The following is a 57,202-nucleotide window of genomic DNA, read 5'->3' as shown; positions in this document are numbered from 1 at the left end:
GGTTCTTGAAGATCGTGCCGATCCGGGAAAGGAAGATCGCCGCCATCAGGACGATGTACGGCGCCCACGCGTACAGCGCGCCGCGTCCGGCTTTCGCCGCGCCGAGACTCGCGCCGGTCTTCACCGGTTCTTCGCCGTCGAAACGCCAAACCGCCGACGGCTGCCAGAACCGCGTCAGTATCCACAGTGAGGCCATCGCGGCGACGACGTCGACGAGGCTCGGGCTGATGAAGTTCGAGGTGACGAACTGCATGACCGCGAACGACAGCCCGGCCGTCAGCACGGCGGGCCAGACCTCGATCATCCGCTTCCAGCCCGCGAGGACCACGATCAGGAAACCGGGGACGATCAGCGCCAGCAACGGAAGCTGGCGCCCGACCATCGACGAGAACAGTTCCGTCGCCTGTTCGGAGTTCATGCCGAGGATCGGCGCGGTCAGCCTGCCCAGCACGATCAACGGATTGCCGAGACCGCCGAACGCGACCGGTGCGGTGTTCGCCAGCAACGCGAGCACGACCGCCTTCACCGGCGGGAAACCGAGCGCGGCCATCATCGCCGCGGTGATCGCGATCGGCGAGCCGCCACCCGCGATCCCTTCCAGCAGCGCGCCGAAGCCGAACGCGATCAGCAGCGCCTGGAGACGGCGGTCCTCACTGAACCCGGCGAGGACGGCCTTGATGTCGTCGAACCGTCCGGTCGCGACGGTGACGTTGTGGAAGTACACGGCGTGGAACGCGATCCAGGCCACCGACCACACCCCGAACACCAGCCCCATGGCGGCGGAATCGAGGGCGAGCCCGGCGGGCATGCGGTACAGCAGCACCGCCACCAGCAGCGCGGTGATCAGCGCCAGCGCCGCCGAGAGTTGCGCCGAGCGGCGCAGGACTCCCAGCGTCACCAGCAGCACGATGATCGGCAGTGCCGCCAGCGCGGCCGACAGCCACAGCCCACCCGCCGGCTGGTAGTCCTGGAGCCAGCCCACCTCAGCCCCTTTGCGCGCGCACGTAACCCAGGCGGAGCGACAATGCGGCGGCGGTCCCGGCCACCGTCGCGCCGAGTTCGTCGGTGCGGCGGAGCACACGGCCGGCGGGGCCCGCGACGCTGATCGCGGCGATCGGCCGTCCGGTGTGGTCGCGGACGGCGGCGGCCACACAGCCCACGTCCGGTTCGTTTTCGACGTCGTCCACGGCCCAGCCGCGACGGCTCGTCCTGGCGAGATCGTCGAGCAGCCGGACGGGATCGTTGATCGTCTTGAGCGTGAGACTGTCGAGTTTCATCCGGCGGATGCGTTCGACACGGTCCTGTTCGGGCAATGCCGCCAGCCACGCCTTGCCCAGCGACGTCGCGTGCTGTGGACGGCGGGTGCCGAGGCGGCAGGCCAGGGTGACGGCGTTGGCGCTGCGTTCGGTGGCGACGTAGACCATCGTGTCGTTGTCCGGGACGGCGAGATACGTCGTCTCGCCGCTCCGCTCGGCGAGCGAGGCGAGGTAACGCGGCGCGCAGCGGTGGAGGTCGGTCGCCGCCATCGCGCGGGCGCCGAGTTCGACCAGCCGGGTACCGAGCCGCACACGGCCGGTGGCGCGATCGGCTTCGAGGTATTCGAGATTCTTGAGGGTGCCGACGATGCGGTAGGCGGCGCTCCGGGAGAGACCCAGTTGCCTGGCGATCGCGTTGGTGGAAATCTCCTGGTTCTGGCCGACGTGCTCGAGAACCGCGAGACCGCGCTCGAGTGTGCCACTGGAATCCAGCCCGCGTGGTGTGCCCACTTCGCCCTCCGTAGGACCGGGGTGCCGATCATCGGCACCTGTTTCCGCTAAGCGGATTCGGACGTTAACAGTTCACCGGACCCTTGGGAAGGTTTCTTAACAAACTGACGACCGGACAAGTTTTCCCAGCTCGCGGGCTTCCCGTCAAGATCACCGGTTTGGACCAATCCCTTCGGCGGGTCCGATTCGGCGTATGACTTCAGAGGTCATTTTTCTGTTCACGGACATGAAAGAACCCTCGCCGGAAAATCGCGGCGAGGGTTCGGCCCGGGTCCGTTTCTAACGCACCGAGAGATTCGCGACCGCTCGGACGACGGCGGTGCAGCGATCCTCGACGTAGTCCAAGCCACCTTCTTCGGCGATCCGGCGGGACTCGGCGGAGACGATGCCTTGCTGAAGCCAAAGCGCCTTCGCGCCGATCGCGACGGCCTGTTCGGCGATCGGCGGAGTGTCTTCGGACGGGCGGAAGACGTCGACCAGGTCGACGGGTTCCGGGATGTCGGTGAGCGAGCGATAGACCTTCTCGCCCAGCAATTCGTCGGCCGACGGGTGGACGGGGATGATCCGGAACCCGTGTGCCTGCAGTACGGCGGCGACCCCGTGCGAGGCCTTGGCCGGATCGCGGCTCAGGCCCACGACGGCGATCGTCTTCGATCCGGCGAGGATCTCGGTGGCGCGATCGGTCATACCCCGTACAACCGCCACCGGCCCCGGGGAATTCCTAAAGCTTCCAGAGCCGCAGCCCGCGCACCCGGTACACCGGCCAGACCACGTGCCAGAAGCGGCGCCGCAGGAAGACCGCGGAACAGGTGAGGACACTGCGCGCGGACGTCGTCGCGACGTCGTGGCGGTCCGGCCAGATCTCGCCGTGCCGCCCGGCGGCGATGCGGAAGACGTTGACCAGGCCGCGGCCCTGCAGGTCGAACTTCGCGCCGGTGTCGCCGGAATCCGGCGTCAGGGAAGCGATCTCCGGCCCGAACGCGGCCGAGGGCGCGGGCCCCGCGTCGGCGGGGAGATCACCGACGGTCGCCGACACGGCCTTGCCGTAGAGACGCCGGGTGTAGCGCTGGAGCAGCAGCCGCTCCCACAGCGGCAGGACCCGGCGGTGCTTGAGCAGCGCCGAACACTCCGCGTGTCCGATGGCGAAGATGTCGGTCAGCTCGTCGTAGGCGTTGTGCGCGGTGGGCTCGTTGAGGTGCACCCGCACCTCGTAACGGATGCGCGCGGTGAGCTCGTCGAGCTCCTCGCGGCGGTCGATCCTGGTCTTCGCCCGGGAGAGCGTCCAATCGGACATGGGAGCAGGCTAGGTGATGATCGGGGCCGTGCGAGACCCTTTCGGCCTAATCTGTGGCGTACCGGCCAGTGGAACGGCCGTCTTGTGCGGGCCCGGGTGACGGGGCAGAGTCCGACTGGTCGGAAGGAGCCCATGGACGCCAGCACGCTGCAGGAGGCCGCGGCCGCGCTGCTCAGCGCGTACGAGACCGGTAAGCCGATCGCGCCCCTCATCGAGACCTATCCCGCCGCGACGCTGGAGGACGCGTACCGCGTCCAGCAGCGGCTCGTCCGGCACTGGGCCGAGCACGGCGACGGCGTGCGCGGGCACAAGGTCGGCCTCGCCTCCGCCGCCATGCAGCGGCAGATGGGGGTCGACCAGCCCGACTACGGTCATCTGACCGCTTCGATGTTCCATCTCGAACACCAGCCGATCCCGATCGGCGGATTCCTGCAGCCGAAGATCGAACCGGAGATCGCGTTCGTGCTCGGCTCGCGGCTGCGCGGCCCAGGCGTCACGGTGGCGGACGCGCTGCGGGCGGTGGACTTCGTCGTCCCGGCGCTGGAGATCGTCGATTCCCGGATCCGGGACTGGAAGATCAGCATCGTCGACACCATCGCGGACAACGCGTCTTCGGGCGGTGTCGTCCTCGGCAGCAGGCCGACCGCGATCGGCGACATCGACCTGCGGCTGGCAGGCTGTGTCCTGCACCAGAACGGCGAGATCGCGGCGACCGGCGCCGGTGGCGCGGTGCTCGGTTCGCCGGTGAACGCGCTGGTATGGCTCGCGAACACGGTCGGCCCGCTCGGTGTCGCGCTCGAACCGGGGCATGTCGTGCTGCCGGGTTCGATGACGCGGGCGATCCCGGTGAATCCGGGCGACACCGTGGTCGCGACGATGGCGGGGCTCGGCAGTGTGACCGCGAAGTTCTCCGGGGAGGAACGGCCGTGAGCCTTGACGTGCGGGAGACGGCGGAAGCCCTGCTGTCCGGGGAAGAACGCGAACCGCTGACCGACGCGTGGCCGGAGCTGGACGTCGACACCGCATACGCGATCCAGGATGAGGCGCTCCGGCTCAGGCTGGAGCGCGGCGAGACGCTGATCGGCGTCAAGCTCGGCCTGACCTCGCGGGCGAAGCAGCAGCGCATGGGCATCGACTCGCCGTTGCTCGCGTGGCTGACCGACGCGATGGTGCTCCCCGCCGGGGTGCCCGTGCCGTCCCTGCTCCATCCGCGTGCCGAGCCGGAGCTGGTTTTCGTTCTGGGGCAACGTCTTTCGGGCCCCGGCGTGACCGCGGCGACCGCGATGGCGGCGGTGGACCGGGTCTACGGCGGCGTCGAGATCATCGACAGCCGCTACCGCGACTATCGCTTCGAACTGCCGGACGTCGTGGCGGACAACGGTTCTTCCGCGTACGTCACGCTCGGGCCGGTGGGTGCACAGCCGTCTTCGCTGGATCTCTCGCTGGAGGCGGCCCTGCTGGAGGTCGACGGCGCGATCGTCGACACCGCCACCGGGGCGGCGGTGCTGGGGCATCCGGCGGAAGCGCTGGCGCTGGCGGCCAACGCCCTCGGCGCGCGCGGGCGCGCGCTGGAGCCGGGCTGGCTCGTGTTCACCGGCGGGATGACCGACGCGGTCGACGTGCGCCCGGGTTCACGGGTGGCGGCGCACTTCTCGAACCTGGGCTCGATCACGCTCGCCGGGCCTTGACGCGCGAGGCGCCCCCGACACGGCGCCACCAGCAAACGCGAAGGGGCCCATCACCGCATCAGACGCAGCGAAAGCCCCCTTCGGGCCACGCTTGCCTCACTTCTCGATGACGTCGGCGCGGTCGGCCGTCCGGACCAGACCGCGCGTCAGCCGGGGCCAGATCGCGCGCGGCAGGTCGTGCCCCATGCCGGGGACGATGTCCACTTCGGACTCCCGCAGCGCGCGGGCCGTCGCCCGGCCGCCGGAAACGTGCACGAGCGGATCCTTCGAACCGTGCACGACGAGCGCGGGTACGTCGAGTTTCCGCAGCGCGCGGAAGCGGTCCCGGCTCGAAACGATCGCCGCCAGTTGCCGCGCCGTGCCGCCGGGGTTGACGCCGCGATCGAACGACCGCTCCGCGCGCTCGCGCATCCGGGCCTCGTCGAAGGGGTAACCGGGCGAGCCGATCACGCGGAACGTGCGCACCAGTTGCTCGACGTACTCCTCGCGGCCGCGCGGGGGCGCCGAAAGCAGCATCGCCATCGCCTTGGCGCTCGGCCGCCCGACGAACCGGTTGCCGGTGGTCGACATGATCGACGTCAGCGACCGCACCCGCGACGGATACTCGATGGCCAGCGTCTGCGCGACCATCCCGCCCATCGACGCGCCCACGACGTGCGCGCTCGCGACACCGAGCTCGGTCAGCAGCCCGGCGGCGTCGCCCGCCATGTCCGCCAAGGAGTACGGCGCCGTGCGCAAGGCGTACGCGAGCGGCAGGTTCACCCGGCCGGTCATCCGGCTGGACCGGCCGGCGTCGCGGTTGTCGTAGCGGATGACGAAGAACCCCTCGGCCGCGAGGTTCTCGCAGAGTTCGTCGTCCCACCAGATCATCTGGGAGGCCAGGCCCATGATCATCAGCAGCGGCCTGCCGTCCGGCGAGCCGAACGTCTCGTGGCACAGCTGGACGCCGTTCACCTCGGCGATCTTCTCCGGCATCACGCCAGTGTGCCTACTCGCCGCGATACGCGCGAGCCTGGATTTCGTAAAGTTCGTGGTAGAGCCCTCCTTCCTCGATGAGTTCGGCGTGCGTGCCCTGCTCGATCAGGCGCCCCTTCTCCAGCACCAGGATCCGGTCCGCGGAGCGGATGTTGGCCAGCCGGTGGGTCACCAGGATCGTCGTGCGCCTGCTCGCGTGCCGCAGACCGGCGAAGACCCGGGCTTCGGCCTTCGCGTCGAGCGCGGCCGTCGGCTCGTCGGCGACCAGGACGGCCGCGTCACGATAGATCCCGCGGGCGATCCCCATCCGCTGCCATTGCCCGCCCGAAAGGTCCTGCCCGTCGTCGAACTTCTTCGACAGCACCGTCTTCTCCTTGGCGGGCAAGGATTCGATCACCTCGTCGGCACCGGAGGAGGTGATCGCGTCCTGCCAGGCGACGCGCTCCGGGTCTTCCCGGCCGAGCCTGCCGACGGTCACGTTGTGCTCCGCGGTCATCGGCCATTCGGCCGGATCCTGGGCGATCACCGCGATGTTCGCGTGCACGGACTCGTGATCCGCGCCCGCGAGATCGACGTCGTCCCAGTACACCTTTCCTTCCGAGGGCGGATAGAGCCCGGTGAGCAGCTTGCCGAGCGTGGTCTTGCCCGAACCGTTCTCGCCGACGAGGGCGATCACCTCGCCGCGCCGGATGGTCAGCGAAACCTCGCGCAGCGCCGGGGTTTCCTGGCCGGGATAGGTGAACCCGACGTTCTCCAGCCGGATCTCCGCGGGGTCTTCAGGAGCGGCGACCCCGTCCTTCACCGGGCCGCGTTTCCCGGATTCCACGAGCAGGCGCTGGAAGAAGGCGATGTAGAAGGACTCCTCGTACAGCGAGTTCACCGCGTGCATCGTGATGGACAGCGAATTCGACGCCGTCCGCATGGCGAGCGCGGCCGTCCCGGCGAGGGCGAGCTCCATCTGCCCGCCGTAGAGCAGGAGACCGAGCACCAGATACGCGATCGCGGTGCCCACCCCGGCCGCCGCGCGCCCGGCCAGGCGGACCATGTTGCTGCGATGCGCGAGCCGGACCTCTTCGCGCATCAGGCTTTCGGTGATCCGCCGGTACTCCCGGAGCAAGGGCTCCTGGAGGGTGAGGGCATGCCGTTCGAGGGCGAACTGGCGCCAGGTGGCGACCTCTTCGACGATCCCTTTCCGGATGTTGCGGCCGACGGTGTCGAGATAATGCCGGTAGTTCAGGCGCGCGACCTTCGCCGCCGCCCAGCCGTCGGCCACCGCGGCGAGCAGCAGCACCGGCGCGAGCCACGGGTTGAGCAGGCCCGCCGCCACCAGCGCGGCGACCAGCGAGATCAGCGCCGACGTCAGATCCGCGAGCCAGCGCAGGCTCATCTCGATCGACCGGACCCCGTACCGCGCGCCCTGCCTGGCCAGCTCCCGGAAGTCGGCGTCCTCGAAGGCCAGCAGCCGCACCCGGACCATCGCGGCGGTGACCTCGTCTCCCGCCGAAGTCACGACCCGCGGCCGGAGCGCGCCCTCGACCGCGGCCACCGCCGTGTCGAGCAGCGCGCGCAAGGCATACGTGCCGACGACGACCACCAGCGCGGGCAGCGATTGCAGCACCCTTTCCGGCGTCGGCCCGCTCTCCAGCAGCGCGATGAACACGTTCGCCGTGGCCAGCAGGCCGAACGCCGTGACACAACCGGAAAGCAGGTGGACGACGCCGGCGAGCAGGGTCAGCCGCGGCGATGTCCGCCACGCCAGCCGCAGCACGATGGCCACGGCGGATGGGAGCGTGCGGATGGCCTTGACCATCCCCGCTTCGGCCACGGTCTCGTCGACCGCGGCCCACTCGGGCATCTTGAGGTTCTCGACCCCGATCAGGGGCACGGTCGGTTCGGGCACTCCTCCTTCTCTACGCGCACCCACCGACATTTCCGAGAGCCGAAGCGGTGCGGTGTGGCATGGGCCGGGTGGGTCGTGAGTGGCGTTTCGGGTTCTAACCCGAAACGCCACTCACGACCACGGTGGCCCACTCGATGCCGGCGCCCTTCACCTCCCACCCCACCTTCGGCTACGCTCTCGCTAGAGCGATCTATCAAATCGCAAGGGGGCGAACATGGAAGCTCTGCAAGCCCGCGGCCTCACCGCGCTACGCCTGATCCTGGCCTTCACGCTGCTGACCACCACGCTGCACTACGCGCACAACGTGCTCAGGGCGGCCGACTATCCGCAGGTCGAGGGGATTTCGGTGGGGGCCGCCGCCACCTTGGTCGTCGTCGCTTATGTCCTCTTCACCGCGTTCGGCGCCGCCGGCTACCGCGACTACCTGCGCGGACGTTACTGGCGGGCGCTCGCGTTCCTGATGGTCTACTCGTTGTCCGGCCTCGCGAGCCTCGGCCATTTCCTGATCGCCGTGCCGCGGATCCCGGCCTTCTGGTTCGCCACGATCTACACCGACCTGGCCGCGGCGTTGCTGCTGTGGGCCTTCGTGACCTGGGCGGCGACGAAGCTCAACCGTGTTCCCGCGGCGGTCGGTTCCCCTATGTGACGCGAGGGCACGGTCACGTTTCCTCGACCTGCTCCGTGACCAACTTTCTACATAACATTGACGCTGATCAGTGCAATGTAGACAATCGGAAGGGTGACGCGGACCACATCGGTGACGTTCGAACGTCATCCCAGCGGCTACCGGCACTGGAAACTGACCACCGACGGCGACGTCGCGTGGCTCGAACTCGATGTCGATCCCGACGGCGGCCTCGTACCGGGTTACGAGCTCAAGCTCAACTCGTACGACCTCGGCGTGGACATCGAGTTGTACGACGCCACGCAGCGCCTGCGGTTCGAGCACCCCGAGGTCCGCGTGGTCATCGTGACCAGCGCGAAGGACAACGTCTTCTGCGCCGGCGCGAACATCCGCATGCTGGCGTCGTCGTCGCACGAGTGGAAGGTGAACTTCTGCAAATTCACCAATGAGACGCGCAACGCCATGGAGGACGCCGCCGCGCATTCGGGCCAGGTCTACGTCGCGGCGGTCAACGGCACCTGCGCCGGCGGCGGCTACGAGATCGCGCTCGCCTGCGAAAAGATCCTGCTGGTCGACGACAACTCCTCGACCGTCGCGCTGCCGGAGGTGCCGCTCCTCGGCGTCCTCCCCGGCACCGGCGGGCTCACCCGGGTGGTCGACAAACGCGGTGTCCGGCGCGACCTCGCCGACGTCTTCGCCACGCGCCCCGACGGAGTGAAAGGGCGGACCGCCGTCGACTGGCGGCTCGTCGACGAACTCGTGCCGCGGCAGGGGTTCCGCGAAGCCGTGCTGGCCAGGGCGAAGGAGTTCGCGCGGACGAGCGAGCGGCTCGACGGCGAAGGTGTCGAACTGAAGCCGCTCAAGCAGCGTTATGTCGACATCGTCCGCGGTGACACCGAAGCGACGATCACCGTCAAGGGGCCCGAAGACGACGACGGCTGGCTGCTCGACGTCACGCGCGAATTGGACGACGCGATCCTCCGGCTCCGCACCAACGAATCCGAACTCGGCACATGGGTGCTCCGCACGGAAGGCGATCCGGCGAAGGTCCTCGAACACGAACGCGCCGTGTTCGACGCGAAAGACTGTCTGAGCAACGAAATCGTCCACTACTTCAAACGGACGCTGAAGCGGCTGGACGTCACCAGCCGCAGCCTGATCGCCCTCATCGAGCCGGGCAGCTGCTACGCCGGGCTGCTGCTGGAACTCGCGCTCGCCGCCGACCGCCAGTACATCTTGGACGGTCCGCCGATCGATGACGAGGACAGTGAAGAACGTGCGGCGATCACGTTGTCCGAAGCCAACTTCGGCCGCTTCCCGATGGGCAACGGCTTGACCCGCCTCGAATCCCGCTTCTTCGGAGATCCGGACCACGTCACCAGGCTCGCGGAGGTGCGCGGCAAAGCGCTGACCCCGGCGGAGGTGAACGAGCTCGGCCTGGTCACCGACGCCCCGGACGACCTCGACTGGGAGGACGAGATCCGGATCGCGCTGGAAGGACGGGCCTCGCTCAGCCCCGACGCGTTGACCGGGATGGAGGCCAATCACCGGTTCGTGGGTCCCGAGACACTGGAAAGCAAGATCTTCGGCAGGCTCGCCGCCTGGCAGAACTGGATCTTCACTCGTCCGAACGCATCCGGTCCCGAGGGGGCGTTGCGTCGCTACGGTACTGGTCAGAAGGCCGTCTTCGACAGGAAGCGGGTTTGAACAGCGTATGCCCACCAAGATCGATTACGACGCCAAGATTCCCAACAACGTCGGCCTCTCCGATGATCGCCGCCTTCAGCGGGCGCTGGAGGGCTGGCAGCCGAAGTTCCTGGACTGGTGGGGCGAAATGGGCCCCGCCCTGCGGACGCAGGGCGTCTACCTGCGCACCGCGGTGAGTGTCGGACGGGACGGCTGGGCGCATTTCGGCCACGTCAACGTGCCCGACTACCGGTGGGGGATCTTCCTCGCGGAGCCCGACCCCGGCCGCGTCATCGGTTTCGGCGAGCATAAGGGCGAGCCCGCCTGGCAGCAGGTTCCCGGCGAGTACCGCGCCGACCTGCAGCGGCTCATCGTCATCCAGGGCGACACCGAGCCCGCGTCGGTCGAGCAGCAGAAATTGCTGGGCCTCACCGCGCCGAGCCTCTACGACCTACGGAACCTCTTCCAGGTCAATGTCGAAGAAGGCCGTCATCTGTGGGCGATGGTGTATCTGCTGCACGCCTACTTCGGTCGTGAGGGTCGCGACGAGGCGGAAGGATTGCTGCTCCGGAATTCCGGAAGTCCGGACGCCCCGCGGATCCTCGGCGCCTTCAATGAGGAGACCGCGGATTGGCTCGCGTTCTACATGTTCACCTATTTCACCGATCGCGATGGCAAATATCAGCTCGGCACCCTCAAGGAAAGCGGCTTCGACCCGCTTTCCCGCACTTGTGAATTCATGCTCAAGGAAGAGGCGCACCACATGTTCGTCGGCACCACGGGGGTCGACCGGGTGGTCACCCGCAGCGCCGAGCTGATCCGCGAGCACGACACCTTCGACATCGGCGGGCACGGCGGCATCCCGCTGGACGTGATCCAGCGTTACCTCAACTTCCACTACACCGTCTCGCTCGACCTGTTCGGCGGGGAGACGTCGACCAACGCGGCGAACTACTACACCGCCGGGCTGAAAGGCCGCTGGCAGGAGCCTCGCCGCAAGGACGACCACAAGCTCACCGACGCCGCCGGATCGCTGTCCCGGCCGAAAGCCGACGGCACCTGGGAGACCGAGGAACACGCGGCCATCCTGCTGCTGAACCTCGACCTGCGGGAGGAGTACCGCGCCGACTGCCAGACCGGGGTCAACCGCTGGAACAAGATCCTGGACGAGGCGGGCGTCGATTTCCGATTCGTCCTCCCGCACCCTGGATTCAATCGCGAAGTCGGCATAAACTCCGGCCACCATGTGACGCCCGACGGCACCGTTGTCGACGAGCGGACCTGGCTGGCCGGCAAACGCAAGTGGCTGCCCACTCCCGAAGACCTGACCTTCGTCCGATCGCTGATGCACCCGGTGTACGAGCGAGGAAAGATCGCGAGCTGGGTGGCGCCGCCACGCCAGGGCATCAATGGGAAACCGTTCGACTACGAATACGTTTACCTGAGCTGAGCGATTGAGGTGCGCCCGTGACCGCTGCTGCTACCGGGTTCAACGCGGCGAGCTACCTGCTCGACCGGCATCTGGCGGAAGGGCGGGGCGCGAAGGACGCGGTCGTTTCCCCGCGGCGAAGGCTCACGTACGCGGGGCTGGCGGCCGAAACCCGCCGGGTCGCGGCGGGGCTGAAAGCGATCGGCGTCCGCCCGGAGGAGCGGGTCCTGTTCTGCATGGCCGACGACGTCGAACTGCTCACCGGGATCCTCGGCGCGATGCTGGCCGGAGCGGTCGCGGTGCCGGTGTCCACCATGGTCACGGGGCTGGACCTGGGCAAGATGCTGGCCGATTCGCGGGCCAGGGTCCTGTGCGTCTCCGGCGAGTTCGCGTCGCAGGCGACGGTCGCGCTCGGGCTGGCGCCGGAGGTCACCGACGTCGTGCTGGACAGGGCGAAGGTGGCCGATCTGCCGTCCGGGATCCGCACGCACCAGTGGGGTGATCTGTCCACAATGGACGACGTCGGCTTCGAACCGGCGCCGACCTGGGAGGACTCGCCCGCGCTGTGGCTGTACACCTCGGGGACGACGGGCAAGCCGAAGGGTGCGATGCACCGGCACGCGGGCATCCGCGCGGTCTGTGAGACGTACGCGCGCGGCGTGCTGGACATCGGGCCGAACGATCGGTTCCTCTCCGTCCCGAAGCTGTTCTTCGCCTACGGCCTGGGGAATTCGGCGTTCTTCCCGCTCGCGGCGGGCGGGACGACGCTGCTCGAACCGGCGAGGCCGACCCCGGGGCTGATCGCCGCCAGGGCCCGCGCGGAGCGGCCGACGCTGTTCTTCGCCGTCCCGACGTTCTACGCCGCGCTGCTCGCCAGCGACATCCCCGACGACACGTTCGCCTCGGTGCGCCAAGCAGTTTCGGCGGGCGAACCGCTGCCGGCCGTGCTGTACGAACGGTTTCGCGACCGGTTCGGTGTCGAGATCCTCGACGGGATCGGCTCGACCGAGGCGTTGCACATCTTCCTGTCCAACCGGCCGCGTCAGGTCCGCCCGGGCAGTACCGGGACGCCCGTGCCGGGTTACGAGATCGCGCTGCGCGACGAGCACGGCGATCCGGTGCCGGACGGGCAACCCGGTGAGCTGTTCGTCGCCGGGCCGTCGATCGCGACCGGGTACTGGGCTCGGTACGAGACGACGAAGCAGGTCTTCCAGGGTGAATGGCTGCGGACGGGCGACAGTTTCGTACGCAACGCCGATGGCAGCTACACCTGTCTGGGGCGCTTCAACGACATGCTGAAACCGGGCGGGATCTGGGTTTCGCCCACCGAGGTCGAGGACAGGCTGCGGCAACATCCGGCGGTCGCCGAGGTCGCGGTGGTCGCCACCTTCGACGCCGACGGCATCGAGAAACCGGTCGCGTGCGTGGTCGGCGTGCCGGGGCACCGGCTCGACCCGGACGAGCTGATCGAGTTCTGCCGGGCGGGCCTGGCGTCGTTCAAACGGCCGCGGGGCGTCGTCGAGCTGGGCGAACTGCCGAAGACGGCGACCGGGAAGATCCGGCGCAACGTCATCCGGGAACTGGTGCGGGACATGTACGAGGTCCGGGCCTACCAGCCCGATCCCGCTTCACCCCTCCCCGGCTGACGTCCGTCTGATCACGCGAGTTCGCTCTTCAATCACGCGAGTTCCGTCTCTGATCACGCGAGTGCGCCGATGCGGCACGCCGAGCCGATGTGACCGGATGGACGACACGCGTGATCAGACGGCGCACACGCGTGATTGGGCGGCGAACTCGCGTGATTGAAGGCGGAACTCAGGAGCCGTTGACGGTGCGCAGCGTGCGCATGGCTTCGGCGAGCGCGTGCGCGTCGTCGCCCAGCGGGGTCAGAACGATGCGCCGCAGGATCTCCGCGCACGCCTCCCGGGCCTTTTCCGCGACGTCGAGGCCGTGCTCGGTGAGCGCGGCGAAGGTGACCCGGCGGTCGTCCGGGCTGGGCACGCGGCAGATCAGGTCCGCGGCGACCAGGCGGTCGGCGACCTTGGTGAACCCGCCGCTGGACAGCGCGGCCTCGACGGCCAGCCGCGTCATCGGCATCCGGTGCTCGGGCGAGCGCACGAGCCGCAGCAGGATGTCGAACGACGCCGGCGCCAGGCCGAACCGTTCGGCGATCTCGCCCATCAGCTTGTTCTGCGTGGCCAGGTAGCCCTCGATCACCAGGCCCCACCACGTGACCACTTCGTCGTCTTGCGGTTCCTCGGCTGTCACGCGGGCGAGAGTACACCAACAACTCTTCCAGGAATATATCTTGCGCGCGAGAGGTTATCGGGTTAGCTTGATTTCACCGGCTCCAGAGGAGGGCACCATGTCGATCAAGACTTCGGGCCTGCACCACGTCACCGCCATCGGTGGCGACCCCCAGCGCAACGCGGACTTCTACACCCGGGCCCTCGGCCTGCGGCTGGTGAAGACCACCGTGAACTTCGACGACCCCGGCACCTATCACCTCTACTACGGCGACGCGTCCGGCAAGCCCGGCTCGCTGATGACGTTCTTCCCGTGGAAGGACGCGCCGAAGGGGCGCCACGGCACCGGCCAGGCGACCACGACGTCGTTCTCCGTGCCGGAGGCCTCGCTCGGCTGGTGGAAGCAGCACCTCGCCGCGAGCGGCGTCGAGACGAGCCAGATCCGGAACTCCGACGGCGAGGAGACGCTCACCTTCGCCGACCCGGACGGCCTGAAGCTCGCCCTCGTCGCGCATCCGCAGGGCGACCCGCGCGACCCGTGGGACACGAAGCTCGTCCCCGCCGAGCACGCGATCCGCGGTCTGCACTCCGTCACGCTGTCGGTGTCCAAAGAGGACGCGACCGCCGGGATGCTGACCGACGGCCTCGGCCTGTCCTTCGAACGCCAGGAGAGCAACCGTCTCCGGTTCTCCGCCGGTGAGGGCGGCCCCGGCGCGCTCGTCGACGTCCTCGTGACCCCCGACGCCCCGCGCGGGCTGGTGGCCGCGGGCACCGTGCACCACGTCGCCTGGCGCGCGCCGGACGAACAGACCCAGGCCGCCTGGCGCGACGAGCTCATCGACGACGGCGTGAACGTGACGTCCATTTTGGACCGTCAGTACTTCCGCTCGATCTACTTCCGCGAGCCGGGCGGCACCCTGCTCGAGGTCGCGACCGACGAACCCGGTTTCGCGATCGACGAGCCGCTGCTCGAACTCGGCCGCGCGCTCAAGCTCCCGCCGTGGCTGGAGCCCAAGCGCGAGGACATCGAGGCCATGTTGCCGAAGCTGGACCTCCCGAGCGAGAACAACCCGCGATGAGCACCTTGGAGCACAAGTACGTCGAGGGCGCGGCCGACGAGCCGGTGCTGCTGCTCCTGCACGGCACCGGCGGCGGGCCGGACGACCTCGTGCCGCTCGCCCGGCAGCTGAGCCCGGCCTCGGCGCTGCTGGCGCCGGCCGGGCCGGTGTCGGAACACGGTGCGGCGCGGTGGTTCCGACGGCTGGCCGAGGGCGTCTTCGACCACGAGGACGTCGTCTTCCGCGCGAACCAGCTGGCCGATTTCGTGCTCGCCTCGCGCGAGGAATACGGCCTCGGCGACCGGCGGCTCGTCGCCATCGGGTTCTCCAACGGCGCCAACATCGCCGCCGCGGTGACCCTGCTCCGCCCGGACGCCGTCCGGGAGTCCGCGCTGTTCGCGGCGATGTCGCCGCTGCCGGAGCCGCCGCGGAACGACCTGTCCGGAACTCGCGTCTTCCTGTCGAACGGCGAACAAGATCCGATGGCTCCGCTGGGTTCGGCCGAAAAGCTCGTCCGCGACCTTCGCGAACGCGGCGCGGACGTCGCCGCCCACCGGCATCCCGGAGGGCACCAGGTCACCGGCAACGGTTTGGTAGCGGCCGCGGGGTGGCTCAACGGGGAGCGCGGAGAGCAAAGCACGCGAACGTAAAATCGTCCGATGACCAACGGGGACCTCGTCCGCGCCCAGGCCCTGCTCGACAGGGTCCTCCTCGCGGACGGGCACAACGATCTGCCATGGGAGCTGCGGGTGACGACCGGGCCCGATCCGGTCGAGGCCGTGGCCGGCACGGATCTCACGGTCCGTCAGCCGCATCTCCACACCGACTTCCCGAAGCTCGCCGAGGGCAGGCTCGGGATGCAGTTCTGGTCCGTCTACGTGCCCTGTCAGTTCGAGGGGCACAGCGCGGTGACGGCGGTGCTCGAGCAGATCGAGATCGTGCACCAGATGGCCGAGCGCTACCCCGATCGCCTGGCCCTGGTGGACACCGCCGATCAGGCCGAGGCCGCGTTCCGCGACGGCAAGATCGCTTCGCTGCTGGGTGCCGAGGGCGGCCACAGCATCGCCGAATCCCTTGGCGTGCTGAGGATCCTGCGCCGTCTCGGCGTCCGCTACATGACGCTGACGCACAACTACAACACCACCTGGGCCGACTCCGGGACCGACGAGCCCGAGCACGGCGGGCTCACCGATTTCGGCCGCGACGTCGTCCGCGAGATGAACAAGATCGGCATGCTCGTCGACCTCTCGCACGTCGCGCCGAGCACCATGCGCGCCGCGCTGGAGGTCAGCTCCGCGCCGGTGATCTTCAGCCACTCGTCCTGCACCGCGGTCAACGACCATCCCCGCAACATCCCCGACGACGTCCTGGAAACCCTGGCGGCCAAGGACGGCGTCGCGATGGTGACGTTCGTGCCGGGCTTCATCTCGCCGAAGGTCGCCGAGTGGGACGGCCAGTTGCGCCTGGACATGGAGGCCGCGGGCAAGGACTACCGGAACATCGACCAGCGCACGAAGTTCACCGCGGAGCGAGGCGGCCCCGAGAAGCCGAAGGCGGGCATCGACGACGTCGTCGCGCACATCGAGCACGCGCGCGAAGTGGCCGGAGTCGACCACATCGGACTCGGCGGCGACTACGACGGAGTCGCGACGCTGCCCGAAGGCCTCGAAGACGTTTCGAAGTACCCGGTGCTCTTCGCCGCGCTGCTGGAACGCGGCTGGAGCGAAGAGGACTGCGCGAAACTGGCCGGGAAGAACACCTTGCGCGTGCTGCGCGCGGCGGACGAGGTCACCCGTTCGGACGCTTGAGAGCGCGATCAAGCCCGCTTCGGCGGACACTGTCCAGCATGACGCAGCCGGAGGAGGGCGCCGCCCAGGTTCCCGTCAAGCCGTCCGACACCGCGGGCGGTGCACGCCACAGCGGTAAATTCGAAGCCGGCCCGAAGCTCAAACGGACGCGGGTGAGCGGCACCTGGATCGCCGTCATCGTGGCGTTGATCGTGCTGGTGTTCCTGCTCGTCTTCATCCTGCAGAACCAGGACACGGCCACCGTGCACTTCCTGGGCATGTCCGGCAGCATGCCGCTGGCGGTCGCGATGCTGTTCTCGGTGATCGCCGGCGGCGCGCTGGTCGCGCTCGTCGGCGGCGCCCGGATCCTGCAGTTGCGCAAGCAGGCCAAGAAGTCCCGGCATCAGCTGCGCTGAAGGGCCCCGCGCCGGAACTCGCTCGGGTTGACGCCCCGCACCCGTTTGAACGCCGCGCTGAACCCGAACGCGTCGGAGTAGCCGACGGTGCGGGCGATATCCGAGATGGTCGCGGACTCCTCGCCGGTCAGCAGATCCGCCGCGAGCGTCATCCGCCAGCGGGTGAGGTAGGTCAGCGGCGGTTCGCCGACCAGGTCGGCGAACCGCTTGGCCAGCGTCGACCGCGAAACCCCGGCCCGTGCGGCCAGCGAACCGACCGTCCACGGTGCCGCCGGTTCCGTATGCAACAGGCGCAGCGCGTCGCCGACCACCGGATCCCGCTGCGCTGCCCACCACGCCGGCGGCTCACCGCCGGGCCGGTCGAACCACTCGCGCAGGGAACAGACCAGCATCCAGTCCAGCAACCGGTCGAGGACCACCTGCTGGCCAGGGGCGTCGACGGCGGCTTCGGCGGCGAGGTGCTCCAGTACCGGGTCGCCCGCGCCGCCGGCGTCCACCCGCAGCACGGCGGGCAGCGCGTCCAGCAGCGGGCGGCCGATCTCGCCGCGTACCGGATACGCGCCGACGATCAAGGTCGTCTCGCCGCCGGGGTCGTCGACCCAGCCGAGCCGGTGCCGGGTCCCGCCCTGCTCGGGCGTCGCGCAGTGTTCGCCGCACGCGAGCGGTGCGGCCGAGGTGCCGATCTTGTCCACGAAGGAGAAGGTCGCGGGCCCGCGCACGATGACCGACTCGCCCGCGCGAAGCGGCTCGGGCGGACCGTCCTCCGGCACGATCCAGCCCGCGCCGGTGAGCACGGCGCATAGGGTCAGTGGCGCGCCGTCCACGAAGTGCAGATTCCACGGCGGGGACAGCGTCGTACTGCCGAACAAGGAGCCATGGGACCGCACGCCGCGGATCAGGTCACTGAACACGTCCACCTGGCCGAGGTTAGACGAATAAACAGGTGATCCGGCCTTTCGCCTATGGGCACGTCCGAGCTCACCGTATTGAATCGAGCTCATGCTGACTCCCGACGACCTCGAATTCCTTCGCCGCCCCCTGCACGGATTCCTGACCGTGGCCGACGGCCCGGTCCGGCCGGTGTGGTTCGAGGCCACCGACGACGGCACGATCCAGCTCTTCACGCCCCGCGAGTCACCCAAGGTGCGGCGGCTGAAGAACGACCCCCGCGCGTCGATCATCGTGGCCGCGCCGGTCGGCGAACGCGAGCGCTGGGTCTCCGTCTCCGGCCGCGCCACGGTGGAGCCCGACGGGGCGCACGAGCTGGCCGCCCGGCTCGCCGAGCGCTACTGGGACCTCGAAGACCCGGCCCACGCGGGCGAGCTCGCCGGGATCCAGACCCTCGATCTCGTGCGGCTCGTCATCCGGCCGGAGAAGGTCAGCCGTTACCTGATGTGATGGCGGAGCTGAAGGTGGGCCTGAAAATGACCGAGCGTGTGAACCCGCCCCGGCCGTAGGCCCCGCTATCGCGGTGGCAGGGCGCCTTAACCACCTTCGAGACCTGCAAGACCAGGTCACGCCCTGCCGACGTCGATCGCGGACGCGGGTTCACCCACAGACGCTGATGTGATGATCGAAGTCATCCTGAGCAGGGCGGCGCAAACGTTTTCGTCGCCCTCGGCGGTGACCCGGGCGCGGTCCGCCGGGTTGCGGGTGCACAGCCGCCAGAACGTGTCCGCGTCCGTCGTCACCGAGGCCAGCGGCGCCCGTGACGTCGGCGCGACGCGGTCGAGTTCCCAGCCGTCCGCGGTCCGCCGTGCCGTCCACTTCCCGCCGCCCTGACCGGTGACGGTGTACGCGACCTGCCTGCCGACGCGGGCGTCGACGTCACGCAGGGTGTGCGGCAGCGCCCGCATGAAGGTGTCGACCACCGGCCCGCGGAAGTCCGGATCGTCCAGCGGCCGCGCGCCGACGGCCTCCCGGATCTGCTGCTGGTGCACCCAGAACTCGGTGTACTCGCGGGCGACGTCGAGCCACACCGGCGCGGGCTCGTCCCCGGCCCAGCTCACCGGGTCGCCGACGGCGTCGAGGTCGGCGCGGCCGAACATCTCGGCGATCTGCGAGGTGCTGTCCACCAGCATCGCGAACAGCACTTCGGGGGACAGGCGGCGGCACGCGACCACCCATTCGTCGTTGATCCGGTCGATGAAGTCCCCGAACCGCTCGCCCTCCCGGGGCGCCGTCGTCCGGTAATCGTCGCGATCGCGGGACAGCCTGCCGAGTTTGTCGCCCAGGATGTGGGCGGCGAGATCATGCACCGTCCAGCCCGTGCACACCGTCGGCGCGGCCCACTGGTCCGCGTCGAGGCCCGTCAGTACGTCCAGCAGGGCTTGCTCCTCCCGCGCGAACAGCGGGAGGACGTCGATCGGCGGACCCCAGCGCGTAAAGCTCATGGTGACCATCCAAACACCAAGGTCCATCACATTTTCGGCCATTCGGCCTACTCGCAGGTAGCATCAGCGCGAACGCGAGGGGAGTGCCCGTGAGCAACGATCGACCCGCCGGTGAAGACCTGGCCGCTTTCGCCAAACGCGCGGGACAACTGGCGGGCTGGGCCGCGCGCACGGGCTTCGAGTTCACCCGCAAGCTCCCCGGCGTCGAGATCGCCGAACAGATCGTCAAACAAGGTGAGCGGCAGCTGCTTTCGGAGCTGCGCCGCCGTCTCGACGAGGTCGACGACCCGTACCACGCCGCGCTCACCGCCGCGTCCGCGATGAACCGGCCCGACACCAACGGCTCCCGGCCGGTCGAGGCCACCATCACCCTCGTGCACACCCGCGCCCAGCTCGAACCGCTCCGCGCGGCGATGGCCGAACTGCTGAACCACTCGATCGGCTTCGGCCGCGAGCGGGCGCGCGAATACCTCTACGCGATCATCCTGCGGCAGCTCACGCCGGACGAGGCCCGCATCCTTTCCGCGCTCTCCGACGGTTCGCCGTTCCCCGCCGTCGACGTCGCCGAGCGCACGAGCCTCGGCGCGGCCGGGCGGTTCGTGCTGCGCAACGCCTCCACCGTCGGCAAGGCGGCCGGGGTGTCGCTGCCGGACCAGGTGCCCGGCTACCTCACCAGGCTGATCGGGCTCGGCCTGGTCGAGCTGGACGAAGAGGTGCCCGCGCTGGAGACGCAGTACGAGATCCTGCTGACCGACGAGACTGTCCGTGAGGCGGAGAAATCGGTGAAGCGGGCCAAGTTCGTCAAACGCACGGTCCATATTTCCCGGCTCGGCGCCCAGTTCTGGCAGGCCTGCGACCCGAGTGCCGGTTGACCCCGGCATGGGTGCGTTCCTCGACGGGATCCTCGCCGATTTCGGCGAGCACTGGCCGATCTACGTCTCCATCCCGATCGTCGCCGCCCTGATCGGCTACACCACCAAACTCGTCGCGATCCGGATGATGTTCCAGCCGGTCGAGTTCATCGGGATCAAACCCTTCCTCGGCTGGCAGGGCATCGTGCCCAAACGCGCCGCGCGGATGGCGAGCATCGCCTGCGACACGATGACCGAGCAGCTGATCAAACCGGCGGAGGTCGTCGCCCGGCTCGATCCGCAGAGAATCGCCAAGGAGATCGAAAAACCGCTCCAGGCGGCCGTCGAGGACATCGTGCGCGACGTCGCCGCCCACTACCAGCCGGGGCTGTGGGAATCGCTGCCGGTGGGGATGCAGCGGCTGGTGATCCAGCGCGTCCAGGCCGAGACGCCGCGGATGGTCGCGGCCGTGCTGGAACTCATCAAGTCCGATGTGGACAGTGTGTTCGACCTCAAGGGCATGGTGGTCACCGCACTGGTCAAGGACAAACGGCTGCTGAACCGGATCTTCCAGGAGGCGGGCGACAAGGAGTTCAAGTTCATCGCCCGCTCCGGCATCTTCTTCGGCGGGCTCATCGGCGTCATCCAGATGGTCGCGTGGGTGCTGTTCAAGTTCCCGCTGATCATGCCGCTGTTCGGGCTCTTCACCGGCTGGTTCACCGACTGGCTGGCGCTGCGGATGATCTTCTATCCGATCGAGGAACGCCGGTACTTCGGCGTGCGCTGGCAGGGGCTGTTCCTGAAGCGGCGCGGCGAGGTCGCCGAGGCGTACGGCGCGCTGATCGCGAAGGAGATCATCACCCCGCACAACGTGATCGAGGCGGTGCTGCGCGGCCCGCTGTCGGACCGGGTGCTCGGGCTCATCCAACGTCAGCTCGACGAACAGCTGGGGCGCCGCGTCGGCGTCGGGAAACCGCTGGTGGTGTTCGCCGTCGGCAGCAGGCGGTATCAGGACATGAAGCTGAACATCGCCGAGAAGATCATGGACAAGCTTCCCGAGACCATGCGGTACATCGAGGATTACGCGACCGACGCGATGGACATCCGGAACGTGCTGGTGACGAAGATGAAGGAGCTGTCGCCGCGCGAATTCGAGGGCCTGCTGCGGCCGGCGTTCCAGCAGGACGAATGGATTCTGATCGCGACCGGCGCGGTCCTCGGCTTCGCCGTCGGTGAGGCCCAGGTCCTCCTGCTTGAGCACTTCGCCGCCTGACCCCTTCCCGCATTCAGAGGACGAAATGCGCGCTCGGCGAACCGGCTGTTTCGCGTGATTGTGTGGACGACACGCGTGATCGGACGGACGACACGCGTGATTGGGGAGCCGACACCTGCGAGGCCCGGGTTCCGTCGCGTGTCGTCCGTCCAGTCACGGGTGTCGTCCCCCTGATCACGCGTGTCGTCCGTTTGATCACGTGAACCGCTGCCTCGCCCTCGGCGCTTCCCGCATTCAGAGGACGAAATGCGCGGATGGCTGCCTCAATGGCGGTACACCGGGTCCTCCGTCCGGTCTAAGGTGCTCGGTGCACAAAGCCTTGGGGAGGGCGCACATGGCCGACGCGGGGAGCCCGTGGCCGCAGGAGATCCGGCTGGCGATGACCATGGTGGGCGGGGCGAGTCTCGCGGTCTGGATGGGCGGGGTCGCCACCGAGACCTCGCATCTGTTGCAGGCGTCGAGAACACCGGAATCGAAGAGCCCGTACCGGGCCTTGCTCGACCTGCTCAACGCCACCGTCTCGCTCGACGTGCTCACCGGCACTAGCGCGGGCGGCATCAACGCGGCGTGCCTCGGGCTGGCCGAGGCGTTCCGGTCGAGCCCGCAGGTGCTGCGCGACACGTGGATCAGCACCGGATCGCTCGACAACCTGATCCGCGACCCCGGCGAGAAGGAGCCGCGTTCGCTGCTCGACGGCGACAAGGTGCTGCTCGGTGATCTCAAGGACGCGTTGCACCGGATCACCGACAAGGCGACGGTGAAACCGGACTGTCCCGACATCACCGTGCTGCTCACCGGCACGATGATCGACGGCGAGACGACCCGCTTCGACGACGCGCTCGGAAACCTGGTGCGGGACACCGAACACCGCCTGCTGTTCCGCTTCGACGCTCCTTTGTGGACGGATGACGTCGTCGGCCCGCTCGCGCTCGCGGCGCGGTCCACCGCGTCGTTCCCCGGTGCGTTCGAGCTCTCCAGGATGCCGATCGGCGAGAAGACCGGCCAGCTGCATCCGGACATGACGAAGTACACCGACGTCACCCGGTCGCATTGGCTCACCGACGGCGGTGTCCTGCTCAACAAGCCGCTGCGGCCGGCGCTGCGGGAGATCTTCGAACGGCAGTCGCATTCGGACGTCCGGCGGCTGCTGCTGTACGTGGTGCCGACGGCCGAACGCGAGGCCGAGCGGGTCGCGGTCGATCCCGAGTGCCCGCCGCTGCTGGGCAGCGCGATGAGCAAGGTCGTCGGCACCGTGCTGAGCCAGACGATCAGCGCCGAACTGGAAGACCTGACCAGGCACAACGACGCCGTCGTCCGCACCAGGGGGACCAGGGTCTCCCTGGCCGCGATGGGGGTGCGCGGCGGGCCGGACTCGCTGGTCGACCAGCGGCTGATGAACGACTACCGCGACCGCCGGGTGCAGGAGGACGCCACCGCGCTGGTCCGCGAGGCGACCCGCAGGCTTTCACTGTCCGATGTGGAGGATCAAGGCCGCCAGTGGGCGTCGGGCACGGCGGCGCAGCTGCGTGCGGCCGCGGCCGCCGGGCTGCGCGACGGCCTGCCCACCGAGCCGCCGAAGGACACCTGCGACCTCGCGGACCTGGTCGCCTTCCGCACCACCGCGCTCGACGATTCGGTCGCCACCGGGCTGCAACTGGTGAACGCGGGCTTCCGGCTCGATCCGTCGCCGGCGCAGGCGGTGCAGCTCAACCGTTGCCGGGTGCTGCTGCACGAAGCGCGCCACAAGGCCGCGCGCGGGAAACGGCTCTCGGGCTGGGTCGCCGAACAGGGTCCGCCGTCGCCCGATGTCACGCTCGCCGCGTGGATCGAAGGCCTCGCCAAGGAATGGGCGGGGCTCGGCCGGTCGGACACGCTGAAGGAGGCGTGGCCGCTCGTCGTCGCCGCGCTCCGGCAGGCGACGCCGATCCTTTTGCCGCTGGCACAAGCGAAACCCGACACCGAGGCCGCCGACACGGTCAGCACATTGCTGGCCTGGACCGGGCTCACATCGGACGACAAAAGCGCCGGAGATCCTGTCGTCACCTCGCGGCTGGTACGTCTCCACATCGCGACCCGGGGACTGCTCGCGCAGCCGCCGTCGGTCGACCAGCGGGTCGATCTCGTCCAGGTGAGCGCGGATTCGCGGACGCTGATGGACATGAAACGGCGTCGTTCCTGGGACAAGCTCACCGGGATGCAGGCCGACTACTTCGGCGCGTTCTACAAGGCGTCCTGGCGCGCGAACGACTGGATGTGGGGCCGCGTCGACGGCGCGGGCTGGCTGGTGCAGTGCCTGCTCGACCCGAAACGCCTGCGGCTGCTGCGGGACGTCGTCGGACGCGAGGCGTTCCGGGCACAGGTGCGGGACACCTTCAAGGGGATCGGCTGGCGACAGCCGGGCACGGAAGACGGTCTGTCCCAAGAGGAAGCGGACGCCCTGCGTGCGCAATTGACCGGGGAGCTGGCTTTCCTCGGTCTCGACGGCGAACTCGCCGATGTCGAAGGGGAAGCCGCCCTGCCGATCAGCATGCCGGTGACGGCGATGGTGCTCGCCAGGGTTCGGCAGCTGGAGATCGCGCGCGAGGAACTGCCGTGTGTCGGCCTCCACTGTGGACACGACGCGAAAACGGCCAAGGGGAACGGGAAACCGTCGGAACGGTTCCGCCGGATGATCGAGAACGAGCCGGAAACCGACGAGCAGACCCAGCGCGCGTTCCAGGCGTGCCAGGTCTCCGGCGAACGGTTCGAGCACGAACGCGGGACGATGCTCCTGACGAAGACGCTGGTCAAGGCGGGTGCCGCCGGCCTCAACGCGGCCGCGGGGGCGACGCGGGTGCCGAAGTCGGTCCAGCCCGCCGCGACCTTCGCCAAGGCCGCCGGGCGCAGCGCGTGGTGGATCACGCGGGGTGCGGCCACCCTGCCGTCGCCGTGGAACGTGCTCGCCGCGCTGATCACCGTGCTGGCGGGCTTCGTCCTCGGTGGACAGGGCGGTCCGGTCCTGCAGTGGGTCGGCGTGCCGGTCGCCGCGGGCGCCGTCGTGTTCCTGGTGGTCAGCCTGATGACGTTGCGCAAGACGTGGCGGATGGTGCTCACGGTGCTCGGCGTGCTGGTGGTGGCGGCCCTGCTGTTCGCCGCGTTCCTGCCACCGGTGCGTGACCCGCTCTTCGGCTGGCTCGGTGGCGTCGTCGCGGGCTGGCGGCGCGGCGAGGCGCCGGTGTGGTGGCTGGTCGTCTGCCTGCTGCTCGTCCTGCCCGCCATCTGGACGCCGATCGGTTCGCTCGTGGGTCGCAAGCGACGTCGTGAATAGCGGAATCGGGACCCGAATCGCGTCCTGACCGTGCGACGAAGTGGTAACGGTTGGTATCGTCACGTGCAGTGAGACCGCACCGAAGCGGCCTTACCCACCCATGCTGCGCTTCAAACGTTACGGTTACCTTTCTCACGTGTGTTTCGAGGTTGTTGCAGGTAGCCGCGTTGCCGCCGCCGCGCTGATCTGACCGCGCCCGAATCCTCCGGTACGTTTCTTGGACATGTCCGGAAAGCACTTGATCGAAACTCCGACCAAGGCAGACGGTGCCGCGCTCTGGAGAATCGCCCGCGATTCGAAGAAGCTCGATCTCAACACGCCTTACGCCTATTTGCTGTGGTGCCACGATTTCGCAGACACCTCGGTCGTCGCGAAAGTCGACGGCGTCCCGGTCGGCTTCGTGATCGGATACCGCAAGCAGGACACCGGCTTCGTGTGGCAGGTCGCGGTCGACGCGTCCCAGCGCGGAAAAGGCCTGGCCGGAGCCCTGCTCGACGAGCTGTTCGGCCGTCTGACCGCGCAGGGCGTGCGGTACCTCGAAACCACGATCACGCCGGACAACGAGGCTTCGATCCGGTTGTTCGCCTCGTTCGCCAAGCGGTGGGACGCCACCGTCGAACGCCAGGATCTGTTCTCCGCGGCGGATTTCCCGGCCGAGGAAGGAACGCATGAGCAGGAGGACCTGTACCGAATCGGTCCGCTCAGTCAATAGAACGTAAATCCGGGGATCTCAGGGAGAAAGAAAACGTGATGAGCATTTTCGAGGAACTCGAATCCGAAGTACGCAGTTACAGCCGTGGCTGGCCCGTGGTGTTCGACCGGGCCCAGGGGAGCTACCTGTACGACGAAGACGGCAAGGCCTATCTCGACTTCTTCGCGGGGGCCGGCGCCCTCAACTACGGGCACAACAACCCGGCGCTGAAGCGGGCGCTGATCGACTACATCGCCCGTGACGGCGTGACGCACGCGCTCGACATGTTCACCGTGGCGAAACGGGATTTTCTCCAGACCTTCCAGGAGAAGATCCTCCAGCCGCGCGATCTCGACTACAAGGTCGTGTTCCCCGGCCCCGGTGGCGCGAACGCCGTCGAGGCCGCGCTGAAGCTCGCCCGCAAGGTGACCGGCAAGGAGTCGGTCATCAACTTCACCAACGCCTTCCACGGGATGACGCTGGGCGCCCTCTCGGTGACCGGCAACTCGATGAAGCGCGGCGGCGCGGGCGTCCCGCTGGTGCACGCCACCCCGATGCCGTACGACAACTACTTCGACGGCTCCATCCCGGACTTCCTCTACTTCGAGAAGCTGCTCGAAGACTCCGGCAGCGGCCTGAACGAGCCCGCCGCCGTGATCGTCGAAGGCGTGCAGGGCGAAGGCGGCATCAACGCCGCCCGTATCGAGTGGCTCAAGGCGCTGGACGACCTGTGCAAGAAGCACGGCATCCTGCTGATCCTCGACGACGTCCAGATGGGCTGCGGCCGCACCGGCCCGTTCTTCAGCTTCGAGGACGCGGGCATCAAACCCGACATCGTCTGCCTCTCGAAGTCCATCGGCGGCTACGGCATCCCGATGGCGCTGACGCTGATCCGCCCGGACCTCGACGTCTGGGAGCCGGGTGAGCACAACGGCACCTTCCGCGGCATCAGCCCGGCGTTCGTCACCGCGACCGAGGCGCTGCGCGTCTACTGGAGCGACGACGAGCTGGAGAAGTCGACGAAGGCGAAGGGCGAGCGCATCGCCGCCGCCTTCCAGGGCATCGTGGAGGCGTACCCGGACGCGAACCTGTTCGCGAAGGGCCGCGGCCTGGCCCGGGGCATCGAGTTCGCCAACGGCGACCTCGCGGGCAAGGTCTGCGCCGCCGCGTTCGAGCGCGGGCTGCTGATGGAGACCTCCGGCCCCGACGGCGAGGTCATGAAGGTCCTGCCGCCGCTCACCCTGACGGACGACGAGCTCACGAAGGGCCTGTCGATCATCGACGAGGCCGTCGCCGCCGTCCTCAACTGACCCGAACCGACCGCCCTCAATCAGGAACGAGAAGGAGTTTTCCGTTGCTTGTCAGAACCCTCGACGAGGTCACCGACACCGACGCCGACATCAAGACCCCGAACTGGCGCAGCAAGCGCATCGTGCTGGCCAAGGAAGGCGTCGGATTCTCGGTGCACGAGACCACGCTGTACGCCGGGACGGTCAACGACTTCTGGTACGCGAACCACATCGAAGCGGTGTTCATCACCTCCGGTGAAGGCGAGCTCGAAAACACCGCGACCGGTGAGGTCTTCCAGCTGAAGCCGGGCACGTTGTACCTGCTCAACGACCACGACAAGCACCAGGTCCGGCCCAAGACCGAGATCAAGTGCGTCTGCGTGTTCAACCCGCCCATCACCGGCCGTGAGGTCCACGACGAAAACGGCGTGTACCCGCTCGTCACCGAACCCTAGAAATCGCTCGAGGAGGCGACTGCATTGACGCTGACCGACACCCGAGTCGACGACAGTTACCCGACCCGCATCACGGGTAAGCCCGAACACCTGCCCAGGACGCACCCCACCGTCTGGGGCACCGAGGCCGACGGTCCCTTGGACGCGGCCACGCTCGCCAACCACGAAGCGCGTGGTTACACCGTCGTCGACCAGTTGCTGTCGCCGGGCGAGGTCCAGACCTACTGGCAGGAACTCGTCAGGATGTCGTCGGGGGACCACCGCGACGACGAGCGCGTCATCACCGAGGCCAAGACCGGTGAGGTCCGCTCCATCTTCGACGTCCACGAGACCAGCGAGCTGATCGCGGAACTCGTCCGCGACCCGCGCGTGCTCGACCGGGCCCGGCAGATCCTCGGCTCCGAGGTCTACATCCACCAGAGCCGCGTGAACTACATGCCCGGCTTCAAGGGCACCGGGTTCTACTGGCACTCGGACTTCGAGACCTGGCACGCCGAGGACGGTATGCCCGTGCCCCGCGCGGTCAGCTGCTCCATCGCGCTCACCGACAACTACCCGTTCAACGGCGGGCTGATGGTGATGCCGGGTTCGCAGCGGACCTTCGTGCAGTGCGCCGGGGAAACCCCGGAAGACAACTACAAGAGTTCGCTGAAAGAGCAGCGGGTCGGCGTCCCGAGCGAGGAGGACATCACCGCGCTCGCCGCCGAATACGGGATCGACCAGTTCACCGGGCAGGCCGGTTCCGCGCTCTGGTTCGACTCGAACGTGATGCACGGTTCGTCCAACAACATCACGCCGTACCCGAGGTCGAACATCTTCGTCGTGTTCAACAGCGTCGAGAACGCGTTGCGGGAGCCGTACGCCGCGATCGAACCGCGTCCCGCCTTCATCGCCGGCCGCGACTCGACCCCGCTGACGCGCTGACCCGATTTGCGAAACCGCAGGTCGCGAAGGCCCTGACGGGGCGCTTGTAGCCATCGGTGTGCGCCCTGTTACGTTGTCGCCACGAGAGCGGGCCAGTGGGCTCGCTCACGTAGGTGTTGTCGACGACCGAACGGGTTCTTCGCTCGGGGTGAGCCCACCCGGACGGACGTGGACGCCGATGTCCGATGTGGGTCGCGCCCCCAGGCGGCCCAAGTCGGACATCCCCCGGCTCCGTGCCATCAGATCGGGACTGATGGCACGGAGCCTTTTTATGTCTCCGTGGGCCCAGGCTCGTTCCGTGAAGGCCTCCTTGAGGGACCCAGAGTCCCTCAAGGAGGCCTTCACGGACTTGCGGCCAGCCATGCCCCATCGGCACCAGCAGCCACAGCGCCTGCCAGGTACATGAAGGTCCCCTTCCTTGAGCCTAGGTGCAGGAAGGGGGCCTTCACGCACTTCAGGCGAGCCCCTGGCGCTGATCGCTCATGTCCTGAAGGCCTCCTTTGAGACGTTCAGCGTCCTAAAGGAGGCCTTCAGGACATGAGCGCCGCCTTCCCAGAGGTCCTTAGTGGACAGAGACTCCCGTGGGGCTTTTGTCCGTATCGAGCATTCGTGAAGGCCTCCTTCCCTACCCTCGAAGTAGGGAAGGAGGCCTTCACGACCTGCCGCGTTCTGGTTGGCGGGCCCTTCGCGCGGTAGGTTGGCTACTCCGGTAAGGGGAGAGATCGGAGGGAGGGGGGCTTGTCATGGCCGAAAGCGGTTCCCCTGCCCGCTTCCAACTCCTCGGTCCCGTGCGTCTCCTCGACGGCGACCGGCCGGTCCCCGTCGGCGGACCCGGCGTCCGCGGCCTGCTCGCGCTGCTGGCGCTGAAGGTCAACAAGGTCGTCGCGCTCGACGAGATCATCGACGCGCTCTGGGGTCACGATCCGCCCGCGACCGCCCGCACGATCGTCCACGGCAACGTTTCGCATCTGCGCCGCGTGCTCCGCGACATCCAGGGCGATCACCCGCGCGGCGCCCGCATCCTCACCGCGCCGCCCGGCTACCAGCTCACGGTCGAGCCCGACCGGATCGACGTCCACCGTGCCCGGTCCCTGCTGGAGCGGGCTTCGGCGGAGGAGCCGGACAAGGCGTCCGAACTGCTCGCGGAGGCCCTCTCGCTCTGGCAGGGGCCCGCGCTGGCCGGTGTGCCGGGTTCGGTCCGCGCCCCCGAACTGGAGGATCTGCGGCTCGCCGTCCACGGCGCCAGGGTCGACGCGGATCTCGAACTCGGCAGGCACGCGGAACTGATCGTCGAGCTCAGCCCGCTGGTCCGGGCCGCGCCGCTCGCCGAGCGCACCGCCGGTCAGCTGATGCGCGCGCTGTACCACGCCGGGCGCCGCGGCGACGCGCTCGAGCTCTACCGCACGGTGTCCCGGGCGACCCTGCGCACGCTCGGCGTCGAACCCGGCGCCGACCTGCGCTGGCTGCACGAACGCGTCCTCAACGACGATCTGCCGGTCAAGGTCGTCGCGGAACCGAAGCCCGAGACGGCGCCCGTCCAGCAGCTGCCGCCCGCGGTGCCGAACCTCGCCGGCCGCGAGGCGGATCTGGCCTGGCTCGACGAACTCGCCGAGCGGGCCGAAGCGGGCGAGACCGCGGTCGGCGTGGTCACCGGCACCGCCGGGATCGGCAAGAGCAGCCTGGTGGTGTGGTGGGCGCATCGGGCGGCCCGCCGCTTCCCCGACGGGATCCTTTTCGCCGCGCTGCGCGGTTTCGACCCGCAGCATCCGCCGTTGGAGCCCGCGGAACTGCTCACCCAGTTCCTGCTCGGGCTCGGTGTCCCGGCCGAGGGCGTCCCGGAACAAGTCCACGAACGCGTCGCCCTCTACCGCTCGATGATCGCCGGCCGCCGGATGCTGGTGATCCTCGACAACGCCCGCTCCGCCGAGCAGGTCCGGCCGTTGCTGCCGCCCGGTTCGCGGTCGATGGCCTTGGTGACCAGCCGTTCCCGCCTCGACGGGCTCGCCGTGTCCAACGCCGCCAAACTCCGGGTGCTCGGCACGCTCGCGCCCGGCGACGCCGTCCGGCTGATCGAGGAGCTCGCCGGGCCGGCAGGCTACGACCTCAACCACGCGCTCGCCCGGCTGTGCGGCTACCTCCCGCTGGCGCTGCGGATCGCGGGGGCCCGGCTCGCCGCCAGCGCGCAGTGGTCCGCGCAGGATCTGGTCGACGAGCTCGGCAACGAGCGCACCAGGCTGGCCGCGCTCGACGTCGAAGGGCCGGACGACGGGGTCCGCGCGGCGTTCGACGTCTCGTTCCGCGGCCTGCCGTCCGAGGTCGCGGACACCTTCCTGCGGCTCGGCGTCGTCCAGTGCGTTTCGGCCGGTTCGCATCTGACGGCCGCGATCGGCGGGATCACCGTCGCCGAGGCACGGCGGCATCTGCGGGTGCTCGCCGCGCACAACCTGCTCGCCGAAACCGGCCGCGATGCCTTCGTCCCGCACGATCTGGTCCGGCTGTTCCTCCGTGAACTGGCGGAGAACGAACTCGACGAGGCCGACCGGGAGGCCGTGCTGTCGCGTTCGGTGCGGTTCTATCAGGCCGTCGGCGACCGGGCCCGGCGCAAGATGCTCCGGATCGTCGACCCCCTCGATTTCACCGGCGTGCTGACCGACGCGCAGACGCCGCCGATCGGTTCCTTCGACGACGCGCAGGACTGGTTCACCTCGGAATGGGAGAACCTGCTCGAAGTCCTCGAAGCCGCCCGCGCCGCCGGACGGCACGACGACGTCTGGCGGCTGGCCAGGGTCGCGCACACCTATCGCGCGGTGTACCCGCTGCTGGACGAATGGACGAGGCTGGTCGAGATCGGGCTGGAGGCCGCCGAACGGTCCGGCGACGTGCTCGGCCGGTGCTGGATGCTGATCTCCCGGTGCGCCATCGCGCTCACCTTCGAGCTGCCTCAGGGCTGCCTCGCCGACGCCGAGCGCGCGCTGGAACTCGCGAGCGCGATCGGCGACAGCAGGCTGATGGTCTCGGCGAACATCCACCTCGGCTCCGCGCTGACCCTGCTCGGCCGGTACGACGAGGCGATCAGGACGTTGCGGCAGGCGGTCGAGGAGACCGAGCGCACCGGCGACCTCGAACTGCGCGGGCAGGCGCTCAACAACTGCGCCGAGGCCGAAAAACGGGCCGGTCGGTTCATCGAGGCGATCGGGCATCAGGTCGCTTCGCTGGAAATCGACCGGACCCTCGGCGACGACAGCTACGTCGTCGTCTCGCTGAACAATCTCGCCGAATTGAGCATGCGGATCGGCGAACTCGCCGCGGCCGAGCGATACGTCTGGGAGGCCGTGGACCTGACGATCAGCAGGCGGTTCGTCCTCCAGGAGGGCGTCCTGCGGCTGACCTTGGGCCGGGTGCTGCGGGCCGGGTCGGATGTGGACGGTGCCCGCGAGCAATTCGCGCTCGCGCTGAAGATCCTCGCGGACGCCAATCCGAAACTCGCGGGATTGGTCCGTGCGGAACTCACGGACCTCGGCGAAAGTCCGTGAGTGATCCTTAGCGGATTCTTAGTGGCCTCGCCGCTCACGCGCGTAGGGTCCGTTTCAGCGTCGATCGAGCCCTAGGGGAGGGGCATGCGATAGGGATCGGCGCTCGGGCGGGCCTTCGCGGGCCCGCCCGAAGAGCCGCCAGGAGCGGCTCGTGGCGGTCCGGCCGGTGGAGGTGGGGGCGATACCGGCCGGCCGCCAGGCGGCACCACGAAACGCGTGGGGTCAGCGGGTGCCGGCGGTGCACAGGGCGATGGTCTGCCCCTTGTTCTCCGCGACCTTCTGGCCGTTGACCAGGATCGTGCAGGCGATCTGGTTGCTGACCGACGAGTTCCGGGTGTCCGCGGTGACGGTGAGCAGGTAGTCGCCCGAGTTGAAGGACGCCGTGCCGCGCCATTCGTCGGTACTGGCCGGGGTCGTCTCGGTCCGCTGGTCGTTGAGCGAGCCGAACCGGATGGTCGCGCCGCCCGAGGCGCTGACGACGAACTCGACGGTGTTCTTGTCCCCGGCGACGGCCGGGATGTGCAAGCCCGACTCGCCGGTGGCGAAGAAACTGGTGTAGACCAGTAACCCGCCGGCGGCCAGCAGCCCGGCGATGGAAAGCGCGAGCCCCGCGATCCCCATTCCCTTCTTGTCCGCTTCGCCCTTCTTGATTTTGGTCAAACCGATCACGGAAAGAATCATTCCGATCACGGCGAGCGGCCAGGCGGCGATCCCGGCGACCGGGACGAAGGCGACCCCGAGCGCCGCGAGGCCGACCAGGAAACCTGCGATGACCAGGCCGTTCTTGGGTTTGCGGTGCCGTGTTCCGTGCGCGGCGAACCCGGGGCCGTAGCGGGTGGCAGGCGGGTGCGGGAGAGGTGGATCGGTCGGCATACGTGCCCTTTCGGAGGCTTCCGTCCGAAGACGTTAACCCATCGTTCGGGGCAATGGCCGAAATTGTTACCTGCCGGAAAAAGTCATCATTCCACGATGATCAAGCGGTCATCGACATTTTCTGACGAGAATTGTCGGAAACCCGATCACTGATCGAACAGACTCACTTCCGGGGTGATCTCCAGCAGTTCGTGCACCGGGCGGCCGCGGCGGCCGTCGATGGTCGTGGTGCGCACGACGCGCAGCCGCGCGGTCACCGGCCGGTCCAGGTTCTCCTTGATCTCGTCGAGCAGATCCGGCGCGACCGCGCCCTGGATCGTGCCGCCCGATTCGCGTTCGAGATAGAAGATCCGGCGCCGGGTGCGGACCCCGTCGAGCCTGCCGCTGACCGTTTCGTAGCCGACGGCCTCGCGTGACTCGCGCAGGCTCCCGGACAGGATCCGGGCCTGCTCGGTGGTCATGCTGCGGGTCAGTTCGTCGCCGGACGTCGGGGTCAGCGCCATCCCGATCCCGGCGTGTTTGCTGACCGCGTTGACGATGTCGCTGACCGCGTTGCGGACGGTGTCGCGCTGCAGCAGCACCGCGTCCAGCGCGCCGTCGTCGGAGCCGTTGGCGGGCAGGAAGTCGCACAGTTCCTTGACCGCGCGTTCGGACAGCGACTCGATCCCGTCGTGGATCAGCGCGTCGTCGAGCGCCGGTTCGGGGAAGCCGAAGAAGATCGCGTTGCCCGCCTGGCCGCGCTGGATCAGCGGGGCCTTCTCCCGGTCCGCGGGCTGGACGAAGGTCACCTCACCCGACGGATTGCGGATGATGTGCCCGATCTTCGCCGTCGCGTCCTGCAACGCGCGGCTGATGTCGGAAAAGGTGTACGCGTCCAGATGCGATTCACCGATCACGGACACGCGAAGCAGCGGCGAGCGCGACGTCCGCTCGAACTTCGCGTACGCGGCCATCGCCGACGCGCGGGCGAGGTCGTCGAGCCAGGTGCCGCCGGGGATTTCGTCGGCGATACGCCGGAATTCGTTCCTCACCAGATCACTTCCGGAATTCCCCTGCCACCCGATGCCCACACTTCTTCCCAGATCTCCTCGTCGCCGGGGCGGCAGAGGAAACCGTCGAGCATGCCGCCGACGGGCTGGACCTGGTCGAGATACATCGCGGGCTGGCCGACGATGACCCCGCGCAAGGTCAGCAGCCCGTACAGCGCCGAGCGGCCCGCGTCGTCGAGCCGTTTGAGCGCGCCCCATTCGTCCGGGATCAGCACCACGTCGAGCCCGCGCGGCGGATGCGGGGTCCTGGCGGTCAGGTCGCCGCCGATCCACGCGCGGCCGGTCGGCATGATCCGCCGGGCGACGCCCAGGTAACTGTTCAGCGCGGAGAACAGGATTTCACGGTCGTTCTGGTGTGGCGCGTCGAAGACCAGCCGCTCGTAGACATCGGCCAGATCGGCGGGATGGCGGCCAGGAGGCAGCAGGTTGTGCGGCGTCCAATAGGGGAGCGCCAATCGGAGCCTCCTTCGTGTGCCGGAGCTCCCGATCGAAGAAACGTACCCGGCGTCCCGCTCACAGTGCGTAGCCGAATTTACCAGGCGAGTGTCAGCCGCCCTGCCCCGGCCGGTGCTCGGGTGCCTGCCTGGCGGGCGGCCAGTCCTCGTCGCTCGGCCAGACCGGTTCGGGCTCGTGCGCGCCTTCGCCGTTGCGGGCGGCCGGTTCCGGCTGCTCCGGGTGGTAGGCCCGCACCGGTTCCGGGATCAGCTGACCCTCACGGTGGCCTTCCGCCTCCTGGTCGTACGGCTCGTCGTCGTCCTGGATCCGCGCGGGCGGGAGGAACTGCGTCCGTTCGGTGGAGAGCAGCTCGGGCACGGGCTCGGGGTCCGGTTCGCGCTCGACCGGGAACTCGCGCACCGGCTCGTGGGCCGCCGGTTCCGCCGCGGGACGCTCGCGTCGTTCGCCACGCATCAGCAGCCAGGTGACACCGCACCCGAGGGCGAACGAGATGAGCAGCCACAGCCAGATCTGCCCGAAGAGCCAGAGCATCAGGCCATCACCTCTGTTCCGCCGTGATGTCGACGCGGCGGCCCTCGCCGCTCGCGCCGTCGGAGTTCTTGCGCTGAGGGGAGTACGCCTGGTCGCGTTTGACCCCGTTGCGCTCCAGCAGCCGCTCCACCGTGAGCGCCCGGTTCAGCGCGAGCTTCCGGTCCGAACCGGTCGCGACCGACCCGGTGATCCGGAACTTCAGGTCGCGGGGCGCGTCCGTGAGCAGTTTCGCGATCTCCAGCGCGCCGCGTTCGCCGTCCGGGGTGAGGTCGGTGGTGTCCGGTTCGAAGGTGATCGGCGTGGCCGCGAGCAGGCGGTCGATCTCGGCCTGGAACCCGGCCTTGTCCGTCGGCTTGGCCGAGATCGGCGCCGGGCTGGGCGGCGGGCTCGGCGGGGGCTGGCTCGACGGCTCGCCGCTGGTGGTCACCGGACCCGCGGGCGGGGCGGTGTCGCCGGAGATCTCGACCGTCCGGACCCCGTCGATCCGCTGGATGGCGTCGATCGCCTGCGCGGCCTTGTCCGGCGGGAAACCGGTGAGGCTCGCGTCGCGGCCGGAGAAGCTCACCTGACCGCCGGAGACGCCGACGTCGGCGAGCGCGGCCTTCGCGCGCGCGGCCAGCTCGGCCTCGATGTCGTCCGAGGCCGACCAGACGGTGATCGCCGTCAAGGCGAGCGTGACCAGCAGCGCTGTAGGCAGCAAGCGGCTCCAGCGTGTACCGGGCATGAAGGGACTGTAAGCCGCGTCAGGCGTGGGTGCATCGGACGAACGGGACATGACCCGTTCGGGTGATGTGAGTCGAAGGGGCCCTTCACCGCATCAGATGAGGTGAAGGGCCCCTTCGCTGCGCCAGATGAGGGGAAAGTCCCCTTCAGCTCGCGTGGTGGTGGATCTCCCGCAGATCCTTGGCCGGGATGGCCACGGTCGTCGCCTCGATCTGCTCCAGCGGGAGCAGCGGCGCGAGCTCGGGGCGCTTCGGGGACAGGCCGTCCCCCATCGACTCGCCCTTGAGCTGACGCCGGATCCACGGCAGCAGATGCGCCTTCGTCCATTCGAGGTCCGAACGGCGCGACGTGATCCAGGTGCTCGGCTCCTCGGACGCCGGCCACGGCTCACGCCAGTCGTCGGCGACCGGGACGCCGAGCACCTCGGCCGCGCGCAGCGCGATCCGCCGGTGGGCCTCGGGGGTGAAGTGCAGCCGGTCGTCGCTCCAGGCGCGGCGGTCGTGCAGCGGGGCCATCGCCCACATGTCGACCATCTTGGCGCCGTGCCGGTCGGCGATCGCCCACAGATGCGCGTTGTAGATGCCGACCTTCCCCCGCAGGACGTGCATCACGGACAGGTACTTGGTGTCCGGCCCGTTGAAGATGAGCACCGGGATCCCGGCCTCGCGCAGCTTGGCGACCCCCGCCTCCAGCCGCGCGGCGACGGCGTCCACGTCCGCGCCGGGCACGATGATGTCGTTGCCGCCCGCGCACAGGGTGACCAGGTCGGGCTTCACCGCGAGGGCGATCGGGAGCTGCTCTTCGAGGATCTCGTCGAGCATCTTCCCGCGGAGGGCGAGGTTCGCGTACTGGAAGTCGGGCCTGCCTTCGGCGAGGATCTCCGCCAGCCTGTCCGCCCAGCCTCGGAAGGTGCCGTCGGGCAAGTCGTCGTTGAGTCCTTCGGTGAAGCTGTCACCTATCGCCACGTAGCTGTCGAATCCGTACACGTTGGGTCCCCTTCCGTCCGTGTGCCCCCGGTTGGTACTTGTACACCACAACTAACAGCTGAGAGCGCCCCTGCAATCCCATCTGGCCGAAACCCGTGGTTCAGCCCGTTGACACAGTCTCTTATTTTGTCGGACGTCCATGCATCTCCATTACCGGGATGTACACTCCTGGGCTGCGGAGATTCCCCTCAAGCGGGCGTAAACCGGACACGGTATGTGGCGAACGTCTCCCCGCCCGGGTGTTCGGACTCATAGATCCGGCAGGCTGTAAGGGTGACCTCACGACCCCCGCGCGAGTCGCTCGCCCAGATCCTCGGCGGGCGGCGTGGCGCCATCGACGCGAGCATCCCGCCCGCGGCCTTCGTCCTGGGCTGGCTGATCGCCGGCCAGTCGATCGCCTGGGGCTCCGGTGCGGCCATCGGGGTGGCGGTGCTGCTCGGCGGGTACCGGGTCGCGCGGGGCGACAAGGCCCGCGCGGTCGTGGTCAGCCTCGCCGCGGTGATCGCCGCCGCGCTGATCGCCCTGCACACCGGCCGCGCCGAAGACTTCTTCCTCATCCAGCTGCTGTCCAATGTGGCCAGCGCGCTGCTGTGGGCGGCCAGCATCGTGGTCCGGTGGCCGCTGCTCGGCGTCGTGGTCGGGCTCGTCATCGGGCAGAAGACCCGCTGGCGCCGCGATCCCGCGCTGCTGCGCGCGTATTCGCGGGCGAGCTGGGTGTGGGTCTTCCTGCAGTACACCCTGCGGGTCGCCGTGTACGGCTCGCTGTGGTGGAGCGGGCAGGTGGTCGCGCTCGGCATCGCCCGGACGGTGCTGTCCTGGCCGCTGGTCGCGGTGACGGTCGCCGTGAGCGGCTGGGTGCTCTACCGCACGCTGCCGCCGGAACATCCCGGTCTGCGGGTGGTGGAGGAAAACGAAAATCCCTCGGATTCCGCGCCCGGTGGGCTGCCCAGGACATAAGGCGGCCCCCGGCGAGGGGGGAGGGTCCGGGGGCCGGGTCCTACGGTACCCGGAGTTCGGCCCCGGAGTCGATGGTTTGGTCTTTTCGGGCTTGTTCCGGGTGTTTTTTCAGGGTGACGCCGGCCGCGGTGCCCCTTCGCCGTAGGCGTCGACGGCGGCGAGCCACGCGGCGCCGAGCACACCGTCGGTGCTGGTCAGCACCACGAGACCGGCCAGTTCGGCGCGGACCTTCGCCCCGACCGGGCCCTCCGGTGACAGCACGCCGCCCACCAGGACGACCGGTGTCCTCTCCCCGGGATCCCGCGCGGTCATGACGTTCGTCACCAGCAAGGCGGCCGCACGAGTGGTGATCTCGTCCGCCGCCGGGTCGCCTTCGCGGTAGGCCTCGCTGACGAACGGGGCGAACCTCGCGAGCCGGATCGGCGCCTCGGAATTGGCGCTCGTGATGAGCGCGCGCCACAGCGAGGCTCCGGCCGCGGGGTCCACTGCGGACGGTCCGAGCGCTTCGGTGAGCACGGCGCGCGCGAGCGGACCGGGTTCGCCGCCGCGGCCCAGAACATCCAAAGTGGAGCGAACGGCTTCACGGCCGAGCCAGTACGCCGAGCCTTCGTCACCGAGCAACCAGCCGTAGCCGCCGACGGTGGAAACCATGCGCCTGCCGCGGATCCGGCCGGCGATCGACCCGGTGCCCGCCACGAGAACCGAACCGTCCGGCGAGGAGGTCGCCGACGCGTAGGCGACCTCCGGGTCGGGGACCGTCCGCACCGGACCGATCCCCGCGTCCTTCCAAGCGGCTTCGAAGATCTCCGCGATCGACGGATCGCTCAGTTTGCTGACGCCCGCCATGCCGACGACGCACGCCGCCGTCGCGGCCGGATCGAGTCCGCCCAGCGCGCCGGTGATCGCGTTCGCGATCCGCGACGCGGCCTCGTGCGGCGGATGGGAGTTGGGATTCGCCCCGCCCGCGCGCCCGGTGCCGAGGACGGCGCCGGAGGCGTCGACGACGATCGCTCGCGTCGACGTGCCTCCGGCGTCCACTCCAACGACGTGACTCACCGGGTCTTGGTCACCTTGAGCAGCCCGCGCGGGCTGTCCGGGTCGCCGCCGCGCGCCAGCGAAAGGCCGAGCGCGATCCGCTGGATGGGCAGGATCTCCAGGATCGGGGCGACCTCTTCGGCGGACGGCGCGACGCCGATCCGCAGCGCCGCGGGGACGTCGGCCGAAGCCGAACCGACCGCGAGCACGTCCGCGCCGCGTTTGCCGACGGCCTCGAGGACCTCCTGCATCGCGCCCACTCCGTGGCCCTGGCTCGTCACGGCCAGCACGGCGGTCTCGCCGTCGACCGCGGCGACGGGGCCGTGCAACAGGTCCGCGCCGCTGTACGCGCGGGCCGCGAGGTAGCTGGTTTCCGCCAGCTTCAAGGAACCTTCCAGCGCGGTGGCGTAGGAGTAGCCGCGGCCGGTGGTGAGCACCCGGTCGACGAAGCGGTAGCGGTCCACCGCGCGCTGCACGCCTTCGACGGAGCCGTCGAGGGTCTGCTGTGCGAGCTCGCCCAGTTTCTCCGCGTCCTCGCCCTTGCCGCCGCGGACCGCGTCGATCAGAAGGTAAAGCGAAAGCAAGGTGGCCGAGTAGGTCTTGGTGGCGGCCACGGCCTTTTCCAGCCCCGCGCCGATGTCGACGCCGAGTTCGGCGGCGGCGCGCAGCGGCGATTCCGGGGTGTTGGTGACCGAGACGGTCAGCGCTCCCTGGCGACGCGCGGTTTCGGTGACCTCGATGAGATCCGGAGAACCACCGCTTTGGCTTACTGTGATGAAGAGAACGTCCCGCAGATCGGGACGGGCGCCGTACAAAGTCGCGGTGGAGGGCGAGACGAGACCGCAGGGGAGACCGAGGAGTACTTCGATCAGGTACTTCGCATACAGGGCGGCGTGGTCGCTGGAGCCCCGGGCGGCGAGCAGTGCGAACCTGGGCGGGCGCTTGGAGATGGCTTCGGCCACCTCGGCGATTTCGGCCTGTCGCTCCACGATTCCTGCCAGAATGGCGGGTTGCTGGGAGATCTCCGCGGCCATGTGCTCGCCGGGGCGCTGTTCGGTCATCTCGTTCCCTTCCACCGGGACGTACTTCGTCCCCCGAGTAGGTCTAGACCAATGCTAGCCCGAATGGACGTTTGTGGAGAAGGGTACGTTTCCTAGCGGGGACGGTGCGCGTTCGAGTGGGAAGGCTTAGGGAGTCGGTCATGTTGGAGACAACCACCGCGAGTGAGGCGGGCGCTACGGCAGGGATGCGCGGACAGCGCGAACCCAAGTACTGGGCGCTGAAACAGCATCTGCTCGATCTGCTCGACGCGCTGCCCCCGGGCTCGCCGATTCCGACGGAACGGGCACTGGCGGGGGAATTCACCGTTTCGCGCACCACGGTCCGGCAGGCGCTCGCCGACCTCACCGCCGAGGGCAGGCTCCACCGCGTGCAGGGCAAGGGCACCTTCGCCGCCGAACCGAAACTCGCGCAGCGCCTGCAGTTGTCGTCCTACACCGAAGACATGCGCAAGCAGGGACTGAAGCCTTCCTCCAAGCTCCTGGAGATCGACGAACTGCCCGTCGAAGCCGATCTGGCGAAACTGCTCGGAATCCGGGTGGGCGCGAAGATTCTTCGCCTTCGCCGTCTCCGGCTCGCCGATTCGCAGCCGATGGCGCTGGAGACCACGCATCTCCCGCTCGGCCGGTTCCGCGGTTTGCGCAAACACGTTTCCGCAGGTGGCTCCCTGTACGCCGTGTTGAGGGAGCACTACGGCGTCGAGCTCGAAAGGGCCGAGGAAACGATCGAGACCGCCCTCGCCGGACCGCACGAAGCGGAGATGCTCGGCGCCGACGTCGGAATGCCGATGTTGCTCCTTTCGAGGCATTCCTTCGCCACCGACGGAAAACCGGTCGAGTTCGCGAGGGCGATCTATCGGGGTGACCGTTACAAATTCGTCACCACGCTGCTTCCTTGAGCGCGCGCTGACGCAAACGTTTCGCAGGGCGCGGGCGCCCTGCAAAACGTTTCCGTGGCCTTCGGCCGAAAGAGGGCGCGCGCTGTGCGGACTCCTCGTCGCGCTGGCGCGCTTCGAGGAGTCAGGTCTTCCGGTTCCGTTGTTTGGTTCTTATTTGTCTGACGTGTCAGGCAATTTGGGTAGCCCGGTGGCTGGTGTCGTGATTCAGTCATCCCATGACTGACACGGCGGCGGGAATCCGATGGGGGACGCCGGTGGCGCGCGGCGTGCTCGCCACGACCATCGTCGGCTCGGGCATGGCGATGCTCGACGGGACGATCATCAACGTCGCGCTCCCGAGGATCGGCGAAGAACTCGAAGCGTCCGTCGCGGGCCTTCAGTGGATCCTCGACGGCTACCTGCTCGCGCTCGCCGCGCTGATCCTCGTCGCCGGATCACTCGGCGACCGCTACGGCCGCCGTCGCATGTTCATCGTGGGTGTTGTCTGGTTCGGTGTCGCCTCCGGACTGTGCGCCGCCGCGACGACCACCGAGATGCTCGTCGCGACCCGGATCCTCCAAGGGATCGGGGGAGCTTTGCTCACACCGGGCTCCCTCGCGATCCTCCAAGCGTCCTTCGCCCACGACGACCGGGCGCGCGCGATCGGCGCCTGGTCCGGGCTCGGCGGTATCGCGGCGGCGATCGGCCCGCTGCTCGGCGGCGTCCTCGTACAGGTGTGGTCGTGGCGGCTGGCGTTCCTGATCAACCTGCCGCTGGCCGCGGTCTGCGTGCTGCTCGCCCGGCGCTACGTGCCCGAGTCCCGCGACGAGGAGGCGACGGGGCATCCCGACTTCCTCGCCGCCGCCGTCGGCGCGATCGGTCTCGCCGGACTCACCGGCGCGCTCGTGGAGGCGCCCGGCCGCGGCATCGGCGACGCCGTCGTGCTGGTGGCCATCGTGCTCGGTGTCGCCGGGCTGGCGGCGTTCCTGGTGATCCAGCACCGCTCCGCCGATCCGCTGGTCCCGCCGAAACTGTTCCGCGACCGGACGTTCAGCCTCGCCAACGCGCTGACCTTCGTCGTCTACGCGGCGCTCGGCGGTGTGATGATGCTGATGGTCATGCAGCTTCAGGTGTCGCTGGACTATTCGCCGACCGCGGCCGGGCTCGCCGGGCTGCCGATCACCGTCATCATGCTGCTGTTCTCCGGCCGGTCGGGTGCGCTCGCGCAGAAGATCGGACCCCGGACGCAGTTGGTCGTCGGCCCGATCTTGGTCGGCGTCGGCATGCTCCTGCTGATGCGCGTCGGGCCGGGTTCGTCGTACCTGGGGTCGGTGCTGCCCGCCGTCGTCGTGTTCGGCGCCGGGCTGGCGACGGTCGTCGCGCCGGTGACCGCGACGGTGCTGGCCGCCGCGCCGGACCGGTACGCCGGCGTCGCCTCGGGGGTCAACAACGCCATCGCCCGGTCCGGTGGCCTGCTCGCGATCGCCGTCCTGCCCGCCGTCGCCGGCCTTTCCGGCGCCGCGTACACCGATCCGGTCGCGCTGACCGCGGGCTGGCGGACCGCGTTGCTGGTGTGCGCGGCGCTGGCGATCGGGGGCGGGCTGATCGCGCTCGGCATCCACAACGGTGTCCTCGACACCCCTTCGGCCGAGGACACCGACGAGTCACCGCACCCCGGCGAATGCCTCCATTGCGGAGTCGACTCGCCCCCGACGCACGTCCGTCCCGGGCATCACGCGTGATCGAAGGCGTAACTCACGTGATTGAAGCCGTAACTCATGAGTTACGCCTCTGATCACGCGAGATACGGCGCCAATCACGCGAGTTACGCCAATAGGTCGGCGAGGGTGGCCGGGTCCAGGTTGCCGCCCGAAACGACCGAAACGACCTTGCCCGGCGGCAGCGCGTCGCGGTGCGAGAGGAACGCGGCGGTCGCGGTGGCGCCGCTCGGCTCGGCGACCAGCCGGGCGCGGTGCGCCAGCGTCCGGACGGCGTTCCGGATCTCCTCCTCCGAAACGGTGACGACGTCGTCGAGTACCGACTGGAGGTGGGCGAAGGTCAGGTCCGACGGCTGGGCGCGCAGGCCGTCGGCGCTGGTCCGCGCCCGCAGGTCCATCGGCCACTCGATCCGCCTGCCCGCGCGCAGGCCTTCGGCAGTGTCCGCCGCCAGCTCCGGCTCGACGCCGATGACCTTCGCGCGCGGCAGCAACGCCTTGATCGCCGTGCCGACGCCCGAGGCCAGCCCGCCGCCACTGAGCGGGACGAGGACGACGTCGGCGTCCGGCAGGTCTTCCGCGATCTCCAGGCCGAGGGTGCCCTGTCCGGCGATGACGTCGGGGTGGTCGAACGGCGGGATCATGGTGAGCCCCCGTTCCTCGGCGACGGCGAGCGCGGAGGACTCCTGGGCGTCGATCGGGACTTCGATGACCTCGGCGCCGAGCGCCTTGGTGGCTTCGACCTTGGCGCGCGGGGCGACGTCCGGAATCAGGATCACCGCGGGAATCCCGAAACGCTTCGCGGAGTAGGCGACCGCTTGCGCGTGGTTGCCACTGGAGAACGCGACGACGCCGCGGGCGCGCTCGTCTTCGGTCAGCGCGGCGATCGCGTTGTAGGCCCCGCGCACTTTGAAAGCGCCGATCGGCTGAAGGCTTTCCGGTTTGAGCCACAACGGCGCCCACCCTTGTGCCAGCAGGGGTGTGCGCACCGCGACGCCTTTGACACGGCTCGCCGCGTCGCGGATTTCCTCGATCGATACCAGATCCATACATCCGATTATGTCAAGGAGTTGTGAGCCGTGGACAGTCCTTTTTGGACAGACGGCGTGGCGCTCCTCACGTGCGGACAACGAGGGGAGCATCCCGTGCGCCTTATTCGTTAGGACGGGTGAGGACCGACTAGCTGCAGAACGGGATCATGACCAAGGAGACCTCGGAGAAGACCGAAAAGACGGAAAAGCAGGGCCGGATCATCCAGGTGACGGCGGCGGCGATGGCCGCGATCACCGCGGCGCTGCTGGGTTCCACGCTCGGCGTGGCCGGAACGGTGGCGGGTGCCGGGCTGGCGAGTGTGATCACGACACTCGGCGGTGAGCTGTACCTGCGTTCGCTTCAGCGGACGAAGGACGCGGCGCTGAAGGCGCGAGTGGTGCTGACCGTGCCGGGACGGCGCCGGGTGCTCGACCCCGGCGAAGCGGAGACCGTCCGGTTGAAACCGTCCGAGGACGAAGAGGAACCCTCCGGCCGGAAGTTCAAGCCGCGCTGGGCGGTGATCGCCGGGGTCAGCGTGGTGGCGTTCGCGGTGGCGCTCGTCGCGATCACCGGCTTCGAGGGCGCGACCGGGAAGACCTTCGGCGGCGGGACCGGGACGACCATAGGCAAGATCATCGGCGGCGGGCAGGCGCAGGATCGGCAGGACAAGCACGACACTCCGCCCGCGACGTCGCCTTCGGAAACGAAGGACGACCAGCCGGAGACGACGCCGACGAACACTCCGCCCCCTTCGACGACGCCCACCACTACGCAGGCGCCCCCGACGACGCCGACAGCGCCGTCCACCGCGCCTTCGACCTCTCAGGCACCTTCGACGACGCCGTCCGCCCCGCCCGCCTCGAACACCCCCGTGCCCTGACCCCTCTCCGCATCGGGGTCAGGGAAGGGCGGAGCGAAGCGTGCGAGCGGCCGCTTCGGGGTCTTCGGCCTCGGTGATCGCCCGGACGACGACGATCCGCGCCGCGCCCGCGGCCAGCACCTCGGGCAGCCGCTCGGTGTCGATCCCGCCGATCGCGAACCACGGCCGCGTCGTCCCGGACGCGGCCGTCGAGCGCACCAGATCGAGTCCCGGCGCGGACCGGCCCGGCTTCGTCGGGGTCGGCCAGCACGGGCCGGTGCAGAAGTAGTCGACGCCGGGCTCTCCGGCGGCGGCCGCGGCCTGTTCGGCCGAATGGGTGGACCGGCCGATCACCACGTCGTCCCCCAGCACGCGGCGCGCCAGCGACACCGGGATGTCGTCCTGGCCCAGGTGCAGCACGTGCGCGCCGACGGCGAGCGCGACGTCCGCCCGGTCGTTCACCGCCAGCAGCTTGTCGTGCTTTTCGCACGCCTCGGCCAGCACTTCGAGGGCGGCGATCTCGTGTTTCGCCTCGATCGGGGCACCGCCGGTCTTGTCCCGCAGCTGGATGATGTCGACCCCGCCGGCCAGCGCCGCGTCGGCGAATTCGGCGAGATCGCCCCGGCCGCGGCGGGCGTCGGTGCAGAGGTACAGGCGGGCGTCCGCGAGCCGGGCGCGGATCGGCGAACCAGACAGGGTGGGCATGGCGGCGACGGTACTCGCGCGCTACGGTGGGGTGGTCCGCACGGGAGCCCGAGGACGGGCTGAGAGGGAGCCGGGACCGCTCCGACCGTGGAACCTGATCCGGGTCATGCCGGCGCAGGGAGCGTGATTCCATGAAGGAACTTTCGGTTGTCGGCGGCGGGGTCATCGGCCTCTCGGTCGCTTGGCGCGCGTCCGCGCGCGGTCGTCGCGTCACCGTGTACGACCCGGATCCGGGACGAGGCGCGTCGTGGCTCGCGGGCGGCATGCTCGCGCCGGTCACCGAGGCCTGGCCCGGCGAGGAGGACGTGCTCACCCTCGGTGAGGCGTCGCTCCGGCGCTGGCCGGATTTCGCCCGTGACCTGGCCGAAGAGGGTGTCGATCCGGGCCTTTCCCCGCACGGCACGCTCGTCGTCGCGCTGGACAGCGCCGACGCGGGCAACCTCGAAATGCTCGCCGCGTACCTCACCCGACTCGGCCGCGAGGTCGGGCAGCTGACCGGCCGCGAAGCCCGCCGCGCCGAGCCCGGTCTCGCCGCAACAGTCCGAAGTGGACTTCTGGTCCCCGGGGATCTCGCCGTGGACAACAGAAAGCTGCTGATCGCGCTCAAACACGCGTGCGCCGTGCGCGGCGTCGAGTTCCGCCACGAGACGGTCACCGAACTCGAAGGACTCGAAGGCGACGTCGTCCTCGCCGCGGGTGCTTGGACCGGACGCCTGCACCCCGCGCTTGACGGCGCCGTCCGCCCGCTGAAGGGTGAGATCCTCCGCCTGCGGCCGCGACGAGGCTGCCTGCCGCCGCCGAAGCGGACCGTCCGCGCGATGGTCGAGGGCCGCCCGATCTACCTCGTGCCACGCGACGATGGTCAGCTCGTGCTCGGCGCGACCCAGTACGAAGCCGGTTTCGACGAGACCGTCACCGTCCGAGGCGTCCGTGAGCTGCTCGAAGGCGCGGAGCGCGTCTTCCCGTGCCTGACCGAGTACGAACTCGTCGAGACCGCGGCCGGGCTTCGCGCGGCGAGTGTCGACACAATGCCTTTCATCGGTGAGCTGGGCGAAGGTGTCTTCGCCGCGACAGGTCACCATCGCAACGGTCTCCTGATGGCCCCGGTCACCGCGGACGCCGCGGTCGCCTGGCTGGACGGACGGCCGTTGCCGGACGAGGTCGCGGCGGCCACGCCGTCGCGGCGAAGCGAGGAGCGGGTGTGATGGAGATCCAGGTCAACGGCCAGTGGCGCGAATTCCCCGACGGGACCACCGTCGAGGGTGTGCTGGAGGCGCTGGGCACGGCGACGCGGGGCGTCGCGGTCGCGGTGGACGGCGTCGTCGTCCGGCGGGGCGACTGGCCGGAATCGGTGGTGCGCAAGGGCGCCAGCGTCGACATCCTCACCGCTGTGCAAGGAGGCTGACATGAACGGTGACGAACTCGTCATCGGCGAGCACAAGCTCTCGTCGCGGCTGATCATCGGCACCGGCGGCGCGGGCAACCTCGCCGTGCTGGAACGCGCGCTGGTGGCGTCCGGCACGGAACTGACCACCGTCGCCATGCGCAAAGCCGACGCCGAAGGCGGCTCCGGCGTCCTCGAACTGCTTCGGCGGCTCGGCATCCGCCTGCTGCCCAACACCGCCGGCTGCCGCACGGCCGCCGAAGCGGTCCTCACTGCGCAGCTCGCCCGCGAAGCACTCGAAACCGACCTCATCAAGCTGGAGGTCCACGCCGACGACCGCACGCTGCTGCCGGACCCGTTCGAGACCCTCGAAGCGGCCGAGCAGCTCGCCGCGGACGGCTTCACCGTGCTCGCGTACACCAACGACGACCCGGTGCTGGCGCTGCGGCTGGAGGAGGCGGGCTGTGCGGCGGTGATGCCGCTCGGCGCGCCCATCGGCACCGGTCTCGGCATCCGGAACCCGCACAACATCGAGCTGATCGTGTCGCGCGCGGGGGTGCCGGTGATCCTCGACGCCGGGATCGGCACGGCTTCCGACGCGACGCTGGCGATGGAGCTCGGCTGCGACGCCGTCCTGCTCTCCACCGCCGTGACCAGGGCCGCTGATCCGGAACGGATGGCGTCGGCGATGCGGGCCGCCGTCACCGCCGGGCGGCTGGCCGCCGGCGCGGGGCGGATCCCGCAGCGGTTCTGGGCGCACGCCTCCAGCCCTCCTCGATAACCCTTTTGTACGGTTCACGGCCTTCACAGCGAGTACGACCCCGAAGCCCGTATGGTTGACGGCACTTTCCGGAGGCGCACCCGCCGCCGTGTACCCAGAGGAGCCAGTGGTGACCACGTCAACGGTCCAGGACATTTCGGGCAGGTTGTTCCTGGCGGTGGGCAGGCTGTCCCGGTCACTGCGCCAGGCGGGCGTGCCCGGGCCGGGCCACGGCGCCATCTCGGCGCTCGCCACCCTCGTGAACTACGGCCAGCTCCGCCTGGGTGATCTCGCGGCGAAGGAAGGCGTCGCCGCGGCCACCATGTCGAGGATCGTCGCTTCGCTGGTCGAAGCGGGCTACGTCAGCCGTGAATCGGACCCGATCGACAGGCGCGCCTGGCTCGCGGAGGCCACCGAAGAGGGCGAGAGGCTGGTTTCCGGCGTCCGGTCGACGCGGGTGAACGAACTCGGCAAACGCCTCGAACGGCTGACTCCGGAGCACCGGGCGGCCTTGGCGGCGGCGCTCCCGGCGCTCGAAGCGCTTATTGCCGACGAAGAGCGCTGACTTCCGCGCGAAGAGCGCGAAGCTCGTCGAGGATCTCCTTGTTCGCCTGAGCCTGGGTCTCGGCCTGCTTCGCCTCTTCCTCGCGGATGTCCTGGCGAAGCTCGTCCTCCATCCCGCTGACCACCACGGCGATGAAGAGGTTCAGCACCGCGAAGCTGGACACGAGGATGTAGGCCACGAAGAACACCCAGGCCATGGGTGCTTCTCGCATGATCTCCTTCGCGATGTCCGGCCACGCCTCGCCCGTCATCACCTGGAACAGGGTGAACAGCCAAGTGCCGAGGTCGCCGAAGTTCTCCGGTGAGATCGCGCCGAACAGCTTCGTCGCCACGACGCCCGCGACGAAAATGATCAGCGCGAGGAGCGCGGCGATCGAGGCCATCCCGGGGATCGACGCGAGCAGGCCGGTGACGACCTTCCGCATCGACGGCACGACCGAGATCAGCCGCAGCACCCGCAGGACCCGCAACGCCCGCAGCACCGCGAACGGGCCGGTCGTGGGGATCACCGCGATGCCGACGACGACCAGGTCGAAGATGTTCCACGGGTCGCGGAAGAACTTCGCGCGGTAGGCGTAGAGCTTCGCGCCGAGTTCGAGGACGAAGACCCCCAGCGCGATGTAGTCGACGGCGTGCAGCAGCGACCCGTACTCGGCGACCATCCTGGTCGAGGTCTCCAGGCCGAGGGTGACGGCGTTGAAGACGATCACCGCGATGATGAAGTTCTGGAAGCGGCGGTCTTCGACGACCCTGGCCACCGTTTCGCGTCCCGTCACGGCGCAGATGGTAACCGTCCGTGTGCTCAGTGCTCCGGCGCAAGCCGCCAGAACGCCGAAACCGGACCGACCTTCGCGCCCATCGGATAGGCGTTTTCGACCGCGTGTGAGACGAACCACTTGCCGTACCGGGCGGCCTCCACGACGGACATCCCCTTCGCGAGACCGGCCGTCAGAGCCGACGCCATCGTGTCCCCGGCGCCGTGCGTGTGCTGCGTCGCGTACCGCTCGCCCGGCAGCTCGACGAACGTGGAGCCGTCGAAGAGCACGTCGACGCATTCCGGGTCGGAGACGAGGTGCCCGCTCTTCACGAGCACGTACTTCGGCCCGAGCCGGTGCAGGACGACGGCCGCCTGGTGCATCTGCTCGCGGGTGGTCACGGTCATCCCGGTCAGCAGGCGGACCTCGTCGAGGTTGGGCGTGAGGACGGTCGCGCGTGGCAGGAGCTCGTCGCGCAGCGCCACCAGCCCGGCCTCGTCGAACAGCGGATGCCCGTGCATCGACGCCGCGACCGGGTCGACCACGAACGGCACCTTGCTGTCGCGGCCGATCTCGGCCTTGTCGCACGCGGCGGCGACGGCGTGGATGATCTCGGCCGAGGCGAGCATGCCGGTCTTGGCCGCGTTGACGCCCATGTCGGCCGCGACCGCCTCGATCTGCCCGGCGACGATCCGCGGCGGGATGTCGGTGCGGTCGTGCACGCCGAGGGTGTTCTGGACGGTCACGGCGGTGACCGCGACCAGGCCGTGCACGCCACAGGTGAGGAACGTGCGCAGGTCCGCCTGCAGGCCGGCGGCGCCGCCGGAGTCGGACCCCGCGATGGTCAGCGCCGACGGCGGGCTCGGGTTCTCGCTCATGGGTTCATTTTCCACGCGCGATCTCAGACGGTCAGGACGAGCTTCCCGGTGACCCTGCCGCCTTCGCCGACTTCGTGCGCCTTCGCGACGTCTTCGAGAGGGAAGGTCTGGTCGACGTGGACCCGCAATTCGCCCTTCTCGATCAGCCCGGTCAGCGCCAGCAGGCCGAGCTGGTCGGGTTCGGCGAGCATCCCCGACGTCCGCACGCCGAGCTGCTCCGCCTTCGCCACGACGGCCTCGCTCGGGCCGCCGGGGACCGCGATCAGCAGGCCGCCGGGTTTCACCGCGTCCAGCCAGCGCAGGTCACTCTGCTCGCCGACCAGCCCGAACACGAGGTCCACCTCGGACGTGGTCGCGGTCTCGTCGCGGTAGTCGATCGGCTCGTCGACACCGAGTTCGCGGAGGAAGCCGTGCTTCCCGGCGCTCGCCGTGCCCAGGACGTACGCCCCGCGCGCCTTCGCCACCTGGACGGCGAGGTGGCCGACACCGCCCGCGGCCGCGTCGATCAGCACGCGCTGCCCCGGCCGGACATCGGCGAGGTCCACCAGGCCCTGCCACGCGGTGAGCCCGGCGAGCGGTAGCCCGGCGGCCTGTTCGTGGGTGAGGCTCGCGGGTTTGCGCACGAACTGGCGGGCGGGCGCGGTCACGTATTCGCCGTAACCGCCCGCCTGCCTGGGAAACCACGGGAAGCCGAGTACCTCGTCGCCGACCGCGAAACGCGTCGTGCCGACGCCGAGCTCTTCCACGACCCCGGAGACGTCCCAGCCGAGGACGAACGGCGGCTCGCCCATGAAGACGCCGTGCGCCCGGGTCTTCCAATCGACCGGGTTGATCCCGGCGGCGCGCACCCGCACGAGCACCTCCGTCGGACCGGGGGCGGGCCGGTCGGTCTCCGTCACCTCCAGCACTTCCGGGCCACCAAACCGCTGCTGGGTCACGACGCGCATCGAAAGCTCCTCCGTTGTTGGTGCTTTCCATGCTCGGGCGCTTGGTCTCTTTTCGCCAGAAGGCACTTGAAGGTAAACTAGGTACCTGATGGAAACCACCTGTGAAGTGCCGGAATCCCCGTGGGACATCTACCTGCGGAACTGCCCGTGCCGAGACGTCCTCGATCTGCTCGCCAACAAGTGGACCGCGCTCGTGCTCGGCGCGCTGTCGCGGCGGCCGCACCGGTTCGGTGAACTGCGCCGCGCCGTCGGCGGGATCAGCCAGAAGATGCTGACGCAGAACCTGCGTGCCTTCGAGCGCGACGGCCTGGTCACGCGCACGGTCTTCCCGACCACGCCGCCGACCGTCGAGTACGCGCTGACCGAACGCGGGGCCAGTGCGGGCAAGCTGCTCATGGCGGTCAGCGAATGGTCGGTCGCCAACTTCGACGGGATCCTCGAGTCGCGGAAGGAGTACGACTCGCGGGTGATGGAGCCCGTCGGCTGAAGTCCTCCGCGGCGGCACGCGGACTTCATCGGGAAGACAGTTCGGCGCACTAACTTGACGAACAATTGGTTCGAACAAGTTACCCGGAGGCTTACGTGCGCAGAACGCTTTCCCTCCTTTCGGCCTTGGTGGCCGTCGCCGGGCTGACGTCCGGTGTCGCCGTCGCCGCGGCCAAAACGCCCAAGGTGCTGGTCATCGGCCTGGACGGCGCCCGGTTCGACAAGCTGATAGCCGCCGACACCCCGAACGTCCACGCGCTGGCGAACCGCGGGTTCGTGTCGCGCAGTTCGTTGTACGGCAGCGGGATGGCGCCGACGGTCAGCGGCCCCGGCTGGTCCACGATCCTCACCGGCGTCTGGCCGGACAAGCACAAGGTGAAGGACAACTCCTTCACCGGCAACGATCTCGCCTCGCACCCGAGCTGGCTCGCGCGCGCCGAAACCGCGAACCCGGCGCTCGACACCTACGCCGCGGTCGACTGGACGCCGATCGGCGACCGGATCCTGCGCACCGGCCAGGACCGTAAATTCGTCCTGAACGGCGACAGCGCGGGCTACGAGAAGACCGACGAGCAGGTGGCCGTCGACGCGGAGAAGCATCTGAAGCAGGACAAGGCCGACGCGTCGTTCGTCTACTTCGGACAGACCGACATCGCCGGTCACGAGCACGGCGCGGACTCTTCGCAGTACGAAGCCAGCCTGCGCACCGACGACGCGCTGATCGGACGCCTGCTCGCCGCCGTCGACGCCCGCGCGGACCGCGCGAACGAAGACTGGCTGATCATGATCTCCGCCGACCACGGCCACACGGCCTCCGGCGGACACGGCGGCGACAGCCCCGAGGAGCGGATGACCTTCGTGATCGCCGCGGGCGGTGCGGTCCCGGCCGGAACCCCTGCCGTGGCACCGAAGATCGTCGACATCGCGCCGACGGTGCTGCGGCATCTTGGCATCGCGGCTCCGGCGGTTTATGACGGCTACCCGCTCGGCGCCGTGCCCTCGGATGTCTTCGACTCGGCCGTTTTGAAGTCCCGGCAGGACGAAACCGGTGTCCCGGCCGGAGTGCTCGGCTGGACGCACGACGCGCCGGGCGGCTGGACGGTGCGCAACGCGTCCGGCATGCCCGCCGGTGTGACGGAATGGCAGGGCTGGGCCTTCACGACCGACGACTTCTGGACCCGCACCGCCCCCGGGCAGCAGCGTGAGGCGAACGCGCGGGCACGGGGCGTCTTCGCGGTCGCGGACCCGGACGAGTGGGACGACAAGGGTTCGCCCTCGTCGCGCGGCACCTTCGACTCCTCCCTGGTGTCGCCTTCACTCGACGTCTCCGGGAAGTCCACTGTGGACGTCGCGTTCGTTTCGCACTACCGGCAGGAGGGGACGCAGCGGGGCGCGCTGACGGCGTCGTTCGACGGTGGTCCTGAGCAGAACGTGCTGGCTTACGGGCCGGAGTCCGGGACGGCGAACAAGGCTGGCGACGTGCTTTCGGTGCCGACGTCGGCTTCGGTACGGGTGCCCGCCGGGGCTCGTTCGGTGAAGCTGACCTGGCGGCTCTACGCGGCGGGGAACGACTGGTACTGGGCGGTGGACGCTCCCCGCTTCAGCACCCGGTAACGGATGTCATGAAAGGGTCGTTCAGGACATCTTTCGTCCTGAACGACCCTTTCATGACATCCCCGCACTCCTACTTCAGCCGCCAGAAGGGTGAAACGGGACCGACCCCGGCCCCCAGCGGATACGACTCCGCCACACATCGCTCGATGAACCGCTTGCCCTCGGCGACGGCGGTCGGCACATCGGCCCCCTTCGCCAGCGAGGACGTGATCGCCGAAGCCATCGTGTCCCCACCGCCGTGCGTGTTCCGGGTGTCGAAGCGCGGGCCGCTCAGCTCGACCCAGGATTCGCCGTCGGACAACACGTCCACGCAGTCCTGGGCCGCGTCGAGGTGCCCGCCCTTCACCAGCACCCACTCGGAACCGAACTCCAGCAACGCTTCCGCCGCTTCCCGCTGGGTCTCGGGCCCGGTGACCTCCACGCCGGTCAGCAGCCGCACCTCGTCCAGGTTCGGGGTGATCAGCGTGGCGCGCGGGAAGAGCTCGGTGCGGATCGCCTCCAAAGCCTCCTCGCGCAACAACGCGTGCCCGGTCATCGAAGCTGCGACCGGGTCGACGACGAACGGTGTACCCGAGCGTCCGATGTGGACTTCATCGAGCGTTTTGGCGACGGCGTTGATGATCTCAGCCGTCGCCAGCATCCCGGTCTTCGCCGCGTCGACGCCCATGTCCGTGGCGACGGCCTTGATCTGGCCGGTGACGACGTCGACCGGGATCTCGCTGAACCCCTGCACGCCCAGCGAGTTCTGCACGGTGACCGCGGTCAGCGCGACCATCCCGTGCACCCCGTTGGCGAAGAAGGTGCGCAGATCGGCCTGGATGCCCGCACCACCACCGGAATCCGATCCGGCGATGGTGAGGGCCGTCCTGGGTGTGGCTGTCACGGATTGACCACCGGCAGGTACACCTTGTTGCCCTGCTCGGCGAACTCCGTCGACTTCTCCGACATACCGGCCTCGATGGCCTCCACAGTGGACAGTCCGTGTTCCTCGGCGTACTTGCGGACGTCCTGCGTGATGCGCATCGAGCAGAACTTCGGCCCGCACATCGAGCAGAAGTGCGCCGTCTTCGCCGGTTCCGCGGGCAGCGTCTCGTCGTGGTACGAACGCGCGGTGTCCGGGTCCAGCGACAGGTTGAACTGGTCGTTCCAGCGGAATTCGAAGCGGGCCTTGGACAGCTCGTCGTCCCACTCCTGCGCGTACTGGTGCCCCTTGGCGAGGTCGGCGGCGTGCGCGGCGATCTTGTAGGTGATGACGCCGGTCTTCACGTCGTCGCGGTTCGGCAGGCCGAGGTGCTCCTTCGGCGTGACGTAGCAGAGCATCGCCGTGCCGTACCAGCCGATCTGCGCCGCGCCGATGGCCGAGGTGATGTGGTCGTACGCCGGCGCGATGTCGGTCGCGAGCGGGCCGAGGGTGTAGAACGGCGCCTCGCCGGTCAGCTTCTCTTCGAGCTCGACGTTCTCCTTGATCTTGTGCATCGGCACGTGGCCGGGGCCCTCGATCATCACCTGGACGTCGTGCTCGCGGGCGATGTGCGTGAGCTCGCCCAGCGTCTCCAACTCGGCGAACTGCGCGCGGTCGTTCGCGTCGGCGATCGAGCCCGGCCGCAGGCCGTCACCGAGGGAGAAGGTGACGTCGTACTCGCGCAGGATCTCGCAGAGCTCGGCGAAATTGGTGTACAGGAACGATTCCTTGTGGTGCGCGAGGCACCACGCCGCCATGATCGAGCCGCCGCGCGAGACGATGCCGGTGACCCGGCGCGCGGTCAGCGGGATGTAGCGCAACAGCACCCCGGCGTGCACGGTGACGTAGTCGACACCCTGCTCGCACTGCTCGATGATGGTGTCGCGGTACACCTCCCACGACAGCTTTTCGGGCTCTCCGTTGACCTTTTCCAGCGCCTGGTAGATCGGCACGGTGCCGACGGGTACGGGCGAGTTGCGGATGATCCATTCGCGCGTCTCGTGGATCCGCTTGCCGGTGGAGAGGTCCATGATCGTGTCGGCGCCCCAGCGGGTGGCCCACACCATCTTGTCGACCTCTTCCTCCACGGAGGACCAGACGGCCGAGTTGCCCATGTTGGCGTTGATCTTCACCAGGAAGTTCTTGCCGATGATCATCGGCTCGGTCTCCGGGTGCTTGCGGTTGGCGGGGATCACCGCGCGGCCGCGCGCGACCTCGTCCCGCACGAATTCCGGCGAGCAGCGCTCGCGTGCCGCGATGTACTCCATCTCGCGGGTGATGACGCCCTGTTTGGCCCAGCCGAGCTGGGTGTTGTGCTCACGACCGTCGGCCCAGCCGGCGCGCAGCCGATGAAGTCCACTGTGGACATCGATCTGCGCGTCGTCGTCGGTGTACGGGCCGGAGGTGTCGTAAACGTCGAAATGCTCGCCGTTCGAAAGGTCGATCCGCCGCGCGGGGACCCGGAGGCCGGATTCCGTCTGGTGGTAGACCTTCCGGGAACCGGTGATCGGACCGGTGGTCACGGTCGGCTTGATGCCCTGGGCATTCTCAAGCGTCGTCAACGACGTTCACTCCCTACGCCGGCATTACCCGGTCAGGTTCATGCGGTCGGCGGCGCCGGGTCCTCTAGAAAGACACCAGCCGCCCTCTCAGCCCGCCATGGCGCGAGCTCCCGCGGTTGTTTGGTTGTGCCCCGACCATGCCACGCCGGGGCCGGATCAATCAACCCGCCCTCGGTGGCGACTTGTCGACAGCGTTGGTGGTTCACCGGTTCGGGTCCTGTGCGCGCTGGGGATTCACGACAGAATCCCGGAGGTTCTGCACCGTTACAGAAGTCTGGGGTGGATATGCGAAAACTCGTGCTCCCGGCACTGACAGGCGTGCTGATCGCGGGGCTGGTCCCCGCGGTCGCCGAAGCCCAGGGTGGTGAGGCGCCAGGCGCGCCCGGCGCCCATCCGAGCTGGCTGCCTGCCGACAAGACCGGCTTCGGCACCGCCCGCGAGCAGGTCAGCAACGTCTGGTTCACCCTGCAGGGCGGCCGGATGTCCGAGGTCTACTACCCGGATCTGTCGACACCGGCCGTTCGCGCGCTCGACCTCGTCGTCACCGACGGGACGAGCTTCGCGACCGTCGATTCCTCGGCCAAGGCCCAGCAGGTGCGCCGCACCGGCGGCCTCACCTACGAACAGACCATCACCGACGACCACCGCCGGTGGAAGCTCCGCAAGACCTACGTCACCGACCCGGCACGCGCGAGTGTGCTGATCGACGTCGACTTCGTCTCGCTGACCGGCCGCCCGTACCAGGTGTACGCGGTCGCGGATCCCGATCTCACCAACGAAGGCTCCGACGACTCCGCGCGCGCCGACGGTGCGAGCGCGGTCTCATCGGATGCGAAGACGGCTGCCGCGCTGGCGGCGGAACCGGCGTTCTCGCGGACTTCCGTGGGGTATTCGGGCTCCTCCGACGGCATCACGCAGCTGACGAAATCGTTCAGCCTCAAGGATTACGCGACCGCGGCCAAGGGCAACGTACTGATCACCGGGCAGACCTCCGCCGACGGCGTCCGCTCGCGGGACTTCACGCTTTCGCTGGGTATGGGCGCCAAGGACACCGACGCGCTCGCCAACGCGAAAGCCTCTCTACGGCGCGGATTCGCCGACGCCGCCCGCGCGTACGACCGGGGCTGGAAGCAGTATCTCCGTCAGCTGAAGGACGCGCCGTCGTCGCTGAAGACCAAGCAGGAGCGGGACCTCTACCAGGCGTCCGTGCTCATGCTCGCGGCGAGCGAGGACAAGATCCACCGTGGCGCGCTCATCGCTTCGCCGAGCATGCCGTGGCGGTTCGGGAACAACGACCCGGAATGGTCGCCGTCGGGCACCTATCACCTGGTCTGGCCGCGTGACCTCTACCAGATCGCGACCGGGCTGCTCGCCGCCGGCGACCGCGACGCCGCGAACCGGTCGGTCGACTACATGTTCGGCACGCAGCAGCTGCCGGACGGGCATCTGCCGCAGAACAGCCACGTCGACGGCACGCCGTACTGGACGTCCATCCAGCTCGACGAGACCGCGCTGCCGATCGTGCTCGCGCAGCAGCTCGGCCGCACCGACGCGAAGACCTGGCGGGGTGTGCGCAAGGCGGCGGAATTCCTGTTGTCCTACAAGGCGGACAACGGGCACGCGTCGCCCTACAGCCAGCAGGAACGCTGGGAGGAGCAGGACGGCTACTCGCCCTCGACGATCGCCGCGGTGATCGCCGGGCTGGTCTGCGCGGCCGACCTCGCCAAGGCGAACGGCGCAGCGGGTGACGCGAAGCGCTATCTCGACACCGCCGACGCCTTCAAGGCGAAGCTCGCCCAGTGGACGGTGACCACGAACGGCCCGCTGTCGAAGGACCCGTACTTCGTCCGGCTGACCAAGGACGGCAACGCGAACAACGGCACGAAGTACAACCTCGGCAACTCCAGCGTGACCATGGACCAGCGTGCGGTGACCGACGCCGGATTCCTCGAACTGGTGAGGCTGGGCATCTACCGCGCCGACGATCCGGTGATCAGGAACAGCATCAAGGTCACCGATGCCGACATCGCGTTCACCACGCCGACGGGGCAGTTCTGGCACCGTTACACGAAGGACGGATACGGCGAGAAGGCCGACGGCTCGCCGTGGGACTACACGTTCCCGGCCGAAAGCCGGACCACCTTCGGGCGACTGTGGCCGCTGCTCGCGGGTGAACGCGGCGAGTACGACCTCGCCAATGGTGACCGGGGTACGGCCGCGAAGCGGCTTCGCGACCTCGGGCGCGTCAGTAGTTCGGGGGACACGATGCCGGAGCAGGTCTGGGACGAGAACGCGCCTTCGGGGCAGCCGGGCTTCCCGGCGGGCACGCCGACCGCGTCCGCGACGCCGCTGGCCTGGACGCACGCCCAGTACCTCCGGCTCGCGTGGTCGGTGGAGGCCGGGAAGGTGATCGAGCAGCCTCGGGTCGTGCGGTGCCACTTCCTGGGGTGCTGACCCTCGCGTAAATGTCATGAAAGGGTCGTTCAGGACATCTTTCGTCCTGAACGACCCTTTCATGACATGCGCTGAGGGATCAGTCGCCGGAGGGCTGAGCCTCGGGCAACCACGAGTTGCCCGGAACGCCCCATTTGTTCGACTTGAGCATTTTCTTCGCTGCCCGGGCGTGCCGCCCGACCAGCCGGTCGAGGTAGATGAAGCCGTCCAGGTGGTCGGTCTCGTGCTGCAGGCAGCGCGCGAGGTAGCCGGTGCCTTCGACCTCGATCGGATTGCCCTCGACGTCGAAGCCGGTGACCTTCGCCCACGAAGCGCGCCCGGTCGGGTACGACTCGCCGGGCGCCGACAGGCAGCCCTCCCAGTCGTCGTCCGGATCGGGCATCGTCTCCGGGAT

Annotated in this window: 55 protein-coding genes and 1 riboswitch (2 of these 56 running past the window's edge); of the genes, 30 read left to right on the top strand and 25 right to left on the bottom strand. The window is 69.0% G+C overall.

What is annotated here, in order from left to right; all coding sequences use genetic code 11:
* The 4 genes from AORI_RS78045 to AORI_RS78030 form a co-directional block, all read right to left on the bottom strand.
* On the bottom strand, positions 1-982 hold the 5' portion of the coding sequence (locus AORI_RS78045) for an L-lactate permease (protein WP_016337670.1). 698 nt of this gene lie to the left of the window's left edge; the window shows 982 of its 1,680 coding nt (coding positions 1-982); it begins with the start codon at positions 980-982; its stop codon lies beyond the left edge, outside the window.
* 1 nt (position 983) lies between these two features.
* On the bottom strand, positions 984-1,766 hold the full coding sequence (locus AORI_RS78040; RefSeq protein WP_016337669.1) for an IclR family transcriptional regulator: 783 nt from the start codon (positions 1,764-1,766) through the stop codon (positions 984-986).
* A gap of 279 nt (positions 1,767-2,045) precedes the next feature.
* A complete protein-coding gene (locus tag AORI_RS78035) occupies positions 2,046-2,453 on the bottom strand; it encodes a CoA-binding protein (protein WP_016337668.1) in 408 nt (135 codons plus the stop codon).
* Positions 2,454-2,487: 34 nt separating this feature from the next.
* Positions 2,488-3,060, bottom strand: a complete 573-nt coding sequence (locus tag AORI_RS78030; protein WP_016337667.1) for a hypothetical protein — start codon at positions 3,058-3,060, stop codon at positions 2,488-2,490.
* Between the two features lie 132 nt (positions 3,061-3,192).
* Between AORI_RS78030 and AORI_RS78025 the strand changes: the two genes are divergently transcribed.
* Both AORI_RS78025 and AORI_RS78020 read left to right on the top strand, forming a co-directional pair.
* Positions 3,193-3,990 carry a 2-keto-4-pentenoate hydratase gene (locus AORI_RS78025; protein WP_016337666.1) on the top strand — a complete coding sequence of 266 codons (798 nt, stop codon included), beginning with the start codon at positions 3,193-3,195 and terminating at the stop codon, positions 3,988-3,990.
* A complete protein-coding gene (locus tag AORI_RS78020; protein WP_016337665.1) occupies positions 3,987-4,748 on the top strand; it encodes a 2-keto-4-pentenoate hydratase in 762 nt (253 codons plus the stop codon). Before AORI_RS78025 ends, AORI_RS78020 begins: the two co-directional genes overlap by 4 nt.
* Positions 4,749-4,844: 96 nt before the next feature.
* Here the strand turns inward: AORI_RS78020 and AORI_RS78015 are convergent, their stop codons facing one another.
* On the bottom strand, positions 4,845-5,723 hold the full coding sequence (locus tag AORI_RS78015) for an alpha/beta fold hydrolase (protein ID WP_043848426.1): 879 nt from the start codon (positions 5,721-5,723) through the stop codon (positions 4,845-4,847).
* 13 nt (positions 5,724-5,736) lie between these two features.
* Positions 5,737-7,623, bottom strand: a complete 1,887-nt coding sequence (locus AORI_RS78010; RefSeq protein ID WP_016337663.1) for an ABC transporter ATP-binding protein — start codon at positions 7,621-7,623, stop codon at positions 5,737-5,739.
* A gap of 214 nt (positions 7,624-7,837) precedes the next feature.
* Here AORI_RS78010 and AORI_RS78005 point away from each other — a divergent pair, with 214 nt between their 5' ends.
* The 4 genes from AORI_RS78005 to AORI_RS77990 all read left to right on the top strand — a co-directional run bounded on the left by AORI_RS78005 (position 7,838) and on the right by AORI_RS77990 (position 13,009).
* A complete protein-coding gene (locus tag AORI_RS78005) occupies positions 7,838-8,269 on the top strand; it encodes a hypothetical protein (protein WP_016337662.1) in 432 nt (143 codons plus the stop codon).
* 93 nt (positions 8,270-8,362) lie between these two features.
* Positions 8,363-9,955, top strand: a complete 1,593-nt coding sequence (boxC, locus tag AORI_RS78000) for a 2,3-epoxybenzoyl-CoA dihydrolase (RefSeq protein WP_016337661.1) — start codon at positions 8,363-8,365, stop codon at positions 9,953-9,955.
* Between the two features lie 7 nt (positions 9,956-9,962).
* Positions 9,963-11,384, top strand: coding sequence for a benzoyl-CoA 2,3-epoxidase subunit BoxB (gene boxB, locus AORI_RS77995; RefSeq protein WP_016337660.1), 1,422 nt, complete (start codon positions 9,963-9,965; stop codon positions 11,382-11,384).
* 17 nt (positions 11,385-11,401) lie between these two features.
* Positions 11,402-13,009: a benzoate-CoA ligase family protein gene (locus AORI_RS77990; RefSeq protein WP_016337659.1), complete on the top strand. Its 1,608-nt coding sequence runs from the start codon at positions 11,402-11,404 to the stop codon at positions 13,007-13,009.
* Positions 13,010-13,178: 169 nt separating this feature from the next.
* Here the strand turns inward: AORI_RS77990 and AORI_RS77985 are convergent, their stop codons facing one another.
* On the bottom strand, positions 13,179-13,631 hold the full coding sequence (locus AORI_RS77985; RefSeq protein WP_016337658.1) for a MarR family winged helix-turn-helix transcriptional regulator: 453 nt from the start codon (positions 13,629-13,631) through the stop codon (positions 13,179-13,181).
* 97 nt (positions 13,632-13,728) lie between these two features.
* Between AORI_RS77985 and AORI_RS77980 the strand changes: the two genes are divergently transcribed.
* From AORI_RS77980 to AORI_RS77965, 4 genes are read left to right on the top strand one after another with little or no spacing between them, the layout of a single operon-like run.
* A complete protein-coding gene (locus AORI_RS77980) occupies positions 13,729-14,688 on the top strand; it encodes a ring-cleaving dioxygenase (RefSeq protein ID WP_016337657.1) in 960 nt (319 codons plus the stop codon).
* Positions 14,685-15,317 carry an alpha/beta hydrolase gene (locus tag AORI_RS77975; protein WP_016337656.1) on the top strand — a complete coding sequence of 211 codons (633 nt, stop codon included), beginning with the start codon at positions 14,685-14,687 and terminating at the stop codon, positions 15,315-15,317. The genes AORI_RS77980 and AORI_RS77975 overlap by 4 nt, the downstream gene beginning before the upstream one ends.
* Before the next feature lie 9 nt (positions 15,318-15,326).
* The gene (locus tag AORI_RS77970) at positions 15,327-16,475 is read left to right on the top strand and encodes a dipeptidase (RefSeq protein ID WP_016337655.1); all 1,149 of its coding nucleotides are present in this window, start codon (positions 15,327-15,329) and stop codon (positions 16,473-16,475) included.
* A 38-nt stretch (positions 16,476-16,513) separates the two neighbouring features.
* On the top strand, positions 16,514-16,870 hold the full coding sequence (locus tag AORI_RS77965; RefSeq protein ID WP_016337654.1) for a LapA family protein: 357 nt from the start codon (positions 16,514-16,516) through the stop codon (positions 16,868-16,870).
* On the opposite strand, the gene AORI_RS77960 is transcribed toward AORI_RS77965, so the two are convergent.
* The gene (locus tag AORI_RS77960) at positions 16,858-17,787 is read right to left on the bottom strand and encodes an AraC family transcriptional regulator (RefSeq protein ID WP_043848425.1); all 930 of its coding nucleotides are present in this window, start codon (positions 17,785-17,787) and stop codon (positions 16,858-16,860) included. The genes AORI_RS77965 and AORI_RS77960 overlap by 13 nt on opposite strands.
* A gap of 82 nt (positions 17,788-17,869) precedes the next feature.
* Between AORI_RS77960 and AORI_RS77955 the strand changes: the two genes are divergently transcribed.
* On the top strand, positions 17,870-18,268 hold the full coding sequence (locus AORI_RS77955; protein ID WP_016337652.1) for a pyridoxamine 5'-phosphate oxidase family protein: 399 nt from the start codon (positions 17,870-17,872) through the stop codon (positions 18,266-18,268).
* Between the two features lie 116 nt (positions 18,269-18,384).
* On the opposite strand, the gene AORI_RS77950 is transcribed toward AORI_RS77955, so the two are convergent.
* Positions 18,385-19,272: a maleylpyruvate isomerase family mycothiol-dependent enzyme gene (locus AORI_RS77950; RefSeq protein WP_016337651.1), complete on the bottom strand. Its 888-nt coding sequence runs from the start codon at positions 19,270-19,272 to the stop codon at positions 18,385-18,387.
* Between the two features lie 80 nt (positions 19,273-19,352).
* Between AORI_RS77950 and AORI_RS77945 the strand changes: the two genes are divergently transcribed.
* From AORI_RS77945 to AORI_RS77910, 8 genes are all read left to right on the top strand, one after another.
* The gene (locus AORI_RS77945) at positions 19,353-20,135 is read left to right on the top strand and encodes an Abi-alpha family protein (RefSeq protein WP_016337650.1); all 783 of its coding nucleotides are present in this window, start codon (positions 19,353-19,355) and stop codon (positions 20,133-20,135) included.
* A 7-nt stretch (positions 20,136-20,142) separates the two neighbouring features.
* Complete coding sequence (locus tag AORI_RS77940; protein WP_016337649.1) at positions 20,143-21,387, top strand: DUF445 domain-containing protein; 1,245 nt, start codon at positions 20,143-20,145, stop codon at positions 21,385-21,387.
* A 334-nt stretch (positions 21,388-21,721) separates the two neighbouring features.
* Positions 21,722-24,694, top strand: coding sequence for a patatin-like protein (locus AORI_RS77935; RefSeq protein WP_016337648.1), 2,973 nt, complete (start codon positions 21,722-21,724; stop codon positions 24,692-24,694).
* A gap of 223 nt (positions 24,695-24,917) precedes the next feature.
* A complete protein-coding gene (ectA, locus tag AORI_RS77930) occupies positions 24,918-25,406 on the top strand; it encodes a diaminobutyrate acetyltransferase (RefSeq protein ID WP_016337647.1) in 489 nt (162 codons plus the stop codon).
* Between the two features lie 38 nt (positions 25,407-25,444).
* Positions 25,445-26,695, top strand: coding sequence for a diaminobutyrate--2-oxoglutarate transaminase (ectB, locus tag AORI_RS77925; RefSeq protein WP_043848424.1), 1,251 nt, complete (start codon positions 25,445-25,447; stop codon positions 26,693-26,695).
* Positions 26,696-26,739: 44 nt separating this feature from the next.
* Positions 26,740-27,129, top strand: coding sequence for an ectoine synthase (locus AORI_RS77920; protein WP_007033454.1), 390 nt, complete (start codon positions 26,740-26,742; stop codon positions 27,127-27,129).
* A 24-nt stretch (positions 27,130-27,153) separates the two neighbouring features.
* Positions 27,154-28,053: an ectoine hydroxylase gene (thpD, locus tag AORI_RS77915; protein WP_016337645.1), complete on the top strand. Its 900-nt coding sequence runs from the start codon at positions 27,154-27,156 to the stop codon at positions 28,051-28,053.
* Positions 28,054-28,796: 743 nt separating this feature from the next.
* The gene (locus tag AORI_RS77910; RefSeq protein WP_016337644.1) at positions 28,797-31,586 is read left to right on the top strand and encodes an AfsR/SARP family transcriptional regulator; all 2,790 of its coding nucleotides are present in this window, start codon (positions 28,797-28,799) and stop codon (positions 31,584-31,586) included.
* A gap of 222 nt (positions 31,587-31,808) precedes the next feature.
* Here AORI_RS77910 and AORI_RS77905 read toward each other — a convergent pair whose 3' ends face one another.
* From AORI_RS77905 to AORI_RS77880, 6 genes are all read right to left on the bottom strand, one after another.
* The gene (locus tag AORI_RS77905; RefSeq protein ID WP_016337643.1) at positions 31,809-32,459 is read right to left on the bottom strand and encodes a hypothetical protein; all 651 of its coding nucleotides are present in this window, start codon (positions 32,457-32,459) and stop codon (positions 31,809-31,811) included.
* Positions 32,460-32,605: 146 nt separating this feature from the next.
* Entirely contained in the window at positions 32,606-33,490 is an 885-nt protein-coding gene (locus AORI_RS77900; RefSeq protein ID WP_037335497.1) for a hypothetical protein, read from the bottom strand.
* On the bottom strand, positions 33,487-33,963 hold the full coding sequence (locus AORI_RS77895; protein ID WP_016337641.1) for a DUF6932 family protein: 477 nt from the start codon (positions 33,961-33,963) through the stop codon (positions 33,487-33,489). The genes AORI_RS77900 and AORI_RS77895 overlap by 4 nt, the downstream gene beginning before the upstream one ends.
* Before the next feature lie 91 nt (positions 33,964-34,054).
* Complete coding sequence (locus AORI_RS77890) at positions 34,055-34,495, bottom strand: hypothetical protein (RefSeq protein WP_016337640.1); 441 nt, start codon at positions 34,493-34,495, stop codon at positions 34,055-34,057.
* 7 nt (positions 34,496-34,502) lie between these two features.
* Positions 34,503-35,219, bottom strand: coding sequence for an OmpA family protein (locus tag AORI_RS77885; protein WP_228688257.1), 717 nt, complete (start codon positions 35,217-35,219; stop codon positions 34,503-34,505).
* A gap of 145 nt (positions 35,220-35,364) precedes the next feature.
* Positions 35,365-36,204 carry an SGNH/GDSL hydrolase family protein gene (locus AORI_RS77880; protein WP_016337638.1) on the bottom strand — a complete coding sequence of 280 codons (840 nt, stop codon included), beginning with the start codon at positions 36,202-36,204 and terminating at the stop codon, positions 35,365-35,367.
* Between the two features lie 273 nt (positions 36,205-36,477).
* On the opposite strand from AORI_RS77880, the gene AORI_RS77875 reads away from it, so the two are divergent.
* Complete coding sequence (locus AORI_RS77875; protein WP_016337637.1) at positions 36,478-37,161, top strand: DUF3159 domain-containing protein; 684 nt, start codon at positions 36,478-36,480, stop codon at positions 37,159-37,161.
* 108 nt (positions 37,162-37,269) lie between these two features.
* Here AORI_RS77875 and AORI_RS77870 read toward each other — a convergent pair whose 3' ends face one another.
* Positions 37,270-38,217: an N-acetylglucosamine kinase gene (locus tag AORI_RS77870; protein ID WP_043848423.1), complete on the bottom strand. Its 948-nt coding sequence runs from the start codon at positions 38,215-38,217 to the stop codon at positions 37,270-37,272.
* A complete protein-coding gene (locus AORI_RS77865; protein WP_043849212.1) occupies positions 38,214-39,257 on the bottom strand; it encodes an SIS domain-containing protein in 1,044 nt (347 codons plus the stop codon). The genes AORI_RS77870 and AORI_RS77865 overlap by 4 nt, the downstream gene beginning before the upstream one ends.
* A 140-nt stretch (positions 39,258-39,397) precedes the next feature.
* Here AORI_RS77865 and AORI_RS77860 point away from each other — a divergent pair, with 140 nt between their 5' ends.
* Complete coding sequence (locus tag AORI_RS77860; protein WP_005160527.1) at positions 39,398-40,153, top strand: GntR family transcriptional regulator; 756 nt, start codon at positions 39,398-39,400, stop codon at positions 40,151-40,153.
* A 215-nt stretch (positions 40,154-40,368) separates the two neighbouring features.
* Positions 40,369-41,874, top strand: a complete 1,506-nt coding sequence (locus AORI_RS77855) for an MFS transporter (RefSeq protein WP_043848422.1) — start codon at positions 40,369-40,371, stop codon at positions 41,872-41,874.
* 83 nt (positions 41,875-41,957) lie between these two features.
* Here AORI_RS77855 and AORI_RS77850 read toward each other — a convergent pair whose 3' ends face one another.
* Entirely contained in the window at positions 41,958-42,896 is a 939-nt protein-coding gene (locus AORI_RS77850; protein WP_016337633.1) for a threonine ammonia-lyase, read from the bottom strand.
* Positions 42,897-43,045: 149 nt separating this feature from the next.
* Here AORI_RS77850 and AORI_RS77845 point away from each other — a divergent pair, with 149 nt between their 5' ends.
* Positions 43,046-43,759, top strand: coding sequence for a hypothetical protein (locus tag AORI_RS77845; RefSeq protein WP_016337632.1), 714 nt, complete (start codon positions 43,046-43,048; stop codon positions 43,757-43,759).
* An 18-nt stretch (positions 43,760-43,777) separates the two neighbouring features.
* On the opposite strand, the gene thiE is transcribed toward AORI_RS77845, so the two are convergent.
* Positions 43,778-44,443 (bottom strand): thiamine phosphate synthase, encoded by a 666-nt coding sequence (gene thiE, locus AORI_RS77840; protein WP_016337631.1) that lies wholly within the window; start codon positions 44,441-44,443, stop codon positions 43,778-43,780.
* A 30-nt stretch (positions 44,444-44,473) separates the two neighbouring features.
* Positions 44,474-44,581, top strand: a riboswitch (TPP riboswitch).
* On the opposite strand from thiE, the gene thiO reads away from it, so the two are divergent.
* The 4 genes from thiO to AORI_RS77820 all read left to right on the top strand — a co-directional run bounded on the left by thiO (position 44,575) and on the right by AORI_RS77820 (position 47,152).
* Complete coding sequence (gene thiO, locus AORI_RS77835) at positions 44,575-45,648, top strand: glycine oxidase ThiO (protein WP_016337630.1); 1,074 nt, start codon at positions 44,575-44,577, stop codon at positions 45,646-45,648. Its footprint overlaps the riboswitch before it by 7 nt.
* Positions 45,648-45,848, top strand: coding sequence for a sulfur carrier protein ThiS (gene thiS, locus AORI_RS77830; RefSeq protein ID WP_016337629.1), 201 nt, complete (start codon positions 45,648-45,650; stop codon positions 45,846-45,848). Before thiO ends, thiS begins: the two co-directional genes overlap by 1 nt.
* A gap of 1 nt (position 45,849) precedes the next feature.
* Positions 45,850-46,608: a thiazole synthase gene (thiG, locus tag AORI_RS77825; protein ID WP_016337628.1), complete on the top strand. Its 759-nt coding sequence runs from the start codon at positions 45,850-45,852 to the stop codon at positions 46,606-46,608.
* 109 nt (positions 46,609-46,717) lie between these two features.
* The gene (locus tag AORI_RS77820; RefSeq protein WP_043849211.1) at positions 46,718-47,152 is read left to right on the top strand and encodes a MarR family winged helix-turn-helix transcriptional regulator; all 435 of its coding nucleotides are present in this window, start codon (positions 46,718-46,720) and stop codon (positions 47,150-47,152) included.
* On the opposite strand, the gene AORI_RS77815 is transcribed toward AORI_RS77820, so the two are convergent.
* The 3 genes from AORI_RS77815 to AORI_RS77805 are packed head-to-tail and all read right to left on the bottom strand — an operon-like array spanning position 47,130 to position 49,731.
* Entirely contained in the window at positions 47,130-47,927 is a 798-nt protein-coding gene (locus AORI_RS77815) for an ion transporter (protein WP_016337626.1), read from the bottom strand. The genes AORI_RS77820 and AORI_RS77815 overlap by 23 nt on opposite strands.
* A gap of 26 nt (positions 47,928-47,953) precedes the next feature.
* Positions 47,954-48,784, bottom strand: a complete 831-nt coding sequence (gene thiD / locus AORI_RS77810) for a bifunctional hydroxymethylpyrimidine kinase/phosphomethylpyrimidine kinase (RefSeq protein ID WP_016337625.1) — start codon at positions 48,782-48,784, stop codon at positions 47,954-47,956.
* Positions 48,785-48,807: 23 nt separating this feature from the next.
* Positions 48,808-49,731, bottom strand: coding sequence for an NADP-dependent oxidoreductase (locus AORI_RS77805; protein ID WP_016337624.1), 924 nt, complete (start codon positions 49,729-49,731; stop codon positions 48,808-48,810).
* Between the two features lie 88 nt (positions 49,732-49,819).
* Here AORI_RS77805 and AORI_RS77800 point away from each other — a divergent pair, with 88 nt between their 5' ends.
* Positions 49,820-50,218 carry a winged helix-turn-helix transcriptional regulator gene (locus AORI_RS77800; protein ID WP_016337623.1) on the top strand — a complete coding sequence of 133 codons (399 nt, stop codon included), beginning with the start codon at positions 49,820-49,822 and terminating at the stop codon, positions 50,216-50,218.
* A gap of 95 nt (positions 50,219-50,313) precedes the next feature.
* Positions 50,314-51,831: an alkaline phosphatase family protein gene (locus AORI_RS77795; protein ID WP_016337622.1), complete on the top strand. Its 1,518-nt coding sequence runs from the start codon at positions 50,314-50,316 to the stop codon at positions 51,829-51,831.
* A gap of 70 nt (positions 51,832-51,901) precedes the next feature.
* On the opposite strand, the gene thiD (AORI_RS77790) is transcribed toward AORI_RS77795, so the two are convergent.
* Entirely contained in the window at positions 51,902-52,714 is an 813-nt protein-coding gene (thiD, locus tag AORI_RS77790) for a bifunctional hydroxymethylpyrimidine kinase/phosphomethylpyrimidine kinase (protein WP_016337621.1), read from the bottom strand.
* A complete protein-coding gene (gene thiC / locus AORI_RS77785) occupies positions 52,711-54,354 on the bottom strand; it encodes a phosphomethylpyrimidine synthase ThiC (RefSeq protein ID WP_016337620.1) in 1,644 nt (547 codons plus the stop codon). The genes thiD (AORI_RS77790) and thiC overlap by 4 nt, the downstream gene beginning before the upstream one ends.
* Before the next feature lie 285 nt (positions 54,355-54,639).
* Here thiC and AORI_RS77780 point away from each other — a divergent pair, with 285 nt between their 5' ends.
* The gene (locus AORI_RS77780; protein ID WP_016337619.1) at positions 54,640-56,808 is read left to right on the top strand and encodes a glycoside hydrolase family 15 protein; all 2,169 of its coding nucleotides are present in this window, start codon (positions 54,640-54,642) and stop codon (positions 56,806-56,808) included.
* Between the two features lie 79 nt (positions 56,809-56,887).
* Here AORI_RS77780 and AORI_RS77775 read toward each other — a convergent pair whose 3' ends face one another.
* Positions 56,888-57,202 carry the 3' portion of a peptide deformylase gene (locus tag AORI_RS77775; RefSeq protein ID WP_016337618.1) on the bottom strand. The gene runs 252 nt beyond the window's last position, so only the last 315 of its 567 coding nucleotides appear in the window; its start codon lies beyond the right edge, outside the window; the stop codon is at positions 56,888-56,890.

Source organism: Amycolatopsis keratiniphila (genome assembly GCF_000400635.2).
GTDB lineage: Bacteria > Actinomycetota > Actinomycetes > Mycobacteriales > Pseudonocardiaceae > Amycolatopsis > Amycolatopsis keratiniphila.
This window is presented reverse-complemented; position numbering and strand designations above follow the sequence as displayed.

Coding starts and splice junctions, on each gene's coding strand:
- AORI_RS77940 (WP_016337649.1), top strand. CDS start 20,143: ATGGGTGCGTTCCTCGACGGGATCCTCGCCGATTTCGGCGAGCACTGG.
- AORI_RS78005 (WP_016337662.1), top strand. CDS start 7,838: ATGGAAGCTCTGCAAGCCCGCGGCCTCACCGCGCTACGCCTGATCCTG.
- AORI_RS77975 (WP_016337656.1), top strand. CDS start 14,685: ATGAGCACCTTGGAGCACAAGTACGTCGAGGGCGCGGCCGACGAGCCG.
- AORI_RS77805 (WP_016337624.1), bottom strand. CDS start 49,731: ATGCGCGTCGTGACCCAGCAGCGGTTTGGTGGCCCGGAAGTGCTGGAG.
- thiG (WP_016337628.1), top strand. CDS start 45,850: ATGAACGGTGACGAACTCGTCATCGGCGAGCACAAGCTCTCGTCGCGG.
- AORI_RS77850 (WP_016337633.1), bottom strand. CDS start 42,896: ATGGATCTGGTATCGATCGAGGAAATCCGCGACGCGGCGAGCCGTGTC.
- AORI_RS78025 (WP_016337666.1), top strand. CDS start 3,193: ATGGACGCCAGCACGCTGCAGGAGGCCGCGGCCGCGCTGCTCAGCGCG.
- thiS (WP_016337629.1), top strand. CDS start 45,648: ATGGAGATCCAGGTCAACGGCCAGTGGCGCGAATTCCCCGACGGGACC.
- AORI_RS77885 (WP_228688257.1), bottom strand. CDS start 35,219: ATGCCCGGTACACGCTGGAGCCGCTTGCTGCCTACAGCGCTGCTGGTC.
- ectA (WP_016337647.1), top strand. CDS start 24,918: ATGTCCGGAAAGCACTTGATCGAAACTCCGACCAAGGCAGACGGTGCC.
- AORI_RS77855 (WP_043848422.1), top strand. CDS start 40,369: ATGACTGACACGGCGGCGGGAATCCGATGGGGGACGCCGGTGGCGCGC.
- AORI_RS77800 (WP_016337623.1), top strand. CDS start 49,820: ATGGAAACCACCTGTGAAGTGCCGGAATCCCCGTGGGACATCTACCTG.
- thiD (WP_016337625.1), bottom strand. CDS start 48,784: ATGAGCGAGAACCCGAGCCCGCCGTCGGCGCTGACCATCGCGGGGTCC.
- AORI_RS77865 (WP_043849212.1), bottom strand. CDS start 39,257: ATGACCGAACAGCGCCCCGGCGAGCACATGGCCGCGGAGATCTCCCAG.
- boxB (WP_016337660.1), top strand. CDS start 9,963: ATGCCCACCAAGATCGATTACGACGCCAAGATTCCCAACAACGTCGGC.
- AORI_RS78035 (WP_016337668.1), bottom strand. CDS start 2,453: ATGACCGATCGCGCCACCGAGATCCTCGCCGGATCGAAGACGATCGCC.
- thiO (WP_016337630.1), top strand. CDS start 44,575: ATGAAGGAACTTTCGGTTGTCGGCGGCGGGGTCATCGGCCTCTCGGTC.
- AORI_RS77845 (WP_016337632.1), top strand. CDS start 43,046: ATGACCAAGGAGACCTCGGAGAAGACCGAAAAGACGGAAAAGCAGGGC.
- AORI_RS77965 (WP_016337654.1), top strand. CDS start 16,514: ATGACGCAGCCGGAGGAGGGCGCCGCCCAGGTTCCCGTCAAGCCGTCC.
- ectB (WP_043848424.1), top strand. CDS start 25,445: ATGAGCATTTTCGAGGAACTCGAATCCGAAGTACGCAGTTACAGCCGT.
- AORI_RS77780 (WP_016337619.1), top strand. CDS start 54,640: ATGCGAAAACTCGTGCTCCCGGCACTGACAGGCGTGCTGATCGCGGGG.
- AORI_RS77890 (WP_016337640.1), bottom strand. CDS start 34,495: ATGCTCTGGCTCTTCGGGCAGATCTGGCTGTGGCTGCTCATCTCGTTC.
- AORI_RS77910 (WP_016337644.1), top strand. CDS start 28,797: ATGGCCGAAAGCGGTTCCCCTGCCCGCTTCCAACTCCTCGGTCCCGTG.
- AORI_RS77980 (WP_016337657.1), top strand. CDS start 13,729: ATGTCGATCAAGACTTCGGGCCTGCACCACGTCACCGCCATCGGTGGC.
- thiE (WP_016337631.1), bottom strand. CDS start 44,443: ATGCCCACCCTGTCTGGTTCGCCGATCCGCGCCCGGCTCGCGGACGCC.
- AORI_RS77950 (WP_016337651.1), bottom strand. CDS start 19,272: ATGGTCACCATGAGCTTTACGCGCTGGGGTCCGCCGATCGACGTCCTC.
- AORI_RS77905 (WP_016337643.1), bottom strand. CDS start 32,459: ATGCCGACCGATCCACCTCTCCCGCACCCGCCTGCCACCCGCTACGGC.
- AORI_RS78030 (WP_016337667.1), bottom strand. CDS start 3,060: ATGTCCGATTGGACGCTCTCCCGGGCGAAGACCAGGATCGACCGCCGC.
- AORI_RS77955 (WP_016337652.1), top strand. CDS start 17,870: ATGCTGACTCCCGACGACCTCGAATTCCTTCGCCGCCCCCTGCACGGA.
- AORI_RS77860 (WP_005160527.1), top strand. CDS start 39,398: ATGTTGGAGACAACCACCGCGAGTGAGGCGGGCGCTACGGCAGGGATG.
- AORI_RS78015 (WP_043848426.1), bottom strand. CDS start 5,723: ATGCCGGAGAAGATCGCCGAGGTGAACGGCGTCCAGCTGTGCCACGAG.
- AORI_RS77970 (WP_016337655.1), top strand. CDS start 15,327: ATGACCAACGGGGACCTCGTCCGCGCCCAGGCCCTGCTCGACAGGGTC.
- AORI_RS77935 (WP_016337648.1), top strand. CDS start 21,722: ATGGCCGACGCGGGGAGCCCGTGGCCGCAGGAGATCCGGCTGGCGATG.